47 protein-coding genes are annotated in these 45,878 nt (G+C 45.0%); 30 read left to right on the plus strand and 17 right to left on the minus strand.

Annotated features, from left to right (window positions below):
- The first annotated feature begins 226 nt into the window (after positions 1-226).
- The 3 genes from CJD30_RS07995 to CJD30_RS08005 are packed head-to-tail and all read left to right on the plus strand — an operon-like array spanning position 227 to position 2,581.
- Positions 227-934, plus strand: a complete 708-nt coding sequence (locus tag CJD30_RS07995; RefSeq protein ID WP_294918138.1) for a Bax inhibitor-1/YccA family protein — start codon at positions 227-229, stop codon at positions 932-934.
- Positions 927-1,328 carry a thiamine-phosphate pyrophosphorylase gene (locus CJD30_RS08000; RefSeq protein ID WP_294918140.1) on the plus strand — a complete coding sequence of 134 codons (402 nt, stop codon included), beginning with the start codon at positions 927-929 and terminating at the stop codon, positions 1,326-1,328. The genes CJD30_RS07995 and CJD30_RS08000 overlap by 8 nt, the downstream gene beginning before the upstream one ends.
- Positions 1,328-2,581, plus strand: a complete 1,254-nt coding sequence (locus CJD30_RS08005) for a leucine-rich repeat-containing protein kinase family protein (protein WP_294918142.1) — start codon at positions 1,328-1,330, stop codon at positions 2,579-2,581. The genes CJD30_RS08000 and CJD30_RS08005 overlap by 1 nt, the downstream gene beginning before the upstream one ends.
- On the opposite strand, the gene CJD30_RS08010 is transcribed toward CJD30_RS08005, so the two are convergent.
- Genes CJD30_RS08010 through CJD30_RS08025 form a run of 4 tightly spaced genes read right to left on the minus strand, consistent with a single transcriptional unit; the run spans position 2,562 to position 5,764 of the window.
- Positions 2,562-3,257: a methyltransferase domain-containing protein gene (locus tag CJD30_RS08010; RefSeq protein WP_294918144.1), complete on the minus strand. Its 696-nt coding sequence runs from the start codon at positions 3,255-3,257 to the stop codon at positions 2,562-2,564. The two genes, CJD30_RS08005 and CJD30_RS08010, sit on opposite strands and share 20 nt — an antisense overlap.
- Complete coding sequence (locus CJD30_RS08015; protein ID WP_294918146.1) at positions 3,254-4,051, minus strand: metal ABC transporter permease; 798 nt, start codon at positions 4,049-4,051, stop codon at positions 3,254-3,256. The genes CJD30_RS08010 and CJD30_RS08015 overlap by 4 nt, the downstream gene beginning before the upstream one ends.
- 13 nt (positions 4,052-4,064) lie before the next feature.
- Positions 4,065-4,826 carry a metal ABC transporter ATP-binding protein gene (locus CJD30_RS08020; protein ID WP_294918147.1) on the minus strand — a complete coding sequence of 254 codons (762 nt, stop codon included), beginning with the start codon at positions 4,824-4,826 and terminating at the stop codon, positions 4,065-4,067.
- Positions 4,817-5,764 carry a zinc ABC transporter substrate-binding protein gene (locus tag CJD30_RS08025; protein WP_294918149.1) on the minus strand — a complete coding sequence of 316 codons (948 nt, stop codon included), beginning with the start codon at positions 5,762-5,764 and terminating at the stop codon, positions 4,817-4,819. The genes CJD30_RS08020 and CJD30_RS08025 overlap by 10 nt, the downstream gene beginning before the upstream one ends.
- Positions 5,765-6,009: 245 nt before the next feature.
- Between CJD30_RS08025 and secG the strand changes: the two genes are divergently transcribed.
- The 4 genes from secG to CJD30_RS08045 are packed head-to-tail and all read left to right on the plus strand — an operon-like array spanning position 6,010 to position 7,830.
- Positions 6,010-6,327, plus strand: a complete 318-nt coding sequence (gene secG / locus CJD30_RS08030) for a preprotein translocase subunit SecG (RefSeq protein ID WP_294918151.1) — start codon at positions 6,010-6,012, stop codon at positions 6,325-6,327.
- A 17-nt stretch (positions 6,328-6,344) separates the two neighbouring features.
- The gene (frr, locus tag CJD30_RS08035) at positions 6,345-6,902 is read left to right on the plus strand and encodes a ribosome recycling factor (protein ID WP_294918153.1); all 558 of its coding nucleotides are present in this window, start codon (positions 6,345-6,347) and stop codon (positions 6,900-6,902) included.
- 2 nt (positions 6,903-6,904) lie between these two features.
- Positions 6,905-7,513: an orotate phosphoribosyltransferase gene (gene pyrE / locus CJD30_RS08040; protein ID WP_294918155.1), complete on the plus strand. Its 609-nt coding sequence runs from the start codon at positions 6,905-6,907 to the stop codon at positions 7,511-7,513.
- Complete coding sequence (locus CJD30_RS08045) at positions 7,513-7,830, plus strand: hypothetical protein (protein ID WP_294918156.1); 318 nt, start codon at positions 7,513-7,515, stop codon at positions 7,828-7,830. The genes pyrE and CJD30_RS08045 overlap by 1 nt, the downstream gene beginning before the upstream one ends.
- Here the strand turns inward: CJD30_RS08045 and CJD30_RS08050 are convergent.
- Positions 7,825-9,435, minus strand: a complete 1,611-nt coding sequence (locus tag CJD30_RS08050; protein ID WP_294918158.1) for a cation:proton antiporter — start codon at positions 9,433-9,435, stop codon at positions 7,825-7,827. The genes CJD30_RS08045 and CJD30_RS08050 overlap by 6 nt on opposite strands.
- 142 nt (positions 9,436-9,577) lie before the next feature.
- On the opposite strand from CJD30_RS08050, the gene CJD30_RS08055 reads away from it, so the two are divergent.
- The 8 genes from CJD30_RS08055 to CJD30_RS08090 are packed head-to-tail and all read left to right on the plus strand — an operon-like array spanning position 9,578 to position 17,972.
- Entirely contained in the window at positions 9,578-11,206 is a 1,629-nt protein-coding gene (locus tag CJD30_RS08055) for a CTP synthase (RefSeq protein WP_294918161.1), read from the plus strand.
- Entirely contained in the window at positions 11,190-12,785 is a 1,596-nt protein-coding gene (gene recJ, locus CJD30_RS08060) for a single-stranded-DNA-specific exonuclease RecJ (RefSeq protein WP_294918163.1), read from the plus strand. Before CJD30_RS08055 ends, recJ begins: the two co-directional genes overlap by 17 nt.
- Positions 12,782-13,240 carry a hypothetical protein gene (locus CJD30_RS08065; protein WP_294918165.1) on the plus strand — a complete coding sequence of 153 codons (459 nt, stop codon included), beginning with the start codon at positions 12,782-12,784 and terminating at the stop codon, positions 13,238-13,240. Before recJ ends, CJD30_RS08065 begins: the two co-directional genes overlap by 4 nt.
- A 7-nt stretch (positions 13,241-13,247) precedes the next feature.
- Positions 13,248-14,291, plus strand: coding sequence for a tetratricopeptide repeat protein (locus tag CJD30_RS08070; protein WP_294918167.1), 1,044 nt, complete (start codon positions 13,248-13,250; stop codon positions 14,289-14,291).
- A complete protein-coding gene (gene rnhA / locus CJD30_RS08075; protein ID WP_294918169.1) occupies positions 14,266-14,700 on the plus strand; it encodes a ribonuclease HI in 435 nt (144 codons plus the stop codon). The genes CJD30_RS08070 and rnhA overlap by 26 nt, the downstream gene beginning before the upstream one ends.
- Entirely contained in the window at positions 14,700-15,380 is a 681-nt protein-coding gene (rnc, locus tag CJD30_RS08080) for a ribonuclease III (RefSeq protein WP_294918171.1), read from the plus strand. Before rnhA ends, rnc begins: the two co-directional genes overlap by 1 nt.
- Positions 15,377-16,450 carry a chorismate synthase gene (aroC, locus tag CJD30_RS08085; protein WP_294918173.1) on the plus strand — a complete coding sequence of 358 codons (1,074 nt, stop codon included), beginning with the start codon at positions 15,377-15,379 and terminating at the stop codon, positions 16,448-16,450. Before rnc ends, aroC begins: the two co-directional genes overlap by 4 nt.
- A gap of 58 nt (positions 16,451-16,508) precedes the next feature.
- Positions 16,509-17,972: a PhoH family protein gene (locus CJD30_RS08090; protein WP_294918175.1), complete on the plus strand. Its 1,464-nt coding sequence runs from the start codon at positions 16,509-16,511 to the stop codon at positions 17,970-17,972.
- A gap of 32 nt (positions 17,973-18,004) precedes the next feature.
- On the opposite strand, the gene CJD30_RS08095 is transcribed toward CJD30_RS08090, so the two are convergent.
- The 6 genes from CJD30_RS08095 to folE all read right to left on the minus strand — a co-directional run bounded on the left by CJD30_RS08095 (position 18,005) and on the right by folE (position 23,263).
- Positions 18,005-18,979, minus strand: a complete 975-nt coding sequence (locus CJD30_RS08095) for an iron-sulfur cluster assembly scaffold protein (protein ID WP_294918177.1) — start codon at positions 18,977-18,979, stop codon at positions 18,005-18,007.
- A gap of 13 nt (positions 18,980-18,992) precedes the next feature.
- Entirely contained in the window at positions 18,993-20,207 is a 1,215-nt protein-coding gene (locus CJD30_RS08100; RefSeq protein WP_294918179.1) for a NifS family cysteine desulfurase, read from the minus strand.
- A gap of 200 nt (positions 20,208-20,407) precedes the next feature.
- Positions 20,408-20,911 carry a hypothetical protein gene (locus tag CJD30_RS08105; RefSeq protein WP_294918181.1) on the minus strand — a complete coding sequence of 168 codons (504 nt, stop codon included), beginning with the start codon at positions 20,909-20,911 and terminating at the stop codon, positions 20,408-20,410.
- A gap of 2 nt (positions 20,912-20,913) precedes the next feature.
- A complete protein-coding gene (locus tag CJD30_RS08110) occupies positions 20,914-21,249 on the minus strand; it encodes a hypothetical protein (protein WP_294918183.1) in 336 nt (111 codons plus the stop codon).
- A 118-nt stretch (positions 21,250-21,367) separates the two neighbouring features.
- Positions 21,368-22,675, minus strand: a complete 1,308-nt coding sequence (fliI, locus tag CJD30_RS08115; RefSeq protein WP_294918185.1) for a flagellar protein export ATPase FliI — start codon at positions 22,673-22,675, stop codon at positions 21,368-21,370.
- Positions 22,676-22,678: 3 nt separating this feature from the next.
- Positions 22,679-23,263, minus strand: coding sequence for a GTP cyclohydrolase I FolE (gene folE / locus CJD30_RS08120; RefSeq protein WP_294918187.1), 585 nt, complete (start codon positions 23,261-23,263; stop codon positions 22,679-22,681).
- A gap of 135 nt (positions 23,264-23,398) precedes the next feature.
- On the opposite strand from folE, the gene tig reads away from it, so the two are divergent.
- From tig to CJD30_RS08150, 6 genes are all read left to right on the plus strand, one after another.
- Positions 23,399-24,694 (plus strand): trigger factor, encoded by a 1,296-nt coding sequence (gene tig, locus CJD30_RS08125; RefSeq protein ID WP_294918189.1) that lies wholly within the window; start codon positions 23,399-23,401, stop codon positions 24,692-24,694.
- Between the two features lie 5 nt (positions 24,695-24,699).
- Positions 24,700-25,296, plus strand: a complete 597-nt coding sequence (gene clpP, locus CJD30_RS08130) for an ATP-dependent Clp endopeptidase proteolytic subunit ClpP (protein WP_294918191.1) — start codon at positions 24,700-24,702, stop codon at positions 25,294-25,296.
- Positions 25,297-25,308: 12 nt separating this feature from the next.
- Positions 25,309-26,355 carry a GGDEF domain-containing protein gene (locus CJD30_RS08135; RefSeq protein WP_294918193.1) on the plus strand — a complete coding sequence of 349 codons (1,047 nt, stop codon included), beginning with the start codon at positions 25,309-25,311 and terminating at the stop codon, positions 26,353-26,355.
- A gap of 7 nt (positions 26,356-26,362) precedes the next feature.
- Entirely contained in the window at positions 26,363-26,878 is a 516-nt protein-coding gene (gene def / locus CJD30_RS08140) for a peptide deformylase (protein ID WP_294918223.1), read from the plus strand.
- A 92-nt stretch (positions 26,879-26,970) separates the two neighbouring features.
- Positions 26,971-28,479 carry a YifB family Mg chelatase-like AAA ATPase gene (locus CJD30_RS08145; protein WP_294918195.1) on the plus strand — a complete coding sequence of 503 codons (1,509 nt, stop codon included), beginning with the start codon at positions 26,971-26,973 and terminating at the stop codon, positions 28,477-28,479.
- A 75-nt stretch (positions 28,480-28,554) separates the two neighbouring features.
- Positions 28,555-28,743, plus strand: a complete 189-nt coding sequence (locus CJD30_RS08150; RefSeq protein WP_294918196.1) for a hypothetical protein — start codon at positions 28,555-28,557, stop codon at positions 28,741-28,743.
- Positions 28,744-28,795: 52 nt separating this feature from the next.
- Here CJD30_RS08150 and CJD30_RS08155 read toward each other — a convergent pair whose 3' ends face one another.
- Entirely contained in the window at positions 28,796-29,875 is a 1,080-nt protein-coding gene (locus CJD30_RS08155) for a YeiH family protein (protein WP_294918198.1), read from the minus strand.
- Positions 29,876-29,934: 59 nt separating this feature from the next.
- Positions 29,935-32,817: a DUF748 domain-containing protein gene (locus tag CJD30_RS08160; protein ID WP_294918199.1), complete on the minus strand. Its 2,883-nt coding sequence runs from the start codon at positions 32,815-32,817 to the stop codon at positions 29,935-29,937.
- A 67-nt stretch (positions 32,818-32,884) separates the two neighbouring features.
- Between CJD30_RS08160 and CJD30_RS08165 the strand changes: the two genes are divergently transcribed.
- The 7 genes from CJD30_RS08165 (at position 32,885) to CJD30_RS08195 (ending at position 37,986) form a co-directional block, all read left to right on the plus strand.
- Positions 32,885-33,904, plus strand: coding sequence for a ribonucleotide-diphosphate reductase subunit beta (locus CJD30_RS08165; RefSeq protein ID WP_294918201.1), 1,020 nt, complete (start codon positions 32,885-32,887; stop codon positions 33,902-33,904).
- Positions 33,891-34,625 (plus strand): carbon-nitrogen hydrolase family protein, encoded by a 735-nt coding sequence (locus tag CJD30_RS08170; protein WP_294918203.1) that lies wholly within the window; start codon positions 33,891-33,893, stop codon positions 34,623-34,625. Before CJD30_RS08165 ends, CJD30_RS08170 begins: the two co-directional genes overlap by 14 nt.
- Positions 34,622-35,266, plus strand: a complete 645-nt coding sequence (locus CJD30_RS08175; RefSeq protein ID WP_294918204.1) for a protein-L-isoaspartate(D-aspartate) O-methyltransferase — start codon at positions 34,622-34,624, stop codon at positions 35,264-35,266. The genes CJD30_RS08170 and CJD30_RS08175 overlap by 4 nt, the downstream gene beginning before the upstream one ends.
- On the plus strand, positions 35,263-35,871 hold the full coding sequence (locus tag CJD30_RS08180; RefSeq protein WP_294918205.1) for a class I SAM-dependent methyltransferase: 609 nt from the start codon (positions 35,263-35,265) through the stop codon (positions 35,869-35,871). The genes CJD30_RS08175 and CJD30_RS08180 overlap by 4 nt, the downstream gene beginning before the upstream one ends.
- On the plus strand, positions 35,868-36,821 hold the full coding sequence (locus tag CJD30_RS08185) for an RsmB/NOP family class I SAM-dependent RNA methyltransferase (RefSeq protein ID WP_294918207.1): 954 nt from the start codon (positions 35,868-35,870) through the stop codon (positions 36,819-36,821). The genes CJD30_RS08180 and CJD30_RS08185 overlap by 4 nt, the downstream gene beginning before the upstream one ends.
- Positions 36,822-36,900: 79 nt before the next feature.
- Entirely contained in the window at positions 36,901-37,545 is a 645-nt protein-coding gene (locus tag CJD30_RS08190; protein WP_294918209.1) for a tetratricopeptide repeat protein, read from the plus strand.
- Positions 37,546-37,551: 6 nt separating this feature from the next.
- On the plus strand, positions 37,552-37,986 hold the full coding sequence (locus tag CJD30_RS08195) for a low molecular weight protein-tyrosine-phosphatase (RefSeq protein WP_294918210.1): 435 nt from the start codon (positions 37,552-37,554) through the stop codon (positions 37,984-37,986).
- Here the strand turns inward: CJD30_RS08195 and CJD30_RS08200 are convergent.
- The 3 genes from CJD30_RS08200 to purB form a co-directional block, all read right to left on the minus strand.
- Entirely contained in the window at positions 37,976-38,347 is a 372-nt protein-coding gene (locus CJD30_RS08200) for a hypothetical protein (protein ID WP_294918212.1), read from the minus strand. The genes CJD30_RS08195 and CJD30_RS08200 overlap by 11 nt on opposite strands.
- Positions 38,338-40,704: a ribonucleoside-diphosphate reductase subunit alpha gene (locus CJD30_RS08205; protein WP_294918214.1), complete on the minus strand. Its 2,367-nt coding sequence runs from the start codon at positions 40,702-40,704 to the stop codon at positions 38,338-38,340. Before CJD30_RS08205 ends, CJD30_RS08200 begins: the two co-directional genes overlap by 10 nt.
- Positions 40,705-40,791: 87 nt before the next feature.
- Positions 40,792-42,120 carry an adenylosuccinate lyase gene (gene purB, locus CJD30_RS08210; RefSeq protein WP_294918215.1) on the minus strand — a complete coding sequence of 443 codons (1,329 nt, stop codon included), beginning with the start codon at positions 42,118-42,120 and terminating at the stop codon, positions 40,792-40,794.
- 142 nt (positions 42,121-42,262) lie between these two features.
- Between purB and CJD30_RS08215 the strand changes: the two genes are divergently transcribed.
- Positions 42,263-43,120 (plus strand): RluA family pseudouridine synthase, encoded by an 858-nt coding sequence (locus tag CJD30_RS08215; RefSeq protein ID WP_294918217.1) that lies wholly within the window; start codon positions 42,263-42,265, stop codon positions 43,118-43,120.
- 57 nt (positions 43,121-43,177) lie between these two features.
- Positions 43,178-44,041, plus strand: coding sequence for an RluA family pseudouridine synthase (locus tag CJD30_RS08220; protein ID WP_294918219.1), 864 nt, complete (start codon positions 43,178-43,180; stop codon positions 44,039-44,041).
- On the opposite strand, the gene CJD30_RS08225 is transcribed toward CJD30_RS08220, so the two are convergent.
- A complete protein-coding gene (locus tag CJD30_RS08225) occupies positions 44,025-45,749 on the minus strand; it encodes a lysophospholipid acyltransferase family protein (protein ID WP_294918221.1) in 1,725 nt (574 codons plus the stop codon). The two genes, CJD30_RS08220 and CJD30_RS08225, sit on opposite strands and share 17 nt — an antisense overlap.
- Positions 45,750-45,878: the final 129 nt, after the last annotated feature.

The following is a 45,878-nucleotide window of genomic DNA, read 5'->3' on the forward strand; positions in this document are numbered from 1 at the left end:
GTGGACGGGAATTATAGGGGAAATTAACAATAATGTCAAGACCTTTCCTAAAGAAATACAAAAAATATTACAAAAAAATTTAGAATTTTGTTCTGGAGGGGGCTAAATGTAACTTTTTTACTCATTTTTGCCCCTTAAAGCCGTTAGTTTACTCCTCTTTACAAATAAATCATTAAAGAAACTCTTGTATAATCCTCTTTGTAAAATCCCTATTAAGGAAAAAGCAATGGCTTTATATGATCGCGAATACGCACGAGAAAGTGCTTTTGGTTACGAGAGCGCACACCGAAGTGAAGCGCAGATCGTTTCGTTTGTTAAAGATACCTATAAATTGTTTGCCGCTTCAATGTTGGCAGGCGGAGTAGGTGCTTATGTAGGTATGCCTTTTGCAGCTGTAGTTGCAGCTAATTACTGGTTTATCGCTATCCCATGGATGCTGTTTGGAATGTTCGGTCTTCAAATGATCAAAAACAAACCGGGTGTAAATATGATCGGATTGTTTGCGTTTACATTCGCAAGCGGTGTTATCATCACTCCGCTTCTTAGCCATATCCTCCATTTTTCTGGTGGAGCAACTATTATCGGTAATGCGTTTTTTATGACGGCAGCATTGTTCGGAGGTCTTAGTTTCTTTGCTATTAAAAGTGCAAAAGACTTCACAACATGGTCCAAGCCGATCATGATCGCTTTCTTTATTATTATGGCGTTCTCATTGATCAATGTCTTTTTCTTGAAAAGTCCAATGATTTATATCGCGATTCAAGCGGTGTTCTTGCTCGTAATCAGTATTATGGTATTGATCGATACGCAAAACGTTATCCGTGGTGCCTATGAAACACCGATGGACGGTGCGATCGCTTTGTATCTTGATTTCTTCAACCTTTTCGTTACTTTGCTTCAACTCTTCGGAATTTTCGGAAGCAGTGATGAGTAACTCTCTTCCCCCGGAACTTCTCCGGGTGGTCGATGCCAATCTAAACCGTCTCAAAGAAGGTATCCGTGTGATTGAGGATATAGCGCGCTATGTTCACAATGACAAGGAACTCTCCACCTCCCTCAAAAATCTACGTCATTTATGCCGAATCGATCCTATTGATGAATTATTAGCTTCTCGTGACAGCATAAACGATGTGTTACGCCCGACTATGCAAAGCGAAATGAACCGTACCGATTTGCGTTCTATTGTAATAGCCAACTATAAAAGAGCGCAAGAGTCGTCACGTGTTTTGGAAGAACTCTATAAAATAGTGGAACCTTCTTTAAGTGAGCAGTTCAAAACTATCCGCTATGAACTCTATACATTAGAAAAGAAAAACCTACTCAAGTGATGCATACACTCGAACAACTTCGATCCGGAAAACTCAAAGGGATCAAACGGCTAACTCTGAGTGAAAACCTCACTTACTTTCCCGAAGAGATATTTGATCTGGCGGAGACGTTGGAAATTTTGGATTTGAGCAACAATCATCTCAGCCACCTTCCCGATCTAAGTCGACTCACCCGTCTCAAAATCGCCTTTTTTTCCAATAATCGCTTCACGTCATTCCCCTCCTCCTTTCGAGAATGCAATAACCTCTATATGGTAGGATTCAAAAACAATCAGATTGAGGATTTTGACGAAGATATTCTCCCTGAGAGTATCAGTTGGCTCATCGTAACCGATAATCGACTCATGAGTCTCCCCCGATCTATCGGAAAACTAAGCAAGCTGCATAAATGCGCACTGGCCGGAAATCGCCTCGAAACACTCCCTGATGAGATGGCGCAATGTCAAAATCTTGAACTCCTCCGACTCTCTGCCAACAATCTCCAAAAGGTCCCCGAGTGGTTGTGGACTCTGCCAAAACTCTCTTGGCTTGCGTTTTCAGGAAATCCGTGCAGTGCAAAAGCCCTCTACGAACTTCAAGAGATATCTTTTGACACCTTGGATGTTAAAGAGAAATTAGGCTCAGGGGCTTCAGGAGATATTTACAAAGCATACTCACTACAACACCAAAAACCTGTCGCCCTTAAGCTCTTCAAAGGTGCGATTACGAGTGACGGGTACGCGCACGATGAGATGAATGCCACCATCAGCACAGGAGAGCATCCGAACCTCATCAAAGTCCTCGCAAAACTCTCAGGAGATGATCGGTTGGGATTAGTACTCGAATATATCCCTAATATGTATCGCAATCTGGGGCTGCCTCCCGATTTTGAAACCTGTACCCGCGATACATTCGCCAAAGAAACTTCATTTTCTCTTGAAACAATCTACGCCGTGGCAAAAGGAATCGCCTCTGCTAGTGCTCATTTGCACGCACGAGGGCTCATGCACGGCGATCTCTACGCCCATAATATCCTCATCAACGACGACAATCACTGCTATCTGGGGGATTTCGGTGCGGCCAGTTTTTATGAACCCCACTGTAAAGAGTTCGAGAGGATCGAAGTGCGGGCATTCGGATGTCTGCTGGAAGATATGCTCTCCCTCTGCCCCACCAAAGAGGGAACTCTCTATAGTATGTTAGAAGAGCTGAGAGAAAAATGCATGAATGAATCGGTGGAAGAGAGACCGCTGTTTAGCGAGATAAGGTTGTAATAAACACCACTTCAAATTCAAGATAAGAGAGAGGATAGGTTTCCATCAATTGTTTTGTCTGTGCGAAATCAAGAACCCTACGACCGCCGCTTACCCCGCTGCGTTTGATATAGCGAAACATTTCCCGTACCGAATCAAACTCTAACGTAGTGTGAAGTACTTCAAAACGGGCATTCAAATATTTCTCGGCAATGGCAATCACCTCATCCGCCGAACGCAATAACGGAGTAACTCCAGCACACTCATGCAATGTTTTGAAGGTACCGGCAGAAAAAATTGCCAAAGAGAGCGGAGCATTAAGGGAATCTAGCGATTTAAAAACTCCCTCCAAATCATCTGCCCACTGCAATGCCGAAGCGGAATAAATATGATCAAATCGCTCACCACTAAGTCTTTCAAATAATAAGCGATCGTTAAAATTTCCCAATATCAACTCGACATTGGACGAAACCGGATGCTGTTCAAGCATCGATGCAGAAAAATCAATTCCAATAAATCGATCCATATTCCAATCAATCTGTGAAAAAACCGTTCCATTCCCGCATCCCAAATCTAAAATCCGTTTCGGTTGATCTACGGTTGAAGAAATCAGTTTTTGGGCAACGAGACGCTGGATCACGTTATGGCTCCCATACTCCGCGGCATAACGGGAAAACTCGTGACAAACACTACTCATCGGCGATTAATAACCAAAGCAAGAATAAAAATGACCAAAAGGCACAAAACGATTGCTGCACCGCTAGGAAGGGAAAAGAGATACGATGCACTAAGACCGATAATAACCGAAAGTAGAGCAATTGCGACAGAAAGTAATGTCGTAGGATAAAATCCCATCCCAAAACGAATGGCAGCAACCGGAGGGATCACCATCAGCGCTCCAATCAAAAGCGTTCCGACCACACGAATGGAGAGAGCAATAATAACGGCAATCACACTCACAAGCATAAAATTAAGAAGGGTGACACGAATCCCCCCTGCGCGGGCAACATCCTCATCGAACGCAATAAAATAGAGCTCTTTAAAAAATGCGATTAAAAGTGCCATCGCCAATGAGCCAAAAATCCCCATCACCCATAAATCCTGTGTACTAACCGAGAGGATAGAACCGAATAGATAACTAAACAAAGAGGCGTTAAACGATCCCGCCAATGAAACGATCACAATAGCAAGGGCGAGAGATCCGGAGAGAAAAATGGCAAGTACCGAGTCCGAATACATTCCATGAGTGCTGCGCAAATACTCAATCAGCCATGAAGCGACCAACGAAGCCAACACCGCGATCCATAAAGGGCTCATTCCAAAAAGCAACCCAACCGCCACACCGACAAGCGATACATGAGCCAACGTTTCACTCAGAAGCGAATAACGACGCAGAACAATAAAAGAACCGCTAATGGATGCCAATACCGCAATCATCAGCCCCGCGATAAAGGCCCTCTGCATAAAAGGGTAGTTCAACATTTCTAACATTTAATTCCCCTCTTTAATGGTTATGCGATACAAGATGCGCCGGTGTACCGTAGAGTCGGCTCATCTCATCGCACCGGAGCATTTCGCCAGGATTTTGAGAGACCAATACACTTTGGTTGACAAACAAAAGACGGGTGATATCTTCGGCAATCACCCCGACATCATGCGTGATGAAGAGAATAGAGAGCTTTTTGGTTTTATTCAATGTACGAAGAAGTTCATAAAAACGGTGCTGTGATTCGACGTCAACTCCCGTGTTAGGTTCATCAACAATCAACACGTCGGGAGCAGAGGCAAGTGCACGGGCGATCATAACCCGCTGACGCTGACCGCCCGAGAGATTGCCGATCAGACGATCTGAGAGATCCGAAACACCCATCAGCTCCATGGCTTCTACAATAGCAGCTTTATCCTCGTGTGATTCAAATCCAAAAATACCTCGTCTGGCATAACGTCCCATCCCGACCACTTCTCTCACCGTTGCCGGAAAAGAACCGTCTACCAATGCGGAGCGCTGCGGAACATAACCGATACGGTTCCAATCACGAAACCGTTTTTGAGGTATCCCAAAAAGTTTTATTTCACCTGATGTGGGCTTTTCAAGACCGAGCAAAAGACGAACCAATGTCGTCTTCCCTCCGCCGTTGGGACCGATGATAGCGCAGTACTCCCCCGGCAAAATTTTAAACGTAGAATTTTTGAGGACCAAATTCCCCTGCCGCTCAAAGTTGAGGTTATTCACTTCAAAAAGGCTAGGGGAAAATTTCAACGGCACTCCATCGCTTCTCGTAATTTTTTCAGGTTCTCCCGCATAATGGAGAGATAGGTTTGATGCAATTTTAACTCATCTTGGCTAATATTTTCGAGCGGTTGAAGCGCAACCGCTTTCGCACCCGTCTCTTGAGCAATCGTTTGGGAGACGTTATCATTGATCAGCTCTTCAAAAAATATCGTTTTCATCCCATGCTCTTTCACCACTTCAACTACATGAGCAACAGTCTGTGCGCTCGGCTGTTCATCCGAAGAGAGCCCGATGACTGAAACGTTCTCGAGCTTGTTGGCATGTGCAAGGTATCCGAATGCGTCGTGATTAGAGATCAACGTACGATTTTTACACTCTGCTAACCCGGTCGTGAATTCGGATTTAAGTTTTTGAAGTTCTCCAATGTATGCCGCAGCATTTTTATGAAACAGTTCTGCTTTTGAAGGAAGAAGTTTCGAGAACTCGGCATCCAATGTCTGTGTCATGGCAATCATATTGTCAATATCAAGCCAATAGTGGGGATCATAGGCACCATGATGGTGTTCATCCTCGGTATGTTCATCATGCTCCTCTTCTTTTGACAAAACAACATGTTGACTCATATCGACCACTCCGGTTGTTGAGCTCAACGTTTTTTTTATCCCTTCCGCCCATGTCTCGAAGCCCGCACCGTTATAAACAAACAAAGCCGACTTTGAGAGTTCTGCTACTTGGGTTGGGTTGGGAGAAAACATATGAGCATCACTCCCCAAAGGGACAATCGGATGAATCTCCAGTGCATCACCCGCTACAGCGTTTGCAGCTTCATGCAAAGAGAATGTACTCACGGAAACAACAATTTTCTCTTCTCCCGTTCCCTCTTTTTTTTGAAGATTCGGTGAAAAAAAACTCATTCCGATTACAATAACGGTGATCACGCCACCAAAAACAATCAAACGTCTGGTATCCATAGTTTCATCTCTCTTTCACAGATTTTGTCTCATTTGTTTTATGAGTATGCGTAATAGTACGCTATCGAGGAGATGGCAATGGCTAAAAAAAGGCCCAATTTTCTTTTCAGCGAACAGCGATTGCACATATCCTCTCCTTCGATACAAAAAAGGTATTTTATCTTACTCATTTAAAAAGGAGCTTCATTCCTCTCTTATGAACACTATGGTATAATCGCGAACTTTTTTAAAATTCAAGGATTAATATGACAGGCATACTGCTCATCGTACAAATCGCTTTGGTCGTTATGATCACGATTGCGGTACTTCTACAAAAAAGCTCAAGCATCGGCTTGGGTGCATACAGCGGTTCAAACGAATCGGTTTTCGGTGCAAAAGGTCCGGGGAGTTTCTTGGCTAAAGTAACCTTTTTCCTCGGATTCATTTTTATCGTCAACACTATCGCGCTCAGCTATTTCTATGCACAACAAAAAAATAAATCGGTAGTTGATGCAATGATCGAAAAAACTGACGTTGCCGCACCGACGATTAATATCGTAAACGATACCAACGCAACCAAATAAGACGGAAGGAATTAATTATGCTAAACGAAGTGTATCAATTTTGTGAAGAGAAAATGCAAGGAAGCGTTGACCACATGCTCAGCGATTTCCGTACATTACGTACCGGAAAAGTAACAACCAAAATCCTTGACAATATCCGTGTTGAAAGCTACGGTTCACTGGTTCCTTTGGAGCAGGCAGCGAGCGTTTTGGCTACCGATGCCACTACTATCACTATCTCTCCATGGGATAAATCGATGCTTAGCGTGATCGAAAAAGCGATCCAAAAAGCAGACATCGGTGTCAATCCGAATAACAATGGAACCGACATTAAACTTTTCTTCCCACCGATGACCGTGGAACAACGTCAAGAATCGGCAAAAAAAGCCAAAGGGATGGCGGAAGATGCGAAGGTAGGTGTTCGTAATGATCGTAAAAAAGCAAACGATAAAATCAAAGTACTCGAAAAAGACAAATTGATCACACAAGACGAATCTAAAGGTGCTCAAGATAAAGTACAAAAAATCACCGATAAATTTACTGCTAAAATTGACGAATTGCTCAAAAACAAAGAGCAAGAACTTCTAACGGTGTAATGATGGATATCAAAGCAATCTATATGAACGCCAACGCCATGTTGGAAGGGCATTTTAAACTCAGTTCCGGAAACCATTCGCAGTATTATCTCCAATCGGCAAAAGTACTCGAAGATCCTAAAACGGCGAAACTGCTTGCCGATGCGCTTGCCCTAAAGATCCAAGAAAACGGTATCGAGATTGATACGGTATGTGCTCCGGCACTTGGTGGATTGATCGCAGGCTTTGCCCTCGCAACGGCGCTCGATAAACGCTCTATTTTTGCTGAGCGGGTCAACGGTGAGATGCAAATCCGCCGTGGATTTGAAATCACTCCGGGTGAAAAAGTCCTTATCTGTGAAGACATCATCACCACGGGCGGTTCAGCAATGGAAGCGGCCAAAGCAATCGAAGCATTGGGCGGAGAAGTGGTCGGTTTTGCCGCATTGGCAAATCGCGGGTTCTGTAAACGTGAGGGGAGCGAATTGGAGCGCAAATCAAACTGCGCTCTCCCTTGTGATAAACCTCTTTTTGCTTTGGCCGATTTCAATTTTGAAATGTATGCGCCGGAAAGCTGCCCATTGTGTGCCGATGGAAGCGAAGCAATTAAACCGGGCTCACGTGGCAACTAATGTCTGCTAATCCTGAAAATTTTAAAGTCGATATGCCGCATCTTCAAAAGGTGCAGCGAACGATTCGTAAAGCGGGAAATATTTTCCCCAATGAAGCAGAGCTGGTCAATACGCTTGAAGATTTAATCATCAAAGCACAAGACGATACTTCGCTCAATACCTATTATTCTATGGCTCAATACCTCAAACAACGGGTCAAAGAGCTCAAAAATCATCTGAGTGAACCGGTCGAAGAGATCGATACCGCTCTCGAAGATCTTGAGTGGTCGATCCGCTATCTGCAGTGGCTTGTGGCCGAGCAGCCGAGCCACTCATAACTCACAACGCAGCGCTTCTCCTACGAGACGTGCTGCCACCTCTTTTTTCCCATCAATCGTAATCGAAATAGGCAATCCTCGCAACTCTCTTTTCTCTTCCAAACTTACCACTTTAACAACCAATTTTACATCTGGAGCGTATCGGAGAATTGCTTCGCAAATGAGTCTTTTTTTCTCCAAATTATCGAGTGTGATAATGACACTGACCGAATCTTTGGTACACAGCTTATCCAAAATAGCGCTCTTGGACATATCGCCAAAATAGACCTCTTGTTTATCTTTTAAAGCTTCTTCGACATGCTTATAGCTGTTATCGGCGACAACATAGTCTACCCCCTCAGCACGAAGCGCTTTGGCGACAAATTTGCCGACCACACCATATCCGCACACAATAATATGATTTTTACGTCCCGGTAACATGGCAAAGGTTTCAGTCACACTGACGTCTTTGAAAAAATAGCTACTGATTGTGGATAAATAGGTCAAGACAAACGGAGTAACCACAATCGATAATACGACAACGAGAACCAAAAGCTGTGACAGCTCAGAGGGGATGAGATTGTTATTTCCCGCCAATGCAAAAATAGCGAATGAAAACTCTCCCACCTGAGAAAGGGCAACCGCTGTTTTGAAAGCGATTTTATTTTGGGAATAGATCTGAACAATGGTAAAAATAACCGCTGCTTTAATCACCAAAACACCGATTAAAAATGCCAATATTTCGAAAAAATGAAGGCCGAATAAGCCTAAATCGATCTTCATCCCGACCGTCACAAAGAATGTCCCCAGCAAGAGATCTTTAAACGGTGCAATGTCCGCTTCAACTTTATGGTGATAACGCGTTTCGGCGATAATCATCCCCGCAACAAAGGCTCCTAGCGAATAGGTAAACCCTGCATACGATGCCAAAAGTGAAGAAGCAACGACGATAACCAAAACCGATCCCATAAACAACTCATCCACTTCACTGCTCGATGAGAAGTGAAGGAGCCATGTCATCACCCGCTTACCGACGATAAAAAGCAACCCGATAATCACAACCGCACTCAAAAGTGTTTGCAATAATACATCCCCGATGTTTTTCCCATCGGAACTTAAAAAACCGATCAAAATCAAAATTGGAATGACCGCGATATCTTGGAAAATCAAAATTCCGGTTGCTTTTTGACCGTAGGGACGGGCAATCTCTTTCGTCGATTTGAGATAGGTCAAAACAACCGCGGTAGAGGAGAGCGACAATGCCATCGAGGTGATCAAGGCCGTCTCTATCGAAATCCCCAAAATACCATATGCTACGGTGAAAAAAAGAACTGATGAGATCAGAACCTGAAAGCCTCCGTTGAAAAAAACATCTTTTTTCATTTTTGAAAGGCGTTGCAATGAAACCTCAAGTCCGATCGTAAACATCAAAAAGACGACCCCGAATTCCGCAATCATCGCAAGGGTATGGGAATCAGCCATATGGCGAAGATCAAATGCATAGGCTACCGTCACACCGGTCAAAATATATCCGATAATCTGTGAAATTCCGAACCGTTTCAAAATAAGATTGACGACGATCGATAATCCCAAAGCAATAGTGACGTAATAAAGAGCAGATTCCATAAATTTCCAATTTTTCAAACATTTTTATAAGACTTCAAAGTATATAATACGTTCCTTAAGAAGAGTGCTAAAAACAGCTCTATTTTGGGTCAGAGCGCCCATTCAACCCCATTTTCGGCTTCAGATTGATAAGGATTAACGTATGACCAAGTATATTTTTGTGACCGGAGGGGTACTCAGCTCACTCGGTAAAGGGATCACCGCAGCGAGTATTGGTGCATTGCTCAAACACGCCGGAAAACAAGTCGGCATGCTAAAAATTGACCCGTACATCAACGTCGATCCGGGGACTATGAGTCCGCTCGAGCACGGTGAAGTATTCGTCACCAAAGATGGTGCCGAAACTGACCTTGATATCGGAAACTACGAGCGTTTCCTCAACGCATCGTTTCTACGAACCAGTAACTTTACGACAGGACAAGTCTACAGTTCGGTTATCGAGCGCGAGCGCAGCGGCGGATACTTGGGGCAAACCATCCAAGTCGTTCCGCATATCGTCGGTGAGATCGTCGATCGTATCAAAAAAGCGGGTGAGGGACATGAGATCCTTGTCGTCGAACTCGGCGGTACCGTAGGAGACATCGAGGGATTGCCGTACATGGAAGCGATCCGTATGATGAAACATGATGACGAGGTCGAAGGTACATTTTTTATCCATGTCACCCTTATCCCGTTTATCAAAGCCGCAGGTGAGCATAAAAGCAAACCAACCCAACACTCGGTTCAAGAACTTCGCCGTATCGGTATCACTCCGCAAATGATTATCGCGCGAAGCGAAGAGCGGTTGCCAAAAACGTTTAAAAAGAAACTCGCCCTTGCGTGTGATGTGAGTTCAGACAGTATCATCGAAGCGACGGATGAGCAAACGATCTATGCCGTACCGCTCAGTTTCTTGCAACAAAACATCCTTGCACCGATTGCAAAAGAGCTCGAGTTGGGTGAACTCAAACCGGATATGGAGCAATGGGATTCGTTGGTCAAAAAAATCGTCTCTCCGAAACACCATATCACCATCGGTTTCGTTGGTAAATATTTGGAGCTTAAAGAGTCGTACAAATCACTGATCGAAGCACTTATTCACTCAGGTGCCCATCTCGATACCCGTGTCGCAATCCACTGGGTTGACAGTGAAAAAATCGAAACACAAGGTGCAGAAGCACTTCTACGCGACTGTGACTCCGTTCTTGTCGCCGGTGGGTTCGGTAATCGCGGTGTTGAAGGCAAGATCGAAGCCATCCGTTATGCACGTGAAAATAATATCCCGTATTTGGGAATCTGTTTGGGAATGCAACTCTCCATCGTCGAATACGCACGCAATGTCCTCGGATATGAAGATGCCAATTCGATCGAATTCAATCCAACAACCACTCATCCGATGATCTATCTGATCGACAACTTCATCGATCAATCGGGTGAAACACAGCTTCGCACCCACCACTCTCCGATGGGGGGAACTCTCCGTTTGGGTGAATATCCGTGTGAAACCAAAGAGGGTTCAAAACTGCGTGCGGCATACAATAATGAAGCATTGATCTATGAACGTCACCGTCACCGCTACGAAGCCAACCCTACCTATCGCGAAGCGCTCGAAAAAGCAGGGATGATCGTCACCGGTGAATCTCACGGTCTAATCGAAGCAGTAGAGATCCCTGCTCATCCATGGTTTTTAGGGGTACAATTCCACCCAGAATTTACCTCACGCCTTCAAAGCCCGAATGCATCGATTCTCGGGTTTGTAAAAGCAACGTTTGCGCATGCATACCCTGCCTGAGGTTCCCCTTCTCGATCACACACGATTGGAGAGTTTTTTAGCGCGCCGATTTGAGGCGCAGAGTGAAAAACTCTCCGATATCCCCCACCCTACTCTTCTCAAAGACGCACTCAAAGGCTCAAAACGTTTAGCCGATGCAATCCGCAGCAAAGAAACTATTGCCCTCGTCGGTGACTACGATGTCGATGGAGTCACCTCCACGGCTATTGTCAAACGTTTTTTTGACCTCATCGACTATCCTTTGATCACAACGATACCGAATCGATTTACCGATGGGTACGGTGTTTCCAAAACCGTCTTGGAGCGATTGGAAGCTGATGTCATATTTACGGTGGACAACGGAATCAATGCCCTCGAAGCCGCAGCAGTGTGCAGGAGCAGAGGGATTGATCTGATCATCACCGATCACCATACGCCAGGAGACACTCTCCCCGATGCCTATGCTATCATTAATCCAAAACAGTTGGATTGCCCCTATCCGTTCAAAGAGATATGCGGAGCACAGGTCGGCTGGCTCCTCATGGGACTTTTGAAGCAAGAGCTCAACCTCTCGATCGATATGCGTCAATTTTTTCCGTTTTTATCTCTCGCGATCATCGCCGATGTGATGCCGCTGGTGGGAATCAACCGCGCAATTGTCAAAACCGGATTGGAGATGATGAACCGCTCACAACTTCCCGCATTTGCCATGATTCGCGATTTCTTGAACCGTTCTTCCATCTCTTCTGAGGACATTGCCTTTCAAATCGCACCGCGTATCAACTCGGCCGGACGACTCGAAGATGCCTCTATCGCTCTTGAATTTTTGCTGGCCAATACCACCGAAAAAGCGTATCATCAATTTGAATTGCTCACGGCGCTCAATACTTTACGCAAAGAGACCGAAGCCCAAAACACTGCCGAAGCGATGGAGTGCGTCAATCCTTCCGATTCAGTGATCGTCGTTGCGGGTGAGCATTGGAATGAGGGAGTTGTGGGAATCGTCGCTTCGCGTCTGGTCAGTCACTTCCAAAAACCCGCCATCGTACTCAGTATCCATAACGGCATTGCCAAAGGCTCCGGACGTAGCATCGGGAACGTCGATCTTTATACTCTCATCAAATCCCAAGAGTATCTTTTAAGCAAATTCGGCGGACATAAAATGGCAGCCGGCTTATCAATGAGCATTGAGAACGTCGATGCATTTCGCATCGGGATCAATCAGGCTGCACGCACCATCCCGCCCGAAGATTTTATCCCCCATAACGATGTTATCGGAGAACTCGAACACGAGATGATCAATTTCCAGCTCCTAGAACTATTAGAGCGGTTTGAACCTTACGGTGAAGGGAATCCCCGACCAAAGTTTCTGATCCGAGAAGCGGATGTGATCGCCGTAAAGCTTTTCGGAAGCGATCAATCGCACAGTCGCATTGAACTGCGCCCCAAAGCGCTCAGTCCAAAAACACTCGAACTGATCGCATTTCGCCGAACACTCGAATGTCCGAAAAACAAAAAAATCTCCTGCAGCTATACCGTCAATAAAAACGAGTGGAACGGGCGTGTCTCGATTCAACTTATGATAGAGCGGCTATTTTGATCTACCGTTTCCTCCTCGTCGTATTGTTTTTCATCGGGTGCGGCTCCCCCGATGCAGCGCTGCCTTACCCTATCACAATCAGCGAAGAGGGTCTTGGAGCCATTCATCCTGATACACCGATCAATCAAATCAATACACTCTTGAGCGGTTTTGACTTTGAAAAACTCTCTCAGGTCTCCTCTGATCACAACAACGTGATTCTCCAAATGAAACGAGCCGGCCACCCTATCGCGCAAATCGTCTCCGATGAAACAGGAAAAAAAATTGCCGTGATCTACATAACCTCCAATCTCATCAAAAATAAGCAGGGATTGGGGCTGGGCGATACACTTCCCAAAAACAAGCATATTCTCTGTAAAGGCGATCTGTGCACAGGGACAAATGAACCCTCTGTACACTATCGCATTGACCCGAATCGTCGGACTATCCTCGAAATAACCTTTTCACGGCTATAATACACCTATGGATACATTTTTTATTGAATTTCGCGATCCCCTTTTCGGTATCGTTGTTTTTTTCATCCTTCTTTTTGTGCTCTCTTTTTTGAGCTATTGGTGGGGGCGATACAAAAGTGTTCGGGAACACCGTGATCTCGAATCGTTTTTGGGGAAATTCGAATCGATCGGCGAAGGGGACAAACTTGCCGAGCAGGTTCAAACAAACTCTATCACCAGCGAATCGTGGCTCTTGCTTGCCCAAAGTTTTGAGCATCAGGGGAACTATGAAAAAAGTGTCGAAATCTATCATGCACTCCTGGCTAAAAACCGTGATCCCATTTTCCAAAAAGATGCATTGCTGCTATTGGGAAAAAGCTTTTTCAAAGCGGGATTTTTAGAGCGTTCCCGTCAGACCTTCTTGCAAATTTTGGGCAATTCGCCGCGGACTCCGCAAGCGCTCCATTATTTGATTCTGATTTATGAGCAGCTTCAGCAATACGACAAAGCGCTTGAAGTGATGGAATCTCTCGAAGAGCTCTCTACCGATGCTCTGAGTGAAAAACTCTATTTACAATGCCGACTTCTCATCAGTGATCATCGAATCGGTATCGATCAAAAAGCGCAACAACTAATCGCTCTTTATGAAGAACACCATGCTTTGGGATATATGATTTTTGAATGGCTCTTTACTTATAGAGCACATGAAGCGTGGAAATATTTTGATCAGTCGTTGAGCGAACGCCTGAGCGACGTGTTGTGGCGGTTGGGAGATGAAAATCTTGATTTGGATATAATTGCACGTAACACCTATCTGCGTGAGCTTTTCAGTGCGAGAGGATCACTCGAATTGGCCGAAGGAAGTTCGATTTTCGAACTGGATGTTCTCATCGCCCTTCGCCGCTGCGGTGTGGCAAAATCGACGTTGCAGTTTGAATACACGTGTAACAAATGCAATCAAATCTCATTTTTGCCGTTCCACCGCTGCCCGCACTGCCACGCCATCGATAGCGTTCAGAGCATCATGAATCTTTCAAAGGAACGTTTTGAAGAAAATAACTCTCTTCAGTGACGGCTCAGCGCTGGGAAATCCGGGGCCGGGAGGATACGGTGCAATTCTCCGCTACGGAGACAAAGAACGGATCATCAGCGGCGGGGAAGAGCATACGACCAATAACCGTATGGAACTTTTGGGAGTGATCGAAGGGTTACGTGCGCTCAAAGAACCGTGCGACGTCACGATCATCTCAGATTCTTCCTACGTGATCAAAGGGATCAACGAGTGGCTTGAGGGGTGGATCAAACGCAACTTTGCCAAGGTGAAAAACCCCGATTTGTGGCAAGAATATATCCGTGTTGCCAAGCCCCACCAAATCAACGGAGTATGGGTACGCGGCCACAACGGCCATCCCGAAAACGAACGGTGTGACCTCATCGCCCGAGATGAGGCGGAAAAATTTAAAAAAGGATTGAAGAACTAATGGATAACTTAACGACCCTGCAAGAACAACTAGGGTACACCTTTAAAAACAAAGAGCTCCTTATTGAAGCGCTGACGCACAAAAGCTATAAACAGCCCTACAATAATGAGCGCTTGGAGTTTTTAGGAGACGCGGTACTCGATCTCATCGTCGGTGAATACCTCTACAAAAAGTTTCGTGGCTATGATGAGGGGAAACTCTCCAAAATGCGTGCATCACTCGTCAACGAAGGGGGATTTACCTCTTTGGCCAATCATATCGCTCTAGGAGAGTATATCTATCTCTCAAATGCCGAAGAGAACAACAACGGCAGAACCAAAAGTTCTCTTTTATCCAATGCATTCGAAGCGGTAATGGGAGCAATCTACCTCGAAACCGGTCTGCAAAAGGTCCAAGAGATCACGATTGAATTGCTCGAATACGTCCATCCCGATATTTCGCTCGATTCGCTCTTCAAAGATTACAAAACCTCGCTCCAAGAGCTGACACAAGCCCACTATGGAACAACTCCGGAGTATCAGCTTATTGCCGAACACGGACCGGATCATAAAAAAGAGTTTGAAGTGGCTGTCATTATTGACGGCAAACGGTACGCTTCGGCCTGCGGAAAAAGCAAAAAACAAGCACAGCAGGAAGCGGCACAAATCGCATTGGAAATGTTAAACAAGGAGCTCAAATGAATCGGTTCGGTGAACGTTTTAGCATGACCACCTTCGGCGAATCCCACGGAAAAGCGATCGGGTGTGTCCTTGATGGTGTTCCTGCCGGATTAGCGATTGATGAAGCATATATTCAAAGCGAACTTGACCGCCGCAAACCGGGACAAAACGAGTTTGCTACCGCCCGCAAGGAATCCGATCAAGTTGAAATTCTCAGCGGGGTATTCGAGGGGCTCAGTACCGGTACACCGATTATGATGGTAATCTATAACACCGATCAAAAAAGCGGAGATTACAGTAATGTCAAAGATATTTTTCGCCCGGGGCATGCTGACTTTACCTACTTTCACAAATACGGTCTACGTGACTATCGCGGCGGCGGACGCTCAAGTGCACGTGAAACGGCGGCACGAGTTGCCGGAGGTGCAGTTGCGAAACTGATGCTTCGAGAGTTAGGAATCGAGTGCGAGAGCGGTATCAGTGCCATTCACGGCATCGAAGCACAATCTCTCGACTTCACCTATCCTCGCAATAGTCCTATCTATGCTCTCGATCCGAACGTTGAAGATGCACAAAAAGCGGCTATCTTAGATGCCAAAAATGCCCATGACTCCGTCGGAGGTGTTGCTACTGTAAAAATCAGCGGTCTGCCGATCGGCTTAGGCGAAGGGCTTTATTACAAACTCGATGCCGTTTTGGCCGAAGCGATGATGGGGATCAATGCCGTCAAAGCAGTCGAAATCGGCGAGGGGATTCACAGCGCAGAGCTCCTCGCGAGCCAAAACAACGATCCGATCACCCCAAAGGGATTTAAATCGAACCATGCGGGAGGAATTTTAGGCGGCATGAGTAATGGCGACGACATTCTGGTCCGTGTCCATTTTAAACCGACCCCTTCCATCTTCATCGATCAAGAGAGCGTCAATACTGAAAACGAAAGCGTCCACGTCTCTCTCAAAGGGCGTCATGATCCCTGCGTCGCCGTACGCGGTTCCGTCGTTGCTGAATCGATGGCGGCACTCGTCATAGCCGATATGGTGTTACTCAACATGGGACGAACGATGAGCGGGGTTGCCAACTACTATAAATAAGTGCCTCACTTAAGATTATTTTCGCTACCATAGATTATCTTATCCCAAAGGTTTTTCTGTGGCAAGCGTTCAAAACTGCTACCTTCTCGATACCTCCGTTATCTTGGATGATCCAACCAATATTTTACGTATCAGCGATGAAAATCATAACGGTGTTGTCATCACTAACGTCGTTTTGGCCGAACTCAACAGTAAAAAAGACGATATGCGTTCCGAAGCGGGCTTTCAGGCACGTGAATTTTTCCGCCTTGCGGATGCTGCATGGGGTGAGCCGATCAGTTTCATCGAGCTCCCCGAGTGTGTCCGAAAGCACGTCAGTGTCGAAGAGTGCAAAAATGACCGCTACTATCGCTTGTCTTTGAATTTTGATCGTTCATTGCACGGCGGTGAAGCAAATCTTATCGATCTCTTTATCATTCACCGTGAGCACTACCGCATTTCGCATAATTTCTCCGAACCAAAAGGGATTAATGATGCCAAGATCGGCGAGATTGCCGATGATTATGATCTCACTCTCCTCTCCAATGATATGTCCTTTCGTATCGCCGCTGAGATCCGTGGTATCCGCACCCAAAGTATCCGTAACAGCAGTGTCGAAGCACCCGAACAAATCGATTTTACCTACACCTACGAATACGAAGAGACCCCTGCCCTTCCAAGTGATGTCGAACACCATAACTTCGATCAGCTCACCTTTGTCCAAAAAGCACTCAGTACCTCATCGGAGATGTACGAAACAGGGATTCAGCGTCACGCATTTTGTTTCAATAACCAAATCGAATGGTGTGATTTTGACCGCCGATTCGGAGAACACTTCAATGAGGAGCTGGTACGTCCGCTCAATCTGGAGCAAAAGTTTTACTACGCGATGATGACCCATCCCCAAAATTACGTGACTGTTGTCTCCGGATCTACCGGATCGGGAAAAACGCTCGTCGCGCTTCAAGCAGGATTGGAGTTGGTCGAAGAGGGAATTGTAGAGGGGATTATTTATGCGCGAAATACCGTTACCTCGAACGATCAAGCAGCAGAACTCGGTTTTCGCAAAGGGGATGAAGAACAAAAACTCAGTTTCTTCATGTATCCGCTCTACTCTGCCGTCAATTTTACCATCGAACACCAAAGCAAACGCTCGATTGATGCACGCGTCGAGTATACCGGCAATACCAACTCGGTCAAACGGGAAAATGCGACCGAAGTTTTTATGAAAAAATACAATATCGAGACGATGGACATAGCCCACTTACGTGGAACCACCATCTCGCGCAAATTCGTGATCATCGATGAAGCGCAGAACATGACCAATGCAACGCTCAAACTCATCGGAACCCGTATGGGGGATGAAACACGTCTTGTCGTCATGGGTGATCCAGGGCAAATCGACCACCCGTTCCTCTCAAAACGACGAAATGCCCTTGTGACGTTACTCAATAAAGCACAGCATAATAATTTTATTGCAGGGATTCAGTTACGTCATACAATCCGAAGTCAAGTAGCCGATTGGTTTGATAAAAATTTTTGAAGGCAATATTCCCGCGAATGCGGGAATAATAGTTAGATAGGAAGAACTCGGATCTTTTGTGAAAGTTTCTCTTTGAGGGTTGCTTCAATCGCATAAAGCGTCCCTGTACTAGAACTTGCACAGCCCGAACACGCACCCAAATAGCGAATATAGACATCAATATAATCCGGTGAATCTTTAATATCGATAACTTCCATATTTCCGCCGTCCATAATCAAAAACTGACGGATCGACTCATCGATAACACTATCGATTGCTTTGATTTTTTGAACCAACGTCATCGCTTCGAAATCACCATGACTTCCCGCATCTGCAGCAGCCCGCATCTTCTCTTGATCCATCTCGGCACGAACATCTGCAAGGATATCAACGAGATAGTATTCACGTGCTTCGTGTCCGCCCGGCTTGATACATGACTTACAGAATCCGCCTGCTTTTGTATAGTCGGTGATCTGTTCTACCGTTTTGAGATCATTCAGACGAATCACTTCCCGCAATGTCCCCAGACTTACACGAGCACATTCACATACAATGATTTCATCTTCAAAACTTGATTCATCAACACCAAGGTAGAGCCCTGCCGCTTTTTTGATAACGTCATACGCCATAACCGAACAGTGCATTTTTTGCGGTGGAACGGCAGGTACATCCGGAGCGTCACGCAATGCAAATTCTACGTCGATATTAGTGATTTTAACCGCTTCTTGAACTTTTTTACCGATACACAGTTGTGTCATCATATCCGAACTTGCGATCGCAGTACCACAGCCGAAACTTTTAAATTTTGAGTTTACGATTACATCCGTTACCGGATCAACTTCCCAGTACAAACGGACCGCATCACCACAGCTCTCTGCTCCGAAATCGGCAACAATCAGCTTGTGTCCTGCTGCGGCAGCTTCTTCTTCCGTAATTTCCCCCTGATGCTGAGGGTTATTCATCAATGTTGTTACTTTATTAGAATATTGATCCCAAAGAGATCCGCCCAAAAGATCATTTTTAGCCATAACGTATTCCTTATCAGTGGTGGATGTGACATTCTCCGGCTTCGCCGCCGGGAGTTGGTTGTACTTTTGCGTACGAACTGGATATTGAACGCAAACGCGCAACGGCACGCTTGAAGTGATCAATAACATAATCGATCTCTTCATCCGTTGTAAATCGCGATAAACTCAAACGGATTCCCGTATGCGCCAATTCGTGATCGGCACCGATCGCGAGCATTACCGTATTGGCTTCCAAATCTTCCGATGCACAGGCCGATCCGGTCGATGCACCGATAAGGGCGTTGTTGAGATCCCATAGCATCCCCTCGCCCTCAACACCGCGAATCGAAATCAAGATGGTATTTGGAGTACGGTTATCACGCTTTCCAACTACCATCACATCGCTGAGTTCTGCAAGCAACGCATCTTCCAAACGGTCACGTTTTGCACGAATTGATGCCATTTTCGCTTCGATATTTTCGGTAGCAAGTTCAATCGCCTTACCCATTCCTACAATATAAGGAACATTGAGCGTTCCTGAGCGGCGTCCGCCCATATGTTCCCCACCGTGAAGCAGAGGAGTCAACTCTTGCGAATTGCGGATATACAAGGCACCGATCCCTTTTGGACCATGAAATTTATGCGCCGACATCGATACAAAATCAACATGAACGTCTTGTAAATCTACAGGAATTTTTCCAACCGCTTGTACTGCATCGGTGTGGAACAATACCCCGCGCTCTTTACAGATTTGACCGATCTCTTTTATCGGGAAAATCATCCCGGTTTCGTTGTTCGCCCACATGACTGAAACCAACGCGGTTTTTTCAGTGATAAAACTGCGAAGAGTATGGGCTTCAACGACACCTTGATCATTGACCGGAAGATAGGTTACTTTAACTCCCTGCTCTTCAAGGAATTTACAGGTAGATAGAACCGATGGGTGTTCCACTTCCGTCGTTACGATATGGTTTTTATCACCGTTAAGGATCTTATCTGCCCATACCGATTTAAGAACCCAGTTATTTGATTCGGTTGCACATGAGGTAAAGATAATATCATCGTTATCGCTTGCGTTAATCGCTTTGTACATTTGATTGATCGCTTTGGTGATCGCGGGATGCGATGCCGTTCCATAGCGGTGGATCGAATTGGGATTACCGTAGATCTCACTGAAAAACGGAATCATTGCTTCAGTAACGGCAGGATCGACCATCGTTGTCGCATTGTTGTCTAAATAGACCTGCATGAAATTCTCCAAGTAGAGGGGTTGAAATAAAAGACTAAATTAGTCTTGTTTAGCTTTTGGGATAATAGTGCAAACGATGTTATAGTAACCTTAAGGGTTTTTTATATTTAGTAGTATTTAAGAATTCACTGAATTACTAAGATATTAGTTATGGTAGATTGATTTTTCCTATCTGCATTTAGATAGGAAAAATCGGGCATTTACAGCGATTTCATTTTCTCTTCAAAAAGAATTTTGTCCAAACTGTTATAGAACCCCTGATACCATGCACTGTCATTTATATGACCACTTCCGATCATCGCATAACGCCCTGTTAATGGTACCGGAATCGGTAGAGATATTCCGGCAAATCCGACTTGACCGGTATTGGCTTTCTTCTCCATTACATTATAGCTTGCGATCATCCCAACAGAAGAGGTTGTAGGTGTCACTGGTTTAAATGATATGGATACGGTAATCTCGGTAATCGTATCTTTATTGTACTGATCACCTCTGGCCGTTATAACACCATTTTCTTTAGTAACCGTCACAATGTTCATCTTGGATTGCATGAGCGTTTTTTTGAGCCCTTCAAACAGCTCATCTACGCTATACATGATTTCTCGTTGTTTATACCCTTCATTTCCTTCATTAACCGCAGTAGAAGGTGTATCCGCCATCAAAACATTCACCCAAAAGGCAGCAAGTAAAAAAATGATTTTCATAATTACTCTTCTGCAGCTACCGGCAATTTACAACTAAACGTACCGATATGCTTTACTTTGCCGTCGACGAATTTAATGATCAGATTATGGTACGTTCGGCTTTTTGTCTTCGGGTCATTCACATCCCCTTCGTATTTCCAAACCTCTTCATTATTAATTCTTTGCATGCTTGTAGGTCGCATCGGCATCATTGCACTTACCGTACTTTGATTCATATCATTGACAATACGGTATGAATTACCAATAACATCATTCAAAGGAAGTTGCTCTTTTCCTCCACATCCTACCAACAGGACACCCATCATACCTACTGCAACCAAGCTTGTTAGCTTTAACATTCACCACTCCCATAATAAATAAAGTAAAACCTTCAGATCAACTCTTCACAAAAATAAGCAAGAACTGATGTGAACATTCTATACTATTTGGTCTTACTTTCTATTCACTAGTTGTTCATTATCCCATCATCAGAGCGATCAACTGATCTATTGTCTCTTGATAACCGCTGGCATTCATCGCTTCTTGGGAAAGAAATGCTTCCATTTTCTCTTTTTTAGCAATCGCTTCATCGAGTTCACGATCCGTTCCTCTAACGTATGCACCAATACGAATGAGCATCTCATTTTCTTTGAGTAATGTATAAAGGCGACGAAACCGTCTTACGGCAGCGAGATGTTCAGGAGTGATAATATCGTTCATGACCCGTGAGGCAGAATTGAGAATATGGATCGGTGGATAAATCCCAAAATCGGTGAGTTCACGCGAGAGGACAATGTGACCATCCAAAATCGATCGTGACTGATCGGCAATCGGATCGCTCAAATCGTCCCCCTCAACCAAAACCGTAAAAAAGGCCGTAATCGAACCGTTACCTTCCTCTTTCCCTGCACGTTCCATCAACTGAGGCAATAAAGTCAATGAGGACGGTGGGTACCCTTTTGAAGTCGGCGGTTCCCCAAGCGCTAATCCAATCTCCCGCTGTGCCATTGCAAAACGGGTCACCGAGTCCATCATAAAAAGGACATCTCTCCCTTGCGATTTAAAATACTCCGCGACGCTCATAGCACTAAATGCACCATATTTACGCATCAGTGGGGAATCATCACTCGTCGCAACGACCAAAACGGTGTTCTCCAAATTACCACCGAGGCTTTTTTCGATAAATTCAGGAACCTCACGCCCCCTCTCACCAATCAGAGCGACTACTTTAATCGGAGCATCGGCTCCTCGGACAATCATCCCCATTAATGTCGATTTTCCGACTCCGCTGCCCGCAAAAATACCGAGTTTTTGACCTTTTCCACACGTTAAAAGACCATCGATTGTTTTGACTCCGACACTGAAGGGTTCATCGATCATCCCCCGCTTCATCGCAGCAATAGGTGCTTTTATGATCGATTCAAGGGCAGAGGAACCTATCGGCCCTTTTCCATCAATCGGATTCATAAACGGATCGACTACCCGTCCGAGCAACCCATCGCCTACTTCGATCATCATTCCGCTCTGATTCGGATAGACTTTATCGCCCGCCCGAAATCCCTCTACAAAACGAAACGGGGTGATAAAAAAACGGTTGCGTTCTACTTCACTCACCATTCCCAATGCTTCCGCACCGCTCGTTTCCGATACCATCAGCACCGTATCGCCGATACTCACATGGAGCCCTTCGGCGATGATTACGGTAGGGCTGATTTTCATTACCGTACCGAATACGGTCGTGAGTTTTTCAGTCCCCAAACGGCTGCGAAGCGATTTTAACGGCATATCTTAGTAACGATTCCCGCTTGATGAGTTGATGAGACTAAAAAATTCCATACGGGTCTTCTCATCACGTTTGAACAATCCTCGCAATGCACTCGAGGTAGTGGTTGAACTGATTTTTTCAACACCGCGCATCTCCATGCACATATGACGTGCTTGAATGACAACCGCAACCCCTTTGGGGCTGATCGCTTCCATCAATGCGTCGGCAATCTGTTCGGTCAGCTGCTCTTGAATCTGCATACGACGTGAAAACACATCGACTACACGGGGAATTTTTGAAAGCCCGACCACTTTCCCATCCGGAATGTACGCAACATGAGCCCGACCGATAATCGGCAGAAGATGGTGTTCACACGTCGAATAAAACTCGATATCTTTGATCAGCACCATCTCATCGTTTGAGCTTTGAAACATCGCCGAATTTAGAATGAGCTGAGGATCTTCTTTATATCCGCCAAACATAAACTCATACGCTTTCAAAACGCGCTCAGGTGTTTTGAGCAATCCTTCTCGCTCTACATCTTCACCGACGTGCGTGATCATCGTTTTCACCGCATTGATAAATTGTTCGTTACGATCTAATCCCATAGCTGCTCATTCCTATTAAATATTGCTATTACTCTATCATGACTTTGCTTTTATTTTAATTCAGCGTACAATTAACCCTTTTTGGATATTATTGCCGCTATTTACTCTAATAAGAGACGTTATAAAAGGGATTCAATGCAAATTACAACCAATAAAATCGACTCGGCTAATGCGAAAATCAACGCAGCTATCACTCGCGGTACTATCGATGCAAACATCGAAAAAATCGCCAACCAACTCTCAAAAGAGGCAAAAATTGCAGGATTCCGTAAAGGAAAAGTGCCGGTAAGTGCGGTTAAAAAACAATACGGTGAGCGTTTGGTACAAGATGCCGAAGCACAAGCACTGCGTGACCTTTTGAGTGCAGGTCTTAAAGAGATGGAAATCGCATCTGACGCCCTTATCGGTGAACCGCAAATCGCTAAATTTGAGAAAAACGATAACGGTATCGACGTAGAAGTCGTTATCGCAACCCGCCCTGCAATCACCCTTGGGGATTACACGGCAATGGTTCCGGCAGTTGAAAAGCCGGCAATTGATGATGCAGCAGTTATGGCACGTATCGAAGAACTCGCTTCTGCACAAGCACCACTTGTTAATGTCGATGAAGATCGCGCATTGGTAAGCGGTGATACAGCGCTTATCGATTTTGAAGGTTTCGTAGATGGTGAAGCGTTCCCGGGCGGCAAAGCTGAAGAGTTCTCTCTTCGTCTAGGAAGCGGTCAATTCATCCCAGGATTCGAAGATCAAGTGATCGGAATGAAAAAAGGTGAAGAAAAAACCATCGCCGTCACTTTCCCGGAAAATTACGGCGGAGAAAAACTTGCAGGAAAACCGGCTGAATTCAAAGTGAAAGTTCACGCTATCCAAGCCAAAGAAGCGGTAACCGTGGATGAGGAATTGGCGAAAAAAATGCTTCCTGGATTTGAAGATGCAAGCGTTGATATGCTCAAAGAAAAAGTAAAAGAACAACTCGAAACGGAAGCAATGAGCGTTAAATACAACGACGAGCTCAAACCGGCGCTAATGGAAACGTTTGTAAGCGCATTCACCATCGATCTTCCAGAATTCATCGTTGAACAAGAGATGGATATGGCACTCAATAAAAAAGCACGTGAAATGAGCGAAGCAGAGCTTGAAGAACTTCGTAACGATGCTGAAAAAGTAAAAGCGATGCGTGAAACATTCCGTGATGATGCATGCCGCGCTGTTAAAGCTACTTTCATTGTTGATGCATTGGCGAAAGCAGAAAACATCAGCGTGAATGAACAAGAGCTTATGCAAACTATCTACTACGAAGCGATGCAAATGGGTCAAGATCCGATGGCGATCTACAAACACTATCAAGAATCAGGATATCTTCCTGCGATTCAAATGGCGATGATCGAAGATCGTGTTCTCAGCAAATTGCTTAACGATAAAATCAAGTAATTGCAATGAGTTACATCCCTTACGTCATTGAAAAAACAGGGCGTGGAGAGCGATCTTACGATATCTACTCCCGTCTTTTAAAAGACCGTATTATTATGCTCAGCGGTGAAGTGAACGATGCCGTTTCTTCTTCTATCGTAGCGCAGTTACTGTTTTTAGAAGCCGAAGACCCTCAAAAAGATATCTATTTTTATATCAATTCTCCCGGCGGCGTAATCACTTCTGGGATGGCAATTTATGATACGATGAACTACATTCGTCCGGATGTGTGTACCATTTGTATCGGTCAAGCCGCTTCAATGGGGGCATTTTTGCTCAGTTCAGGTGCAAAAGGGAAACGTTATGCTCTCCCTCATGCACGCATCATGATTCATCAGCCTCTCGGCGGAGCGCAAGGTCAAGCGACAGACATTGAAATCCAAGCCAAAGAGATTTTGCGCATGAAAGCCGAACTCAATGAAATCTTGGCAAAAAATTGCGGACAAACCGTCAAAAAACTCGAAAAAGATACCGATCGCGACAACTTTATGTCAGCTGCGGAAGCAGTAGAATATGGTATCATTGATGAAGTATTGGTTCAAAAAGAAAAAGAAGAGAAATAAGGGATAAGCACCATGGCAACTCTCAGCAATCTCAAACGTACTCAGCGAACGATCATAACGAAAAACAATGAAGAAAATACCTTCATTAATACTTCAGCGCTGAGCGATCCTACCAGCGATCTTGAGATTTTTGCGAAAGAGGTGCTAAACGCACTGATCTCGGATAATCTTCCCCCCACCCCAAATAATTTTGCTCTTTACTTCGACCGCATTTTAGAAGACAAAAGTGAAAGTCTACGTCGACAAATCGGCTCTATTTTAGAGCTTGAAGAGGGCAACCAAGAAGAATCCAGCATCGAACTTGAGAAAATCCTCAAACAAGGTTTTTCCTCCGTTAAAAGTATTTTGCAATTGAGCGCAACTCTTTATAAAAATATCTCTTTAATGGAGAAAATTTTAGAAAAACGACAAGACGAAATCAAGGACATCCCTTCACTGAGCGGTGCCAATGATCTTTTAGCATCTCTTGGCGACGATGTCGGAAAACTCAGTTCCATCCTCAAAAAGCAAGTTTCGCACATGAAAACGATTTATGAGGAAACCGCTACGATTGTCAAGCAAGTTGAAAATGAAACCATTTTTGATAACCAATTCGGTGTCTATAACAAACGGTTTTTGATCACAAAATTGGAGCAAGAAGTTCATCTCATCGATGAGTTCAAACACAAAAGTTCTCTTATTACCGTTCGATTGACAAAAGCAACCGGCGAGATAGTGCAAAGTGAAAAAGCACAACATTTGATGGTCCGTACCGTAGCTCGCCTTCTCCTTAAAACATCGCGTCGCAGCGATACCGTAGCTCATTACGGTAGTGGGATTTTTGCGATGATGCTCAAGCACACCGATATCGAAAGTGCCAAGCGCGCATCCGAGCGGCTTTATGATCTTGTTTCATCGAGCAACTTCTTTATCTCAGAACATGAAATCCAGCTCCGTATTGCTATCGGTATTGCAGAACTCACTACTGCCCGCAGCGTAGATCAAACCCTAATCTGTGCTCTTGAAGCGATGGATGCCGCAGAAAACAATCCAAAACTCCGCTTCATGGTCGGCAATTAAGGCATTTATGACTCTCCCTATTATCACCTATCCCAATAAGCAGCTCAAAGTTCGTTCATCCGAAGTAATCCAGTTTGATGGATTGCTCCACCAGTTTTTGGATGATATGTTTGATACCATGATGAGCTCTAACGGGATAGGATTGGCCGCTATCCAAGTCGCCAATCCTATCCGAGTGCTTATACTGTGCATACCGGATGAAGAGGGAAATCAGGGTAAAGAAAATCTCTTGGAGATTATCAACCCCTCAATTCATAATCCAAAAGGGAATACGCTCTATCAAGAGGGGTGCCTCAGTGTACCGGGGTTTTATGAAGATGTAGAACGCTATGAATCTCTTACGCTCCATTATCAAAACCGCCATGGAGAACCATGCACCCTCGAAGCGACAGAGCTCCTTGCGATTGCTATTCAACACGAAATCGATCATCTCGACGGAAAACTCTTTATTGAAAAATTGACCTATAATCGTCGTAAAAAATTTGAAAAAGAGTACAAAAAAGCTCAAAAAGAGAAAAAATAACCTTCATCTAAAATATTGCATCATGCAATATTTTTCCTCACAGTCAACCATTTTGATACCATAACTGTTAAATTTAATTTCAGGCATACGTCATGAAACAATTACTCTGTGCTACATTCGAAGGGATTGACGCATCTAGTGTCGAAGTACAATTTACCGCTACAAAAGGGCTGCCAGCATTTACTATAGTCGGTATGGCAAATACAGCAATTACCGAGAGTAAGGAGCGCGTAAAATCGGCTTTGCTCAGTAATGACTTCATCTTTCCTCCGAAAAGGCTCACGATTAATCTTGCACCGAGTGATATTCGCAAAGAGGGGAGTCACTTCGATCTTCCAATAGCGGCTTTAATTGCCCTAGGAAATTATGAAGGAGCGTTAAATGATTGGTATGTATTCGGAGAACTAGGCTTGGATGGCACTGTAACGGAAAATACCCTGCTCTATCCCATCATCCTCTCTTTAGCCAATCAAGGGATAATCAACCGTGCCATCGTTCCAAAAACAAGCCTCTCTAAACTCTCCAAAATTCCAAATATCACTTTCTACGGGGTTGATACGCTATCCGATACTCTGAATCTTTTGCGTGCCGAAACGCTTCCAGAAGCAACGTCACGTATGGATAGCTTCGATTTTAGCCGTTTAATACACCATGAGAAAGCATATTATTACCATGAACGCTATCCCCTCGATTTCATCGAGATCAAAGGTCAAGAACATGCCAAACGCTCTGCACTCATAGCAGCGGCAGGAATGCATAATCTTTTATTGGAAGGCTCTCCGGGAAGCGGAAAATCGATGATTGCCAAACGACTGGTACATATTATGCCGCCGCTTCATAACAATGAGATATTAGAATGTGCAAAACTTGAGATATTGGAAGGCAAAGAGCCCTCTTTTACTCCATCCAGACCTTTTCGATCCCCACACCACTCTTCGACATCTGCAAGTATTTTCGGAGGCGGAACCCATAAAGCGCAAATCGGCGAAGTCGGTTTGGCACATGGGGGGATACTCTTTTTCGATGAGTTGCCCCACTTTTCCAAAACTGTCCTTGAAGCATTGCGTGAACCGCTCGAAGATCGTCATATTCGTATCTCACGGGTCAATACGAAAGTGACCTATGATGCCAATTTTCTTTTTGTCGGGGCGATGAACCCCTGCCCTTGCGGCAATCTATTCAGCACAACTACGGCATGTCGTTGCAGCGATATCGAGATCAACCGGTACAAATCCCGCCTATCCGATCCGTTTTTAGATCGGATTGATCTGTACGTCCAAATGCACGCCGTAAGTGCGGAAGACAAGCCAAGTGTCTCCTCGCATCAACTTCATAAAAAAGTACGAGAAGCGTTTTTACGGCAAAAAGAGCGGGGGCAGAAATCCCTAAACGGAGCATTGAGCGATGCCGAAATCGCTCACTATTGTCCTCTCAACACCGAAACTCAGGAAGTCATCGATCAAGCAATCGGAAGATTTGGATTGTCATTTCGCGCCGTTAGCCGCATACTAAAAGTTGCTCGCACCATAGCAGATATCGAGGGAAAAGAAAATATCGAGAAAGGGCATCTTCTCGAAGCATTAAGCTATCGCAAACGCTAAATTTTTATCTTGCAACACGATTGCCACACTATGACGCTATGATGCGTTCACTATAATTCTTCGAAGGGGCAATCTTTGAATTCGATCAACACCAACCAACCCGCATCATTCACCAATGATATGGCGTCAAAAGTACAGCTTCAAAAAAGCAAACCGACTGAAATGGAATCGTCCGAATCATCTGCGAATACGCAAATGAACACTATGAGTTCTTCGGCAGTAGAAACGACCGGAAAAGGCGGTTTGCTTAATATCACTGCATAAGTATCACTAGGTATAAGCATCTTTTTACGCTGGGGCTATCTGCCCCAAAAGATCAAAACGTTGCAACAACCCACGTCGTAATAAAGTATCCACCGATCAACAGCCATGCAAACATTGCTCCCGCAGTGTAAAGAGGTGCCAGACCAAGCCCTTTGAACTTAGCAAAGCGAGTTCCCATCCCCAATGCCGTCATAGCCATTGTTAATAAAAAAGTGTCAATCATATTAATATCCGAGACAATAGACCCGATAAGAGCTGAAATACCTTCTCCAACATGTGCGAGACTGTATTGTTGCAATAAAGAATTCACCCCTGCCATACCGATAAAATATACCGCAAACCATGGAATCACCAACTTGACTCCGCCTCCTGAGGCTCCGCTTTTCTTTGCCGCATACGAAAGATAGATTCCCAAAACGATCAGCATCGGAGCAATCATAATGACACGTGTCATTTTGACGATGACTGCGGCATCTGCCGCCTCTTTTCCGTATGCTCCGCCAACCGCTACGACCTGAGCAACTTCATGAATCGTACCGCCGACAAAAATACCGAACGTTCGATCATCCATCCCCGCAAAAACCCCTGCCGAGTATAAAGCTGGATACAAAAACATCGCTATGGTTCCAAAAAGCACTACCATTGACACCGCAATCGCCGCTTTGTGCTCTTCACTCTTCAAGACAGGTTCAGTCGCCAAAACTGCTGCCGCACCGCATACCGAAGCCCCCGAAGCGGTAAGCATCGATGTATCTCTATCGAGTTTAAATATTTTTTGGCCCAAATAGGTTCCCAAAATAAAAGTAGATGAGAGCATGATCAAAGAGACCATAAAGCCTTCCATCCCTACCTCGGCAATTTGCTGAAACGTGATACGAAATCCGTAAAATACAATTGCAAAACGGAGAATTTTTTTACCGGAGAAGGTAATCCCGCTTTCCCAAACCGAAGGGATACGGTTGTGCATCGTATTGGCAAAAAATATCCCCAGTACAATCCCGACAACAAGGGGAGAAATTCCAAGATGTTTAACTACGGAAAGATCGGCAATCATAGTAGCGGCAGAAGCGAATATCGCGACAAAAAGGATACCGCTGAGGGTATCTTTTCGCTTTGCAGGTGAAAACGGCATAAGGTCTCCTATCAAAATAAAAATGACATTATAAACCCAATCACAATAATGTCAAAATATTAAGGGACAACAATCTCCAATTTATTCGCTATCGCGTCACTTTTTGCATCTTTTATCATCTCAACGGTCTTGATTTTAACCCTCTTGTCCAATCCAAATTTGATAAAATAGTTTCGTATGGCATCACCTCGCTGTTGCCCTAAAAGTTGGAGTTCAGCAGTGCTAACCGGTTGAAGTGGTATCAACTTTTCGACGAGTGCCGCTGAAAAATGGCGGACATAAGCGGCTTCTTCCGGATACTTCTCTTTGTACTGCGATTTAAGCGCTTTGAGTTCATTTTTATCCAACGACTCTTCCGCGATAGATTCAAGTACTTCGACGCTCATCGCCTGTATCGAATCGATTTTGAGTTTTTTGTTTCGGTTCGCTCCCGCTTGTACCAATTTACGCTCTTTTAGCGCATAAAGATCAAATGTATCATCGTAGCTGCCGTATACATGTAACATCAACTTTGGTCGTTTGGTAAGCATACTCGTCACCTTATCGAGCTTTTCAATCTGCGGCGGTGTCAAGCTCACTGAACCAGGCTCAAAATCGATAGAGGAGAGCGTATCGGTCTCGATACCCATCATCGATCCCAACAATCGAAACGGTGAAGTAACCGCTTTGGTGAAAAGGTTTCCGATCACTTGCCACACAACTTTTCCGTATTTGAAATCGGGACTATTCACATCCCCCTCGATCGGCAGATCGATATCGATAATCCCCTCGCTGTCTTCTAGCAATGCCACCACAAGGCGCAGCGGCCATGGAGAACCCCCCTCTTTTTCCTCACCCACTTGGATCTGTTTGATGAGAACACGGTTCGCACCGTTGAGCTTGCCCTGATCGATTTTGTAGCCCAAATCCAAAAAGAGTTTACCCCCCTCGATTTTGTATCCCAAGAACTGAAGAGAATACGGCGTGTACCCTTTGAGTTCCAGATTTTCAAAAGCCACCTTCAAATCGGTGAATTTTTTTGGAGCTTTCGTATTGAGCGATCCGTCAATTTTTGCTTGTCCGTATTGATCTACTCCTCCTCGAAGTTTCACAAACGTCGTTACATCTTTTGTCGTTGAGATCCCCAATACCGACCCTTCCAAATCATGGATATAGGTTTTAAACGGCAACGGCAAAGACATATCGCTAAACGTCGCACTGCTGCCGCGGAGAAGAAGTTTTACAATGTCCATTCCAAACGGATGAGCGGATGCTTTTGTACTGTTCGAATCCGAAGCGGCTTTTTTACTCAGTGTCGAGTAGTTCAATACTTTTTTCGCATCAATATGGGCATTGGTATAGAATCCGTCTATCGCCAGTTGATTGATCTTGAGCCGATTATCGGGATAGGAGTACGCAAACGGTGTCACCCCGATTTTATTCCATCCCAAAAGTACCGAGTTATCACGTGAATCATTAATGACCCAATCATCCAATGCCACCTTTCCTTTTAGTTCAGTTTTTGAAGGGGTATACTCATAATCACTCGAAATCGACAGATTTCCTCTTCGAAGCGATGCGTAGGTACTCGGTTCGATATACGGATCAACCAATGAGACATCCAAACCTGAGAGCTCAAATGTACCCCGAGAACTCAACGGAGAGCGGATCACATCGCTTCGGAGGTTTACTGTAGCGTTTTGATTGAGCCGTGCTCCAAAAGTGAGTGTATTAGCTACTGAAGGATCGCTTTGAAACCCTTTTAGCGACCCATTCATTTGATCGAGATTCAATACCACTTTTTTGGAGGGAACCTCATCGATAAACCCGACTGCACTGTTGGTGAGTGCGATCTCTCCGATACCATAGTTCCACGGAGAAGAGGTTTCATTGGTCTCTTTTTTTGGAAACGCTTTTTGAGTTTTCTCGATATAGCTCAACCAATCGATGCTCCCATCATGATCACGTTTCGCCGAAATATTCAATCCATCTATTTTTAGTACTCCCGCACTAAAGCTCTTTTGCATCGGCTTGAGGGTTCCATCACTCAAACGCAATGAACTCAGACTCATCAGATTATGCTGTTCCCCTTTGGGGATAATTCGGAGCTTTTCAATTTCAAAATGGAGATTCGAGAGTTCCGTAGCATTCACATCATTGCTGTTGAATCGATAATCAAATCCTATCCCAGCTGTTCCGTCCGCCACCTCTATCGCCATTTTCTCTTTAAAATAGCTCCACGGAGTGTAGAGTTTTCCACTATTGAATGCTACGCTTCCTCCGATACTCAATGGAGCGAGGGCATCGATTTTCCCTTTGAGATCGACAAATCCCCCCTCGTTAATCGTGGCGTAGAGTCGCATTTTTCCGTTCTCACTCGAGAGATCTCTTAGATCGATATTATCCAAATTAAATGCGATAGGTCCCACATCCAAGGCATAGGGTTTTCCGTCTGCATAATCACTGTAATCGAGCATCCCGTTTGTGAGGGCAAAATGGTTGATGATGAGCCCCATCGGCTCGGTTTTTTTATCCTCTTTGGGTTTGTCTCCCCCCAGTTCGGTGAGCCATTTAAAGTTAAAATCACCGTTTTGATCCCGCTTGATTGTTATTCTGGGATCCACCAACGAAAGGTCTTTGACAATTACCCCTTTTTTCCAGAGATATGCCGTCGGATCCACATTGATCGTAAATTTTTCCAATGCGATAAAATCGGTGTTATGAGGTGTTTTAAAAGCTACTTTGGAAAGACTCAAATGGAAGGTAAAGGGGTTAAACGAAGCTTTTTCGACCGAAAATGCTCCCCCTTTTGTTGTTTCAAAAACTTTTCCTGGGACAATATTTTTAATGAGATACGGAACACCGAAAAATCCTGCGATTGCATACGTCGACACCGCTGCCGCCAGCGATTTAAAGATCAGCCGTTTATCCATTGCATCACCCTTTTGAAAAACTATTTTCATTTTATCATACTTAAATCTATATTTGGACATAATCATCTACTTTATCCGTAAGACAGGAATTGCCGAAATGAAGCGTAAACAAATTTACAATCCAACCTCCAACGAACATGTAAACGACCGCCAGATTTTCGGCGGAAACCCTACCGGTATTTTCGAACTCAACAACATCAAATACCAATGGGCGTACAACCTATGGGAGATGATGCTCAACAACACATGGTTCCCAAAAGAGGTCGATATGACCCGGGATGCCGTCGATTACAAATACCTCACTGAGATGGAAAAAACGGCGTACGACAAAGCCCTCAGCCAGCTTATTTTCATGGATAGCCTCCAAACGAACAATCTCATCGATAACGTCAACCCGTACGTCACTGCGCCGGAGATCAATCTGATCTTGGTACGCCAAAGCTTCGAAGAAGCGCTCCATTCTCAAAGCTACGCCGTTATGGTCGATTCCATCAGCCAAAATAGCGAAGAGATTTACGATTTGTGGCGTAAAGATATGATGCTCAAAACCAAAAATGATTCGATTGCCGCACGTTACAATGAGCTTGCCAACGATCCATCCGAGAGTGCATTCGTCAAAGCGTGTTTTGCCAACCAGATTCTCGAGGGAATCTACTTTTACAGCGGATTCACCTACATCTATACCCTCGCCCGTTCCGGCAAAATGCTCGGATCCGCGCAAATGATCCGTTTTATCCAACGCGATGAAGTGACTCACTTGGTACTGTTCCAAAACATCATCAATACTCTTCGCCGCGAGCGTCCAGATCTTTTCACCGAACAACTCATCGAAGAAGTTTATGACATGTTCCGCAAAGCGGTAGAACTCGAAACCGCATGGGGCAAATACATCACCCAAGGGCAGATTTTGGGTCTAACGAATGAAATCGTGGAACAATACATCCAATACCTCGCCGACCAACGTCTTAGCGCAGTAGGATTGAAACCGCTTTACAACGTATCGCATCCGATCAAATGGGTTGATGATTTCTCGAAATTCAACGACCAAAAAACCAACTTCTTCGAAGGTACCGTCACCAACTACTCCAAAGGAAGCCTCAGTTTTGACGACTTCTAAAACCCGCTCCATCGTATCGCTTTGTTTTGAGACCGATCTAGATTTCTCCAAAAATCTTGAGCGTCTCATTGCACTTATCGATCAAACCCCTGAAGATGCCATTGTCGTTGCTCCCGAAGTGTGTTTGAGCGGTTTTGCGTACGATCGTTTTGCCGAAGCCGCCGCATTCACCCCTTTCGCACTGAAACAGCTTCATGCGCATATCGGTGAGCGTCTGCTGATCTTTACCGCGATCACAAAAGACAATGGGCTATTCTACAACGTCGCATACGCCCTCCACCAAGACAAAATCCTCCATACCCAATCCAAAGCGAAACTGTTTGCCCTCGGTGCGGAGCATGAACACTTTGCACCGGGCGATGAAAAGGCTATTACGCCGTTTCTCTTTGAAGGGATCAAAATCGGTATCCTCATCTGTTTTGAACTTCGGTTTAAAACCCTTTGGCAGCAGTTGGAAGGGTGCGATATCATTGCGATCAGCGCTCAATGGGGAAAACTGCGCAGCGAACACTTTGTCACCCTCACCAATGCACTTGCCCTCATCAACCAGTGCTACGTCATCGCGAGCGATGCGGCCAATAGCGATACGAGCGCGATGAGCGGGATCATCACCCCCTTTGGCGGCGAAATCCGTAACAGCGGAGCAGAGGTATTAGCCTCCCATTATGAAACGCGCACGGTTGACTCCATGCGCCGATACCTGAACGTAGGAATAGTATGAGCATCGATAAAATAACGATCATCAAAACCACCCGAATGGCGGATGAAATCGCCAAAAAATTCCCCCTCAAGCCTATTGTCAAAAACGCCATTGTCCATACGAACCGAGAAGCGTTCGTACCGCTTGCGATGCGCCACAACGCCTATCGTCTCGATGCCCTCCCGATCGGTGCACAACAGTACATCTCCTCACCGCTCACCGTTGCCAAAATGACCCAATACCTCAGCCCTGAGGGGTGCGATAATGTCCTTGAAATCGGGTGCGGCAGCGGCTATCAGGCGGCGGTTCTCTCCAAAATCTTCCGCCGCGTCTTTACAATCGAGCGGATCGAATCGCTCCTGCTGGAAGCAAAAGATCGTTTTCGCCATCTCCATCTGGGCAACATCCATACCCGCACCGATGATGGCCAAAACGGGTGGGAGCAATATGCACCGTTTGATCGTATCTTATTCTCCGCATCGGCGCGCACCATCCCTCAAAAACTCTTCGATCAGCTCAGAGAAGGGGGGATATTGCTCGCTCCGATGGAACGGGGACGGGAGCAGGTGATTACCCGCTTTACGAAGCAGGGGGGAAAAATCCACGAGGATGCTCTGGAATCGTGCGATTTTGTCCCTGTATTGGACGGAGTGGTGCGATGAGCGATCAACGCGAATTTTGGAATGAACGCTTTGCCAAAGAGGGGTATTTTTACGGTACGACCCCCAATCTCTATATTGCATCGCACATCGATCGTTTAAAACCTGCCTCCTCTATCCTTTTTTTAGGAGAAGGGGAGGGGCGTAACGCCGCATACGCTGCAAAACTTGGTCATACTGTAAGTGCATTGGATGCATCCAATATCGGTCTGGAAAAAGCCCGTGCACTCGCCCACTCGTTCGGGTATGAAATCACGACGATCCATACCGATCTGGAGATGTGGGAACCGACCGAACACTACGATGCGATTCTTTGTTCATTTCTCCATTTGCCCGAACCGCTACGCAGCGATGTCTTTGCCAAGGTAATTCGCCATTTGACCCCGAAGGGGGTATTCGCGGGTGAGTTTTTCTCGATTCATCAGCTTCCAAAAACAACCGGAGGTCCAAAAGACACCTCGCTTCTCTACACCGCCGATGCGCTTCAAACGCTCCTATCCACCCTCCCCTGTACGATAGAAGAACTCTATGAGACCGATACCGAACTCAACGAGGGAAGAGGGCACATCGGCATCGCTTCGGTTGTCCGTATGGCGGTACGCGTATGAGCAATAGTCTCCCCGAACCGTTTGTCGAGCGTTTGGAGCAGATTGTTCCACGTGAACAGTTTGATTCGATACTCCGCACGTTCGATTCCCCAAAGCAGGTCACCTTTCGGCTCAACACTCTCAAATCAACCTCCGATGCCCTCGAAGATGCCCTCCGCATCGCCCAAATCCCTTTTGAGCGAGTTGAGTGGACCGAGGGATTGATCGAAGGGGTCTATCGTATTGCCCCCGAGGAGAAACTTCGACTCACTCAGATCGAAGCATTTTACGAAGGGCATTTTTATATCCAAAACCTCGCATCGATGTTCGCACCCGTATTACTCGCCCCGCAGCCCGAAGAGACGGTGCTTGATCTGGCCGCCGCGCCGGGGGGCAAAACTCTTATGCTCGCAGGGATGATGAAAAATACAGGGTGGCTCTCCGCCGTGGAACCCTCTAGAGAGCGTTTTTTCCGTCTGTGCGATAACCTCAAATCTCAAGGGGTGACCAACGCCCACACCTACATGACCGATGGGCGCAGTGTAGGGAAAAAATGTCCGCTGATGTTTGATCGCATCTTGCTGGATGCACCGTGTTCTTCCGAAGCACGATTCAAAACCCACGAACCCAAAAGCATGAGCTACTGGAGCGTCCACAAGGTCAAAGAGACCTCCAAACTCCAGCGCCGTTTGCTCCTCTCGGCATTTGATGCTCTCAAACCCGGAGGCAGATTGCTCTATAGCACCTGCTCATTTTCTCCTGAAGAAAACGAAAGCCCTCTCCAGCACCTCTTAGAGCGTCATGGTGAGCATTTAAAGACGCTACCCATATCTTTGCCCCTCGAGAACGTTCAAAAGCCTCTGGCACGTTGGGGAAAAGAAATCTATGACGAACGGATCCAAAACGCCGTCCGAATTTTGCCAACCGATACGATCGATGGTTTCTTTCTCTGTCTGTTGGAGAAAATTTAACCACAAGTAGTTTTGATTTTCTATTTTTGCCTTAAGCTATTATGGTAAAATATCATTATCCTTTGTAGGGAGCATAACTATGTCAAAGTGTACAGCCGTTTTAGCATTTTTGTTCATTAGCTTCTCTACCCTTTTCGCGTCCTCCGCTGAACAGCTCGCCCATGATGGCGAAGTTGCCTTTTATCACCAAAACTATATCGAAGCCCGAAAAGCACTGGTTCCTGCCGCACAGCAAGGGAACCTCCAAGCCATCTATCTCTTAGGAGTTATGAGCCTTCACGGCTACGGTGCCCCGATGAATTACAAAGAGGCGGTACGGATTTTTAAACTCGGCGCCCAAAGAAACCATCCTAATTCTCAAGTCGCACTCGGCGTTTTGATGATCGAAGGGATCGGGATACCCCAAGATCACAAAACCGCTTCCCGTTTATTGAAGCAGGCGGCAAAAAACGGCAATGCCGATGCACAGCTGATTCTCGGATGGCTCTACAAAAACGGAGTAGGGGTCAAAGTGAACAATACGATCGCCTATGCGCTGTGGAATTACGTAGCGGCACAGGGGAGCGACTGGGCACGGATCAGCCGCGATGAGATGTATTACGAGCTCACCGAAGCAGAACTCTACCGCGGTCAAGAACTCTCTTCCAATCTTCCAAAACTCTGGAAAAGCGTCGCTTCCGACACCCCGCAATCCACCAAAACCACTCTCAAACGACATAGCTAAGTCTCAATGCAATCGATACTTTTTGTCTGCCTTGGAAATATCTGCCGCTCACCGATTGCCGAGGGGGTCGCACGCCGCCTGATAGAGCAGCGGGGTCATAATATCGTTGTCGACTCTGCGGGAACGGGCAACTGGCACGTTGGGGAAACACCGTGCGAGCACTCCGTAGCCGTCGCCCGTAATCACGATGTCGATATCTCTCAACTCCGTGCCCGTCAAGTCAAAAAAGCCGATTTCACCACTTTTGATCTCATCGTTGCATTGGATCAAAGCAATTATCGCGATCTCAAAGCGTTAGGATGTCAGAATCTGGTCAAATTGGGCGATTACGGACATGGGGGCGCCGATGTCCCTGATCCATACTTTTTTGACGGATTTGAGGGATTTGAGAACGTTTATACGATGATTGAGAGTTGCGTGAAAGAGTTACTCAACCGCTAAAGGGGAGTTCTTCGTATCCGATGGAATCTCCAAGGATATACAAAGGAGATTCATTACAGCGTCCGCTGTAACTTCCTATCGCTAACGCGGCGCTAGAGGGTGTTAGCTCGACCGTTATCCCCTCCGACATATCCAAACCGCGCAGAACATTATCACTGAGCAGTTTGGCATCATTCACACCCTCTATGCGAAATAGTACATCGATCCAGTCATAGCCGCGCGCGATATCCTGAACACTGAAACGGATTTCGATGGAAGTAGGGGAGAGGGGAGTTAGAGAGCGGATTTCACCCTGAACCGCATTATCAATACGCTCCATCAGGTTTTTAAGCGTTGAAACGCTCAGGGGCTTTACTGGCACCCTTCACACTCCATTGAACGATCCGCCGTATCATTTTTTTGCTCCGGTGATTGTGAGCGTAGATAGTAGGTCGATTTGAGTCCCAATTTCCATGCGAGCATATAGATGTCGTTGAGATATTTCCCGCTGGCACGGTCTAAAGTGATAAAGATATTGAGGCTTTGCCCCTGATCGATCCATTTTTGACGGATTGCCGCCGCTTTGACCAAGATCGTTTGATCGAGATCATACGCAGGAGTATAGTAACCCCACGTCTCAGGGCTGAGTTTCGGCGCACACACCGGAATCAGACCCGATAGGTTCTCTTCGAACCATTTGCGTTTATAGATCGGCTCAATCGTTTGAGTCGTACCGGTGAGGATAGAGATCGATGACGTCGGTGCAATCGCCATGAGATAGCCGTTACGCATCCCTTGGCGCTTGATCGTCTCACGAAGTTCATCCCACTCGTAATTCGGAGCGAACAATCCGCCGCGATCGATCAGATTGAGCACTTCCGGTGTCGCATGATCCATAGGGAGGATTCCTCGGCTCCATTTTGAACCCGAAAACTCCGCATACGATCCTTTTTCAACCGCAAGATTCGAAGAGGCTTTAATAGCGTTATAGCTTACCGCTTCCATCACTTCATCGATTTTGTCAAAGTGTTCTTGGCTTCCCCATACGATTTTATTCTCAGCCAACATTTGCGCTTCACCCATAACACCCAAACCGATCGCACGGCTGCGCATATTGGTACGTTTCACTTTTTCAAGCGGGTAGAAGTTCAAATCGATAACATTATCAAGAGCGCGGATCGCTACCGGAACGATACGATCGATATCTTCTTTGGTATGAACACGCGAGAGGTTGACCGATGCGAGGTTACAAACCGCTGTAGCACCGTCTACTTTCTCTTTTTCGACGATATAGATCGGACGTCCGCCCAATGAATCGAGCGCCGTGATTTTGTTCGCCGGTTTCTCGATACCGCTGTCTACTTTGACGATCTCCTCTTCTTCGAATGTCACGTATGAGCCGTCTTCGTATTTCACTTTGATCAAATAGTGGTTCGGCTGGGTATTTTGGAAAATCTCGGTACACAGGTTTGAACTGCGGATGATTCCGTAGTGATCGTTCGGATTCGATCGGTTTGCACTGTCTTTGAAGCACAAGAATGGGCTTCCCGTCTCGAAATACGACGTAAGGATCTTTTTCCATAGGTCTTTGGCTTTGGTATGTTCTTTGGCAACGCTGCCGTCTTGCTCGAGTTCAAGATAGCGTTTTTCAAACGCTTCACCGTGAAGTTCGCTGAGCTCTTTGACATCGAATGGATCGAACATCGTCCAGATACCGTCTTCCATAACCCGTTTCATGAACATATCGTTGATCCAAAGGGCAGGGAACAAGTCATGCGCACGTCGTCGCTCTTCCCCTGAGTTTTTCTTCACATCAAGGAAATCTTTGACATCCATGTGCCACGGCTCGAGATAAACCGCAATCGCCCCTTTACGCGTTCCGAGCTGATCGACGGCAATCGCGATGTCGTTGGTGATTTTCAAGAACGGTACCGTTCCGCCCGCAGCGTTTTTATGACCGTCGATGAATGATCCCATCGCCCTTACCTGAGTCCAATCCCAACCGATACCGCCCCCGAATTTGGAGAGTAACGCCATCTCTTTGTACGCATCGAAAATCCCCTCGATATTATCAGGGGCAGAACCGATGTAACATGAGCTCAGTTGGTGACGGGTTGTACGCGCATTGGAGAGAGTAGGGGTCGCCATCATCACTTCAAATTTCGACATCATGTCGTAAAACTTTTTTGCCCACGTTTGGCGATCCGGTTCATTCTGAGCCAAGAACATCGCAACAGCCATAAACATATGCTGAGGAAGCTCGATCGGATCCCCTTTGCGGTCTTTGATCAAATAGCGATCATAAAGTGTTTTTACCCCGAGGTAGTTAAATTCCAAGTCACGTTCAGGAACGATGTACGCATCCAAATCCGCCAAATCGTATTTCTCTTTGAGTCCAAGTAAAATACGTCCTTCAGCTTCTCCACGCTCAAAATAGTCTTTGAGTTTTCCATATCCCGTAAACCCATTTACACGGTGGTACAAATCATAAAGAAATAAGCGTGCCGCTACAAATGTCCAGTTTGGAGTGTCGATATCGATTTTGTCTACCGCTGTTTTGATCAGCGTATGCTGAATCTCATTACTCGTAATGCCGTCACGAAACTGAATCTGTGCATCGACTTCCAATTCGCTTTGAGATACATTCATCAGCCCTTTGACAGCGGCTGACGTGTATTTTTGGATTTTAGTGATATCGAGCGGCTCGCGGCGGCCGTTACGCTTAATAATAGTTAACATCTCTCTCCCTTGGACTCATTATGGCTGTATTATAGTCATTCTAAATTTTATAATTTCTTATACCGTTTTTACGTTTTTTTTTGTTTATTATTTAAACACACGATTAAAAATTTTATCGACGTTTTTAGTGTAGTACCCATAGTCGAAACAATCACGAATCGCTTCTTCACTCAAACTTTGACGCAACTCTTCATCATCCAATAAATATTGCAGATAGAGACTTTCCCCTTTGTCGTTGATTGCACTTTTACCTTGCTGCAATCCTTCCCACACTTTCATCGCATTTCGTTGAACGATACGGTACGCATCTTCACGGCTTACCCCTTTGAGTGGAAGCTCAAGTAAAACACGTTGTGAGAAAACCAATCCGCCGGTGAGATTGAGATTACGCATCATATTCTCAGGATAAACGACGAGGTTAGCGATAACGTTATTAAAACGGTGAAGCATGAAATCCGCCGTGATAAAGCTATCAGGCAACCAGAAACGCTCGGTAGAACTGTGAGAGATATCTCGCTCGTGCCATAACGCAACGTTTTCCATTGCAGGGATAACGTACGCACGAACCATACGCGCTAACCCTGTGATATTTTCGGTCAAAATCGGATTACGTTTGTGAGGCATTGCGGATGAGCCTTTTTGCCCTTTTGCAAAAAACTCTTCACACTCATACACTTCCGTACGTTGCCAGTGGCGAACCTGTACCGCAAATTTCTCGACAGAGCTTGCCATCAATGCAAGTGCCGAAGCAAGACGTGCATAACGGTCACGTTGGATAACTTGGTTAGAAGCCGGTGCGGGTTTGAGACCTAACGCTTCACACGCATACTCTTCGAGTTCTAACGGTGCGTGAGCAAAGTTACCCATTGCACCCGATACTTGACCGACAGAGATTACTTCCATCGTTTGTTCCAAGTTTTCCAAATGGCGAGCCATCTCGTCATACCATACCGCTAACACCAATCCAAACGTAATCGGCTCACCGTGAATACCGTGTGAACGTCCGACGAGCAATGTCATCTTGTGCTCTTCGGCCCGCTTTTTGATTGATTCCATTACCATCTTCACGTCGTCGATAATAAGCGCCAAAGAATCACGCATCTGAAGAGCGACTGCAGTATCAACCGTATCGGACGATGTCATACCGTAGTGAAACCATCGGCTCTCTTCTCCGAGTGTTTCAGATACCGATGTTGTAAATGCAATCAAATCATGACGGGTGATCGCTTCGATCTCATCGATACGCTCAACCGAAAATCCTGCATTCTCTACAATCTTTTTTGCATCTTCATCCGGAATAAGACCCAATTTATTCCATGCAACGACTACCGCTTTTTCAACATCGAGCCAAGCTTGATATTTTGCTTGGATACTCCATTTGGATTTCATCTCTTCTCTGGCGTAACGATCTACCATTTATGCTTCCTTAACTATGCTAAAATTGCGCATCTTATTATATTAATATAGTTTATCCTACCCTCCCTAAAAAGGAATTAAATTGCCCTTCATTACCAAACGACTTCACTCTCCTATTCGACAGAAGGCATTTCGTTTTTTAATGCAGGAGTTAGGTATCACCCAGAGCGAAGCACAACGGCTGATCGCGAAAGGGCGGTTGAGTCAAAACGGTGAAGTGATGGCAAACAATGCAGGATTCATAGAAGAGGGGGATTTTGATTTTATCTGTTTTGAGCCTTTAACGTTAGGATTGGAACCTACGTTCGTCGAAGAAGAATTTGCAGTCTATGATAAGCCCAGCGGTCTATTGGTTCATCCGCAAAATCGTCATACTCCATACTCTCTCAATGATGAAATCAAGCACCGTTTCGGACATGAAGCCAACATTACTCACCGTATCGATCAAGAGACAAGCGGTTTGGTTTTGGCAGCGCGAAATAAAATCAGTGAACGTGTTTTGAAGATGATGTTTGAAGAACGCCAAATCACCAAACGTTATCTCGCGATGGTCAAAGGTCATCTCATAGAGCCTCTTGATATACAAGAGCCTCTATTACGTAGAGAAGATTCTAGTTCGATTATTCGAATGATTGTAAAGGTTCATCCCGAGGGTAAACCCTCCCGTACTTTTATAAAACCTCTCCAGTATTTCCCCGATACTGATACAACTCTCGTCGAAGCTTCACCGCTAACCGGACGCCAACATCAGATACGGGTTCATTTGTTCCACGTGGAACATCCAATCATCGGCGATCCGATTTACGGCCAACATGAAAATGATGCCGTCCGATTTTTGGATCGCGAGATGTCACTCGAAGAGCGGTTTAACAATACCGGTGCTTCTCGCTTATTGCTTCATGCACACTCACTCGAATTCATCTACAATGATCTCCATTACCATGTTGTGTCCAAAGAAGATTTTATCCGGCAATGTTTTGATGCCATGAAAAAGGTATAACCACTAATGCCTTTTCTCACTCAAACATATTTTTCTTCTACTCCGCAGAATGCATTAATGCTTCTCATAAATGAACTCAAAATCTCTCGAAGTGATGCACAACGATTTATTGCTCGCGGACGTTTGAGCCAAAACGGTGTTATCAAAGAGAACCCTTTTGAGATGATTATTGGCGAATATAATGTTGTCTGTTTTGTGCCCGAACCGCAAGGGATAAAACCTCTGTTAGTTGCTAACGACTTTGCGGTTTATGACAAACCAAGCGGTTTGCGAGTTCATCCAAATAACCTGGAAAACTACTATACCCTCAACGATGACATCAAACATACGTTTGGGAGTGATGCTAACGCAGCCCATCGTATCGATCAAGAAACGAGCGGTTTGGTTTTAGTCTCTCGGCATAAAAATGCTGAGGATATTTTAAAACAGCTTTTTGCAAACCGCCAAATAACAAAGCATTATTTGGCGATGGTCAGAGGTGAAATAAAAGAGGTCATTGATATCCAAGCACCTCTCTATCGAAACGATCACCCTAATCTCAAAATCTCTATGGAAGTCAAAGTCGATCCCCGAGGTAAACCTTCTCATACTATTATTACTCCGCTTCGCTATTTTCCCGATTTCGATATGACTCTCATCAAAGCATCTCCTCTCACCGGACGTACCCACCAGATACGCGTTCATTTGTTCCACGTGGAACATCCGATTATCGGCGATCCCGTTTACGGACAAAAAGTGGAAGATATTCACCGCTATATAGATAGAGAGATAAAAGGTCAAGAACGTATTGATAAAACAGGAGCAAGCAGACTTTTGCTTCATGCACAATCGTTGGAATTTAGCTACAAAGAGGAAAAATACATCATAGAATCCGAGAGTGATTTTCTCTCAGAATGTTTCAATTCTATGCAGATTGGTTGATATATCTTTGTCGTTTAGCTTCTTTAATTTTACGGATATCGACTAAAATATACCCGTCAATACAGTTGTTAAAATCCGTATCGATCCCAAAATCCATAAACTCTACTCCCCCCTCATCGCATAACTCACTGTACTGTTTATAGAGAGTTGGAACCGATACATCCAACGCTTTGAGATAGTCTTTTAGTACTCTAAAATCCTCATTGTAATTCTCACCGCTGAACAGATTTTTGAACTCATTTTGGACATATTCGGAGAGACGGTACGGTGATTTTGCTTTTACCATTGTATATTCGCTTCCAAAATAAAGGGTATAAAAATAGACCAATGCTTCCTGAGCGTGTTTCGGAAAACTTCCCGAAATACTCACCGGTCCCAACATGTATTTGATGTGCGGATTGTGGCTGAGATACGCACCGATCCCTTGCCACAGATAATCAAGTGCTCGGCTTCCCCAGTATTTTGGCTGAACAAAACTGCGTCCCAACTCAATCGCGTTTTCAAGAATAGTATCGAAACGATCACTCATCGTACACAGATCCGACATATATAATCCCTCTTTTCCAAGCCATGACAAAATCCATTCACATTCGCCGATACGATACGCTCCTGCAATCTCCAGTGCATCATCATCCCACAAAATCAAATGATGATAATAACGATCATATGCGTCAATGTCACGAGTATTACCGCTCCCTTCACCCACTTTGCGAAACGAGTATTCTCTAAGCCGTCCTATCTCATTGATAATATTCGGCGAATTTTCGTGTTCAATAAGATAGATTTGTTTGTTATCATTGGTCAATCCCAATAATTCTCCTCGACGCAATTCCTGTCTCAATTCCTGACGCGATACCGGATGAGCAATGGAACACTCGGTAGGATAAATCCCTTTTTTCCCTTGAGCGATACGAAAAAGATGTTTACGAAATAATTTGGCATGACGCTTTTCGCTAAAATTAAAATCGTTAAGAACCTTCTCACTCACCATCTCGCCTATTGTGAAATCAAAGACACGGTTTCGTGCAGCAAAGATTTCATGACTCAAAAGAAGAGCACCTAATGGTTTATAAATCCATGATACGCCATAAAATAAAAAACTGTTTTTCCCTTTGATATGGATAGGGAGAATCGGTGTCGCATTACGTTTTGCAAACTTGATAAATCCCCCTTTCCATATTCCTTCTTTTATTCCAAATAATCCTGCTCTGGATACTTCACCCGAAGGGAAAAAAATAACCGCTTCTTCTGCTTGCAGAGCACGATCTATTTGTTGCAAAGCATGTTTCGAAACACGATCATTTATATTATCAACACCGATCAAAAATTCTTTGAGTTGAGTGATTTCACCCAACATGCGATTGGCAACGATCTTTACTTTTTTATCCTGACGTACCGAACACACCATTTGAATCAAACAAAGAGCATCCAATGCACCCAGAGGATGATTGGCAACGATAATTACTTTTCCCATTGAGGGGATGTTCTCAATATGTTTGTGAATGGTTTTGTAGGAGACATTCAAATTTTCCAAAACGGTATCGATAAATTCCAGTCCGATTTTCCCATGATGTACTTCCATGAAATGGTTGATCGATTTTTCATGCAATAGCAATCGAATGAGATAAACAATCGTTTTATGTACCAAAGAAGGATAGTGAAATAATCGCGGATGAACTTTGCGTAAAATTGATTCCGTATTCAACATGAAATTTCCTTTTTATTTTAGGCAAAATCTATTTTTCACCTTAACTGCACGAAACATTAATTTGTGTTAATTTCAGATTGATTACGTTCTTATTACGACAATATTACTTTTAAATCGCAGAAAATAGAG

It is taken from the genome of Sulfuricurvum sp. PD_MW2 (assembly GCF_002633015.1).
In the GTDB taxonomy this organism is placed as follows: domain Bacteria; phylum Campylobacterota; class Campylobacteria; order Campylobacterales; family Sulfurimonadaceae; genus Sulfuricurvum.

Bases quoted from the DNA above. Each gene is read 5' to 3' on its own strand.
- CJD30_RS08155 (WP_294918198.1), bottom strand. From the start codon at position 29,875: ATGCCGTTTTCACCTGCAAAGCGAAAAGATACCCTCAGCGGTATCCTT.
- CJD30_RS08225 (WP_294918221.1), bottom strand. From the start codon at position 45,749: ATGTTGAATACGGAATCAATTTTACGCAAAGTTCATCCGCGATTATTT.
- CJD30_RS08070 (WP_294918167.1), top strand. From the start codon at position 13,248: ATGGATACATTTTTTATTGAATTTCGCGATCCCCTTTTCGGTATCGTT.
- CJD30_RS08095 (WP_294918177.1), bottom strand. From the start codon at position 18,979: ATGGCTAAAAATGATCTTTTGGGCGGATCTCTTTGGGATCAATATTCT.
- CJD30_RS08000 (WP_294918140.1), top strand. From the start codon at position 927: ATGAGTAACTCTCTTCCCCCGGAACTTCTCCGGGTGGTCGATGCCAAT.
- CJD30_RS08165 (WP_294918201.1), top strand. From the start codon at position 32,885: ATGAAGCGTAAACAAATTTACAATCCAACCTCCAACGAACATGTAAAC.
- pyrE (WP_294918155.1), top strand. From the start codon at position 6,905: ATGGATATCAAAGCAATCTATATGAACGCCAACGCCATGTTGGAAGGG.
- CJD30_RS08005 (WP_294918142.1), top strand. From the start codon at position 1,328: ATGCATACACTCGAACAACTTCGATCCGGAAAACTCAAAGGGATCAAA.
- def (WP_294918223.1), top strand. From the start codon at position 26,363: ATGACTCTCCCTATTATCACCTATCCCAATAAGCAGCTCAAAGTTCGT.
- fliI (WP_294918185.1), bottom strand. From the start codon at position 22,675: ATGCCGTTAAAATCGCTTCGCAGCCGTTTGGGGACTGAAAAACTCACG.
- aroC (WP_294918173.1), top strand. From the start codon at position 15,377: ATGAATCGGTTCGGTGAACGTTTTAGCATGACCACCTTCGGCGAATCC.
- CJD30_RS08135 (WP_294918193.1), top strand. From the start codon at position 25,309: ATGGCAACTCTCAGCAATCTCAAACGTACTCAGCGAACGATCATAACG.
- CJD30_RS08215 (WP_294918217.1), top strand. From the start codon at position 42,263: ATGCAGGAGTTAGGTATCACCCAGAGCGAAGCACAACGGCTGATCGCG.
- CJD30_RS08010 (WP_294918144.1), bottom strand. From the start codon at position 3,257: ATGAGTAGTGTTTGTCACGAGTTTTCCCGTTATGCCGCGGAGTATGGG.
- CJD30_RS08025 (WP_294918149.1), bottom strand. From the start codon at position 5,764: ATGGATACCAGACGTTTGATTGTTTTTGGTGGCGTGATCACCGTTATT.
- folE (WP_294918187.1), bottom strand. From the start codon at position 23,263: ATGGGATTAGATCGTAACGAACAATTTATCAATGCGGTGAAAACGATG.
- CJD30_RS08050 (WP_294918158.1), bottom strand. From the start codon at position 9,435: ATGGAATCTGCTCTTTATTACGTCACTATTGCTTTGGGATTATCGATC.
- CJD30_RS08045 (WP_294918156.1), top strand. From the start codon at position 7,513: ATGTCTGCTAATCCTGAAAATTTTAAAGTCGATATGCCGCATCTTCAA.
- CJD30_RS08220 (WP_294918219.1), top strand. From the start codon at position 43,178: ATGCTTCTCATAAATGAACTCAAAATCTCTCGAAGTGATGCACAACGA.
- secG (WP_294918151.1), top strand. From the start codon at position 6,010: ATGACAGGCATACTGCTCATCGTACAAATCGCTTTGGTCGTTATGATC.
- frr (WP_294918153.1), top strand. From the start codon at position 6,345: ATGCTAAACGAAGTGTATCAATTTTGTGAAGAGAAAATGCAAGGAAGC.
- rnc (WP_294918171.1), top strand. From the start codon at position 14,700: ATGGATAACTTAACGACCCTGCAAGAACAACTAGGGTACACCTTTAAA.
- CJD30_RS08015 (WP_294918146.1), bottom strand. From the start codon at position 4,051: ATGTTAGAAATGTTGAACTACCCTTTTATGCAGAGGGCCTTTATCGCG.
- CJD30_RS08195 (WP_294918210.1), top strand. From the start codon at position 37,552: ATGCAATCGATACTTTTTGTCTGCCTTGGAAATATCTGCCGCTCACCG.
- CJD30_RS08145 (WP_294918195.1), top strand. From the start codon at position 26,971: ATGAAACAATTACTCTGTGCTACATTCGAAGGGATTGACGCATCTAGT.
- recJ (WP_294918163.1), top strand. From the start codon at position 11,190: ATGCATACCCTGCCTGAGGTTCCCCTTCTCGATCACACACGATTGGAG.
- CJD30_RS08185 (WP_294918207.1), top strand. From the start codon at position 35,868: ATGAGCAATAGTCTCCCCGAACCGTTTGTCGAGCGTTTGGAGCAGATT.
- CJD30_RS08175 (WP_294918204.1), top strand. From the start codon at position 34,622: ATGAGCATCGATAAAATAACGATCATCAAAACCACCCGAATGGCGGAT.
- CJD30_RS08205 (WP_294918214.1), bottom strand. From the start codon at position 40,704: ATGTTAACTATTATTAAGCGTAACGGCCGCCGCGAGCCGCTCGATATC.
- tig (WP_294918189.1), top strand. From the start codon at position 23,399: ATGCAAATTACAACCAATAAAATCGACTCGGCTAATGCGAAAATCAAC.
- CJD30_RS08110 (WP_294918183.1), bottom strand. From the start codon at position 21,249: ATGTTAAAGCTAACAAGCTTGGTTGCAGTAGGTATGATGGGTGTCCTG.
- CJD30_RS08190 (WP_294918209.1), top strand. From the start codon at position 36,901: ATGTCAAAGTGTACAGCCGTTTTAGCATTTTTGTTCATTAGCTTCTCT.
- CJD30_RS08100 (WP_294918179.1), bottom strand. From the start codon at position 20,207: ATGCAGGTCTATTTAGACAACAATGCGACAACGATGGTCGATCCTGCC.
- CJD30_RS08105 (WP_294918181.1), bottom strand. From the start codon at position 20,911: ATGAAAATCATTTTTTTACTTGCTGCCTTTTGGGTGAATGTTTTGATG.
- CJD30_RS08055 (WP_294918161.1), top strand. From the start codon at position 9,578: ATGACCAAGTATATTTTTGTGACCGGAGGGGTACTCAGCTCACTCGGT.
- CJD30_RS07995 (WP_294918138.1), top strand. From the start codon at position 227: ATGGCTTTATATGATCGCGAATACGCACGAGAAAGTGCTTTTGGTTAC.
- CJD30_RS08160 (WP_294918199.1), bottom strand. From the start codon at position 32,817: ATGAAAATAGTTTTTCAAAAGGGTGATGCAATGGATAAACGGCTGATC.
- purB (WP_294918215.1), bottom strand. From the start codon at position 42,120: ATGGTAGATCGTTACGCCAGAGAAGAGATGAAATCCAAATGGAGTATC.
- clpP (WP_294918191.1), top strand. From the start codon at position 24,700: ATGAGTTACATCCCTTACGTCATTGAAAAAACAGGGCGTGGAGAGCGA.
- CJD30_RS08180 (WP_294918205.1), top strand. From the start codon at position 35,263: ATGAGCGATCAACGCGAATTTTGGAATGAACGCTTTGCCAAAGAGGGG.